This is a genomic window from Kitasatospora sp. NPDC030952, assembly GCF_055571335.1.
Map to the genome: position 1 here is coordinate 1 of NZ_JBVIFM010000030.1, position 57513 is coordinate 57513.

Genomic DNA, 57513 nt, shown 5'->3' on the forward strand with positions numbered 1-57513 from the left:
GCTTCGGTGCGCAGGGGGTTGATCTCGGAGACGGCGCCGACGAGCGTGGTCTTGCCGACACCGAAGCCGCCCGCGATGACGATCTTCGCGGAGGTCGTGGCGCGGGCGGGTCCGTTAGAGCTTGCGAAGTCCACTGAGGACCCTTTCGAGCAGCGTGACATCGGGCGTTCCGCCCGACTCGCCCGCGGCGGCGGGCTGGTGGATGGCGACAAGACCGGCCTCGGCAAGGTCGGCCACGAGGATGCGGGCCACACCGAGCGGCACACCGGCCAGTGCGGAGATCTCCGCGATGGACTTGACCTCACGGCAGAGGTTGACGATCCGGGCGTGCTCGGGCAGCAGCCCGGTGGTGCGCTCGGCCGAGCCCGTGGTCGAGATCAGGGCCTCGATCGCGAGCTGGTACCGGGGGCGCGTCCGGCCGCCGGTCATCGCGTACGGGCGGACCAGCGGCTGCTGCTCGTAGCCGTCGGACTGCTGCCCGCCGTAGCCGCTGCCGTACCCGCTGCCGTACGGGCCGGCGGGTGTCGAGGGCGGGGTCATGGGTCCTCCTTGTGCTGCGGCCTTGGGCAGCCGGTTCCAGCTGGGGCGGTGCCAGCTGAGGCGGGATCAGCTGCCTGAGGGTAGCTGAGGGTGGTGCGCCGGGGCCGGTCGGGTCGGACCCGGTGCGGGGTGGAACGGTGGGTGATCCGCGTGGGTTCCGGTCAGTGCAGGAGACTGCCCTGGAGTTCCGCGCGGAGTGCGGGGGTGAGGACGGCGCCGGCTCGGTCGACGAGCAGGGCCATCTCGTAGCCGACGAGGCCGATGTCGGAGTCGGGTGCGGCCAGGACGGCGAGGGCGGAGCCGTCGCTGACGGCCATGAGGAAGAGGAAGCCGCGCTCCATCTCGACGACGGTCTGGTTGACCTCGCCGCCTTCGAAGATCCGGCTGGCGCCGGAGGTGAGGGAGGTGAGGCCGGAGGCGACGGCGGCGAGCTGGTCGGCGCGGTCGCGCGGGAAGCCTTCCGACATGCACAGCAGGAGGCCGTCCGCGGAGACCACCACGGTGTGGGACACCCCGGGGGTGTTGTCCACGAAATTGGTGATCAGCCAGTTCAGGTTCTGTGCGGCCTGGCTCATCTGGTTCAACTCAACGCTCCTGGTGATCTGCGCCGTTGCCGTCGCTCCGGCCACCGAAACTATCGAATCCGGGCTGCTGGGCACCATGCTGGAAGCCCGGCGGGTTGGCGGCCTGCTCGGCCCCGGCCCGGCGGCCCTGCTGGATGCCGCGGCGCAGGTTGGTCAGGCGGCCGCGGACCTCCTCGGGGGCGCGGGAGACCTGGGGACCGGTCAGCGGGGAGGACTCGGCGGTGCCGGAGACCAGGTTGGCCTGCGGGGTGCGCCGGGGGAGGCCGGACATGGTGACCCCGCTGGTCGACGGCTCGCGGACCTGCTCGGCCCGGCGCCAGCGCTCGTCGTTCGCGGACGGGCGCCAGGGCGCGTCACCCTGACCGGGCTGACCGGGCTGCGGCGGGCCCTGGGGGGCCTGCGGCTGCGGCGCCTGCTGCTGGGGGGCCTGGGCCTGGGGGGCCTGCCGGGGCTGCTGCTGCGGGGCCCGCTGCGGCTGCCCGGGCTCCTGGAGCTCCGGCGCCGAGGTGCCGGGCCGGCGCGGCTGGTACGGCTGGGGACGGCCCTGCTCCGGGTCCTGCATCCGGCCGTCGGCCTGCTGTGGGTACCAGGGCTGCTCGCCGGCGGCGTCGGACGGGCCGGTCGGCAGTGCCATCGGCTCCTGACGCTGCTGCTGCTGCGGGTGCTGGGGCAGCGGCTGCTGCTGCGGGGCCGGCTGCGGCTGGGCCGGGGTCGGCACGTTCGGCAGCACCGGCTCCACCAGGCCGAGGCCCAGCGGGTCACGCGGGTCGATCTGGCTGGCCTCGAAGCGCGGCCGGGCGAACTGCTGGGTGCTCTCCAGCGGCGCCGGCTCGGCCGACGGCAGCGGCTGCGGCTGCTGCTGCGGGGGCAGCTGCGGCTGACGGCCCTGCTGCGGCGCGTCCGGGCCGGGGTGCTGCGGACGGCGCTGGCCCGGCTGGCCCTGCGGAGCCGGTCGGCCCTGCGGACCCTGCTGGCCGGGCGCACCGGGGCCCTGACGGCCGGGGGTGCGCTGCGGCAGGCCGGCCTGCGGACGGTTGCCCGGACGGGCACCCTGCTGCTGCGGGGCGCCGGGTCCGCCCGGACGGCCGTGCTGCGGCTGCTCGCCGCTCCGCGGGGCCGGAGCGCCCGGACCACCGTCGAACTCGCCCGCGGGGCGCGGACGCTCCTGGCCGGGGCGGCCCTGGCCGCGGCGCGGCAGACCGTTCGGGGCGCCCTGCGGCGAGCCCTGCGGCGGGCCTTGGCGGCCGGGGGCGCGCTGCGGCAGGCCGCCCTGAGGGGACTGCTGCGGCTGGCCCTGCTGGCCCTGCTGGCCGGCACCCGGCTGGGCGGGAGCCTGCGGCGCGGGGCCCGGCTGGCCCTGGCCGCGGCGGCGCGGCTGGCCCTGACCCGGCTGGCCGGGGCCCTGCTGGCCCTGACCCTGCTGACCCTGGCCCGGACCCTGCTGGCCCGGAGCCGGCTGGCCCGGCACGACGGGGTTCTCGCGCAGCGACTGCCCGACCTTACGGGTCGGCAGTCCGGCCAGGCCGCCGGGCGCACCCGGGCCGGTCGGCGCGGCAGGAGCGCCGGGAGCACCGGGCGCGGTGGGAGCCGCCGGGGCGCCCGGTCCGCCCTGGCCGAGCTGCGGACGCCCGCCCTGCGGGGCACCGCCGCCCGGGCCCTGGCCGAGCGCGGCCGGACCGTTCTGGCGGCCGGGCGGCATCTGGCGCTGCTGGCGCGGCGTCGGGGCGACCCCGCGCTGCTGCTTGCCCGGGCCGCCGGGGCCGGGGCGGCCGGCGCCGCGGCGGTCGGCGGAGTTGGTGACGTCGACGGGGAGCATGACCAGCGCGGTGGTGCCACCCGAGTCGCTGGGGCGGAGCTGGATCCGGATGCCGTGTCGCAGGGACAGGCGGCCGACCACGAAGAGGCCCATGCGGCGGGAGACCGAGACGTCCACCGTCGGCGGGTTGGCGAGGCGCTCGTTGATCTCGGCGAGGTCGTCCGGGCTGAGGCCGATGCCGGTGTCGTGGATCTCGACCAGCACCCGGCCGTCCGGCAGGGCGTGGCCGGTGACCCGGACGCGGGTCTGCGGGCTGGAGAACGAGGTGGCGTTCTCCAGCAGCTCGGCGAGCAGGTGGACGAGGTCGTTGACGACGCGGCCGGCGACCTCGGCCGACGGCACGGCGGCGAGCTCGATGCGCTCGTACTGCTCCACCTCGGAGGCGGCGGCGCGGAGCACGTCGACCAGCGGGACGGGGCGGGTCCAGCGGCGGCCCGGGTCCTCACCGGCGAGGACGAGGAGGTTTTCGCCGTTGCGGCGCATGCGGGTCGCGAGGTGGTCGAGCTTGAACAGGTTGGCCAGCTGGTCCGGGTCGGCCTCGCGGCTCTCCAGCTCGGAGATCAGCGACAGCTGGCGCTGGATCAGGCCCTGGCTGCGGCGCGACAGGTTGGTGAACATCGCGTTGATGTTGCCGCGCAGGAGGGCCTGCTCGGCGGCGAGACGGACGGCCTCGCTGTGCACCATGTCGAACGCGTGCGCCACGTGACCGATCTCGTCGGTCGAGTCGACGGCGACCGGTTCGACGGTGGTGTCGACGTCGTGCGGGTCGCTCTCGGAGAGCGTCTTGACCAGCTCGGGCAGGCGCCGCTCGGCGACGTCCTCGGCCGCGGTCTGCAGTCGGGTCAGCGAGCGCACCATCGAGCGGGCGATCAGACCGGCGCCGCCGAGGGCGACGAGCAGGGTCAGGGCGACGGCGGCACCGATGATCAGGGCCTCGGTGTCGGCCTGGGACTGGAGGTCCTGGGCCTTTCCGTCGAGGTCCTCGATCAGCTTGGACTCGATCCGGCGCTCGGCCGTGATCTTGGTGGTGGCCTTCTCGTACCAGTCCTTGTACGAGACCGGCTCGGTCTGGTGGATGCCGCCCGGCTGGAGGATCGAGCGCGAGTAGCGGTCGGCCTCGGCGACCACGTTGTTGTAGCTCAGCTGGCCGCGCAGGTTGTCCAGGTCGTGCGCGGTGTAGATGTTGTTGAAACTGGTGAGCGCGTTGTCGTACGTGGTGCGCAGACGGATGCCGAAGGACTCGTCGCTCGCGCTCAGGTCGGGGGCCTTGGGGTTGGCCAGACCGGCGCTGATCAACGCGCGCTGCTGCGAGGTGGCGTCCTTGGCCAGCGAGAACTGCTGCAGGGCGCGGGTGGCGACCAGCAGGTCCTTGTTGTTCGAGGCGAGCGCGATGTCCTGGGTGATGCCCAGCAGGTCGCGGATGATCACGTCGTAGGCGGTGATCGTCGCCTGGATGTTCTGGTTGTTCTGGTACGGCGTGTTGCGGGCGTCCGCGATCGAGTTCAGGTCCTTGCGGATCTGGAACAACAGGGCCTTCCCGCCGGAGAGTTCGAGGTTCTCGAACTTGTCGGAGGAGGCGGTGAAGGTGCGGCTGAGGTCGTCGGTGGACTTGCGGGCGGCGACGATCTCGTCGTCCAGCGGGTCGTTCGGACGGTTGGTGATGTAGCCGGCGCTGAGGTCGCGCTCGGTCTGCAGCGCGTCCGCGAGGTTGGTCGCCTTCTTGGCCAGATCGGACAGGTTGGCCATCTGGGCGAGTTGCTGGGAGTTCTCCAGCGAGGTCTGGATGCGCAGGCCGCCGAGGACCAGCGAGACCAGGACGGGCAGCGCGAGCAGGGCGATGAGCCGGGTGCGGATGCGCCAGTTGCGCATCGCGAGCCGGCTCAGACCGGTGGCGCGGCGCCTGGTCAGGGTGGTCCGGAGCTTGTCCCGGGCGGACTTCCGTTCCTGGCCGTCGTCGTCCGGGCCGGCGGGGGCCTCGGGCGTCACGGGGTCGGTCGGGCCACCGGGGGCCGCCGCCTGCTGAGGTGCTGCCCCGGGCTCGCGCGACTCCGGGTCACCCGCGGCGCCGCTACCCCTTTTGAAACGTCCCTGCACTGGCGTCGCAACCTCTGGACCGGGCGTCCCGCCGCGTCGCCACGGCCTGGACGGTGTCGAGTTTCGTCCGCACCCCGGCCGGTCCGGGAGAGCGGGTCGCCGGGGTGGACTGCTCCCTACCCACGGTCCGTGGCATTCCAGCACAGCCAGGGAATCCCAACAAGGGCCGCTGGAACCTGCCGCCGGGTACTACCGACCGCATGCGGGATCTCACTGACTGTGCGGTAACCGGACCGGAATACCGCCTTTTTCGGACACTCGCCGGATACATGCCAACGTGACCCGAGATCGACAAGAGTCGCAGACCTGCCGAAATGCCCGTTGTGTGCGGAATGCCGGGAAATTCCGATCCGGCGATATGTCGGATATTCGTGATTTGTGCGTCAATTTGTGAGCAAAATCACAGGCTAATGTGTAGCTTTGGTCACGGCCTCTGTGGAATGAGATCTCGTAACCTGGCTGTCTCCGGAGCACGGCTCGATCAGCCTGCCCAGAACCCCTCCGAATCAATCGGAATCACGCAGGCCGGCGCGGAATCCCTGGCGATCCGCCCGGCCACGAACACGAGGTGCTCTCGATGTCCCTGGCGAAGAAGGCCACCAAGTCCACGCTGTCCTGCCGCTCCACGGCGAACCCGCGCCGGACCACGCTGGCCTCGGTCGAGGACTTCAGCAAGATCCCGGGCGCCCGCAAGTCCGAGGACGTCGTCACCTACGCCACCGAGCTGCCGGCCAGCACCGCCAACCCGCGCCGCACCCAGCTGATGGTCGCCCCGGTCATCGCCCCGCTGGACTGACCCGACCGAGCTCCACCCCAGGGCGCCGCGAACCCGCTGGTTCGCGGCGCCCTCGGCTATTCGCCCGCTCGCCTCCGGGGCGCTCTTGGCCCGGTGCCGACGGTCGGCGGGCGCTGCGCCACCTCCTTCGTCGGCGGCTTGGCCCTTCTCCCTTTCGGCACCGGCGCGCCCCTTCGGCTCGGGGCGGTGATTCGCCCGCTCACGTCCGGGGCGCTCTTGGCCCGGCGCCGACGGTCGGCGGGCGCTGCGCCACCTCCTTCGTCGGCGGCTTGGCCCTTCTCCCTTTCGGCACCGGCGCGCCCCTTCGGCTCGGGGCGGTGATTCGCCCGCTCGCCTCCGGGGCGTTCCCCCCTCGAACCGCACTGAACTGGGGCAAAGCGCCCCCGACGGGCCCCACGCGATAGCCTGGGCCACGATTGACGGGGCCGCGCCCGTGGCGGGCGAGGCGCCCAGCAGCGCCCGGGGGCGCCCCGGGCGGCCGACGAAGCGAGGGGTAGCCCAGCCGTGCGCATTGCCAGGTTTTCCGTCCGGGAGGGGAGCCCTGCCGCCGGCAGCGTCTCCTTCGGCGTGGTCGAGGGGGACCCCTCCCAGCCCGACTCGCTGGTCGTCCACGAGCTGGCCGGCCACCCGTTCGGCCAACCCCAGCCCACCGGCGAGAGCTACCGCTTCCAGGACGTCCGGCTGCTCAGCCCGATGCTCCCCAACAAGATCGTGGCGGTCGGCCGCAACTACGCGGCGCACGCGGCGGAGCTGGGCAACGACGTCCCGGACGTCCCGCTCACCTTCTTCAAGCCGTCCACCTCGGTGATCGGCCCGACCGAGAACATCGCGTACCCGCCGTTCTCCTCGGACGTCCACCACGAGGCCGAACTCGCCGTGGTGATCGGCCGGATGTGCCGCGAGGTGCCGCTGGACCGGGTGCCCGAGGTGATCCTCGGCTACACCTGCGCCAACGACGTCACCGCCCGGGACGTCCAGCAGCGCGAGGGCCAGTGGGCCCGGGCCAAGGGCTTCGACACCGCCTGCCCGCTCGGGCCGTGGATCGAGACCGACCTCGACCCGAGCGACCTCGCCGTCACCTGCACGGTCAACGGCGAGCTCCGCCAGACCGGTCGCACCTCCCTGATGATCCGCTCGGTCGCCGAACTGGTCGTCCACATCTCCGAGGCCATGACGCTGCTGCCCGGCGACGTCATCCTCACCGGCACGCCCGCAGGGGTGGGCCCCCTCAACGTCGGCGACGAGGTCGCCGTCTCCATCGAAGGCATCGGCACTCTCACCAACAAGGTGATCAAGCGTGGCTAACACTGACCCGGCCGTCCGGGTTCGCTTCTGTCCGTCCCCGACCGGCAACCCCCACGTGGGCATGGTCCGCACGGCCCTGTTCAACTGGGCCTACGCCCGCCACACCGGCGGCAAGCTGGTCTTCCGGATCGAGGACACCGACTCCGCCCGCGACTCCGAGGAGTCGTACGGCCAGCTGCTCGAGGCCATGAGCTGGCTCGGCCTGGACTGGGACGAGGGTCCGGAGGTCGGCGGCCCGCACGCGCCGTACCGCCAGTCGCAGCGGATGGACATCTACGCCGACGTCGCCCGCCGCCTCCAGGAGGCCGGCCACGCGTACCACTGCTACTGCAGCACCGAGGAGTTGGACGCCCGCCGCGAGGCGGCTCGCGCGGCCGGCAAGCCCTCCGGCTACGACGGCCACTGCCGCGACCTGACGGACGACCAGGTCGCCGTCTACAAGCTGGAGAAGCGCGAGCCGATCCTGCGCTTCCGGATGCCCGACCGGACCATCTCCTTCGACGACCTGGTGCGCGGCACGCTCACCTTCGAGCCGGAGAACGTCCCGGACTACGGCATCGTCCGGGCCAACGGCGCCCCGCTGTACACCCTGGTCAACCCGGTGGACGACGCCCTGATGGGCATCACCCACGTGCTGCGCGGCGAGGACCTGCTGTCCTCCACCCCGCGGCAGATCGCGCTGTACGCGGCGCTCGCCGAGATCGGTGTCGGCGAGGGCACCACCCCGCGCTTCGGCCACCTGCCGTACGTGATGGGCGAGGGCAACAAGAAGCTCTCCAAGCGCGACCCGCAGTCCTCGCTCAACCTGTACCGCGAGCGCGGCTTCATCCGCGAGGGCCTGCTCAACTACCTGTCCCTGCTGGGCTGGTCGCTCGCCGAGGACCGCGACCTGTTCGACATGGACGAGATGGTCGCCGCCTTCGACGTGGCCAAGGTGAACTCCAACCCGGCCCGCTTCGACCTGAAGAAGTGCGAGGCGATCAACGCCGAGCACGTCCGCCGGCTGGCCCCGGAGGACTTCGTCCGGCGCCTGGTGCCGTTCCTCCAGGACCCCGGCCTGCTGCCGGCCGAGCCGACCGCCGAGCAGCTGGACCTGCTGGCCCGGATCGCGCCGCTCACCCAGGAGCGGATGGTCGTGCTCAGCGAGATCGTGAACATGGCCGGCTTCCTGTTCGTCGACCCGGCCGACTTCGCGGTGGACCCGGACGACGCCGCCAAGGTGCTGACCGCCGACGCCGGCCCGGTGCTGGAGGCCAGCGTCAAGGCGCTGGAGGAGCTCGCGGACTTCACCCCGGAGCCGATCCAGGCCGCGCTGCGCGAGGCGCTGGTGGAGGGCCTGGGCATCAAGCCCAAGTTCGCCTTCACGCCGCTGCGGGTGGCCGTCACGGGCCGCCGGGTCTCGCCGCCGCTGTTCGAGTCGATGGAGCTGCTCGGCCGCCCCGAGACGCTGCGCCGCCTCCGCTCCGCCCTGGACGCCCTGCCGGCCGCCCAGTAGTGGCCCGGTAGCCCCCCAGGGCCCGCCCCGGCGGGCCGCTGAGCAGCCCGCGGGCCCGGCTCCGTGCCGGGCCCGCGGCGCACCCGGAGGTCACCGGACGGCCTCCTGGCCGCTGCCTGCGGTTATCGATTTTGGAGCCAGGGCAGACGTCGGGTAATGTTCTTTCTGCGCCGCCCGGGAGGGAACGGACGAGGGAGCGAAAGCCCCTCGGAGCCGGACCGACCGAGAGGCGCGACGCCTGAGAAGGCCCCGCCGGGGTTCAACTCTGGTGGGGTATGGTGTAATTGGCAGCACGACTGATTCTGGTTCAGTTAGTCTAGGTTCGAGTCCTGGTACCCCAGCGCAGTACGATCGGTAACGGTCGGACGGCAGTACAAATGAAGATCCAAGCCCCCGTTGTGTAGCGGCCTAGCACGCTGCCCTCTCACGGCAGTAGCGCCGGTTCGAATCCGGTCGGGGGTACTGGTCCCGCAAGGGACCGCCTGGAAAGCCCCCGTTGTGTAGCGGCCTAGCACGCTGCCCTCTCACGGCAGTAGCGCCGGTTCGAATCCGGTCGGGGGTACTGATCTCGCAAGGGATCGCCAGGATGCCCCCGTTGTGTAGCGGCCTAGCACGCTGCCCTCTCACGGCAGTAGCGCCGGTTCGAATCCGGTCGGGGGTACTTCAGAGCAGGAAGCCGGTGGGCTCGCCCATCGGCCCTTGCTTTGTGTTGGGGTATGGTGTAATTGGCAGCACGAGTGATTCTGGTTCATTTAGTCTAGGTTCGAGTCCTGGTACCCCAGCCAGAAATTGGAAAGGCCCCCTGGCGGGGCCTTTTTGCTTTTCCCGGTGAATGCCGCCGAAGGCCCCCGCTCGACTCCGAGCGGGGGCCTTCGGCTGTTTTCGGTGGGGGAGTGGGGGTGGGTGGGGTCGGTGGGGGAATTCGGCCGGGTCAGCTCCGGCGCAGGGCCTCGGTGAGCCGGTTCGCGGCCTCGATGATGGCCTGGGCGTGCAGCCGGCCCGGGTGGCGGGTCAGTCGCTCGATCGGGCCGGAGACGGAGACGGCGGCCACCACGCGGTTGGAGGGGCCGCGCACGGGAGCGGAGACGGACGCGACGCCCGGCTCCCGCTCGCCGATCGACTGGGCCCAGCCCCGGCGCCGCACGCCGCTCAGCGCGGTGGCGGTGAACCGGGCGCCCTGGAGGCCGCGGTGGAGCCGCTCCGGCTCCTCCCAGGCCAGCAGGACCTGGGCGGCCGAACCGGCCTTCATCGGCAGGGTGCTGCCGACCGGGACGGTGTCCCGCAGGCCGGAGAGCCGCTCGGCGGCGGCTACGCAGATCCGCATCTCGCCCTGGCGGCGGTAGAGCTGTGCGCTCTCGCCGGTGACGTCGCGCAGGTGGGTCAGGACCGGGCCCGCGGTGGCGAGCAGCCGGTCCTCTCCCGCCGCGGCGGAGAGTTCGGACAGCCGGGGGCCGAGGATGAACCGCCCCTGCATGTCCCTGGTGACCAGACGGTGGTGTTCGAGTGCGACGGCGAGTCGGTGGGCCGTGGGGCGCGCCAGGCCGGTGGCGGCGACCAGCCCCGCCAACGTGGCGGGGCCCGACTCCAGTGCGCTCAGCACCAGAGCGGCCTTGTCGAGAACGCCGACGCCGCTAGAGTTGTCCATGCCCTAAGACTGCAGTCTCATTCCGCGAGACGCAAGTTCAATCTTCCGGGAAAAGCGCCACTCTGGATGCAGCAGCCCGGGAGACATCCAGGATGGGGCCTCGTCAGAGTGTCCGCATCGTGGACAGCGATCCGGCCTGCAGGTCGCGCGCACCCCGCTCCGCACGGGCGGCGTACGCGAATGACCTCGACGACACGAGAAGGCCGGCAACGCGGCCGGCTGGAGGGAATCCGATGGGACGGACACTCGCAGAGAAGGTCTGGGACGACCACGTCGTGCGGCGCGCGGAGGGCGAGCCCGACCTCCTCTTCATCGACCTCCACCTGCTCCACGAGGTGACCAGCCCGCAGGCCTTCGACGGCCTCCGGCTGGCCGGCCGTACGGTCCGCCGCACCGATCTGACGATCGCCACCGAGGACCACAACACCCCGACCCTGGACATCGACAAGCCGATCGCCGACCCGGTCTCCCGGGTGCAGCTGGAGACCCTGCGCCGCAACGCGGCCGAGTTCGGCGTCCGGATCCACTCGCTCGGCGACGTCGAGCAGGGCGTGGTGCACGTGGTCGGCCCCCAGCTCGGCCTGACCCAGCCCGGCACCACCGTGGTCTGCGGCGACTCCCACACCTCCACCCACGGTGCCTTCGGGGCGCTGGCGTTCGGCATCGGCACCAGCCAGGTCGAGCACGTGCTGGCCACCCAGACGCTGCCGCTGGCGCCGTTCCGGACCATGGCCGTCACCGTCGAGGGCGAACTGCCCGAGGGCGTCACGGCCAAGGACCTGATCCTGGCCGTCATCACCGAGATCGGCACCGGCGGCGGCCAGGGCTACGTCCTGGAGTACCGCGGTGCGGCGATCCGGAGCCTGTCCATGGAGGCCCGGATGACCGTCTGCAACATGTCGATCGAGGCGGGCGCCCGAGCCGGGATGATCGCCCCCGACGACACCACCTTCGAGTACCTCAAGGGCCGCCCGCACGCCCCCCAGGGCGAGGACTGGGACGCCGCCGTCGAGTACTGGCGGACCCTGACCACCGACGAGGACGCGGTGTTCGACCACGAGGTGGTCATCGACGCGAGCACGCTCACCCCGTTCGTCACCTGGGGCACCAACCCCGGCCAGGGTGCCCCGCTCGGCGCCGACGTCCCCGACCCCGCGGACTTCGCCGACCCGCAGGCGCGCGCGGCCGCCGAGAACGCCCTGAAGTACATGGGCCTTGAGGCGGGCACCCCGCTGCGCGAGGTCGCCGTCGACGCCGTCTTCGTCGGCTCCTGCACCAACGGCCGGATCGAGGACCTGCGGGCCGCCGCCGCCGTACTGGAGGGCCGCAAGGTCGCCGACGGGGTGCGGATGCTGGTCGTCCCGGGTTCCGTACGGGTCGCCCTGCAGGCCGTCGAGGAGGGCCTGGACGCGGTGTTCACCGCCGCCGGGGCCGAATGGCGGCACGCCGGCTGCTCGATGTGCCTGGGCATGAACCCCGACCAGCTCGCCCCGGGTGAGCGCTGCGCCTCCACCTCGAACCGCAACTTCGAGGGCCGGCAGGGCAAGGGCGGCCGCACCCACCTGGTCTCCCCGCAGGTCGCCGCCGCGACCGCCGTCCTGGGCCGCCTGGCCGCCCCGTCCGACCTGTCCGTCAACGCCCTCTCTTCGATCCAGCACAGTGTGGAGGCCTGAGCCATGGAGAAGTTCACCACCCACACCGGCCGGGCCGTCCCGCTGCGCCGCAGCAACGTGGACACCGACCAGATCATCCCGGCCCATTGGCTCAAGAAGGTCACCCGATCCGGTTTCGAGGACGGCCTGTTCGAAGCCTGGCGCAAGGACGAGTCGTTCGTCCTCAATCGGCCCGAGCGCCAGGGCGCCACGGTCCTGGTGGCCGGCCCCGAGTTCGGCACCGGCTCCTCCCGCGAGCACGCCGTCTGGGCGCTGCAGAACTACGGCTTCCACGCGGTCATCTCCTCGCGCTTCGCCGACATCTTCCGGGGCAACTCGCTGAAGAACGGTCTGCTGACCGTCGTGCTCCCCCAGGAGACCGTGGAGCGCCTCTGGTCGCTCACCGAGAGTGACCCTTCGGCCGAGATCACCGTTGATCTGGAGAAGCGGGAAGTTCGGGCCGAGGGCGTCACCGCGCCCTTCGAACTGGACGACAACGTCCGCTGGCGGCTGCTCAACGGCCTGGACGACATCAGCATCACCCTGCGGAACGAGGCCGACATCGCCGCCTACGAGGCGACCCGTCCGGCGTTCAAGCCCCGTACTCTGCCGGTCTCCTGAGTTCCCCTCAGAACAAGCATTCTGACGATCGACCGGATGGCCCGCGCTCCCCTTCGGGGGGGCCGGGCCATCCGGCGTTCCGGAGCACGAGTTAGCGCCGGGTCCTCCCCGGATTGCCCATTCGGCTTTGCGGAAGAGGGCCCCGCGCAAGTACAACTGCGGGTAGATGGCACAATCAGTACATGCACCGGCACCATGAACCTCCGTACGCGGGCGGCGAACCCGCGTCCGAGGAGTCCACGGGCCGGGGATCCGAACGCCGAATTGACGATCGGCCGGACGTCACCTCCGCAACATCAGCTGAGGCGCCGGACGACCAGGAAGTCGCAGCGCTCTACGCGCTTGTGGCCGAGCGGTTGAAGCAAGCTCACGCCCGCGTGCATGCGCTGAACGTGTCTGTCGATGCAAAGACCGCTCTCACCCGTCAACTGCTCATCGTCACGGAGACCGCCAAGCGCGATCTTCCGGAGGCGGCAAGGCGGTTGAGTCGCTTTGTACATGACCTCGACGAGGGGCGCCCGCCGCTCGACTGAGGTCGCGGACGCGCAAATCCATTGCGACACTAGGGTGATTCGCGCGTTTGGTAATTGAAAGTCCGCAGATACATACCTAACGTGCGAAAAGAACGGATGGAATCATCCGGCGCCCGTTTCCGAAGGGGAAGACGTGAACAAGGCTCAGCTTGTCGAAGCGGTGGCCGAGCAGCTGGGCGGTCGCAAGGCTGCCGCAGAGGCCGTCGACGCAGTGCTCGACACCATGGTCCGTGCCGTTGTGGCCGGTGACCGGGTTTCGGTCACCGGTTTCGGCACCTTCGAGAAGGTGGAGCGCTCCGCGCGCTTCGCCCGCAACCCGCAGACCGGCGAGCGGGTCAAGGTCAAGAAGACCTCGGTCCCCCGCTTCCGTCCGGGCCAGGGCTTCAAGGACCTGGTCAGCGGCAGCAAGAAGCTGCCGAAGGAAGGCCCCTCGGTGAAGAAGGCCCCCAAGGGCTCCCTCACCCCGGGCAAGACCGGCGTCGCCGCGACCCCGGCCGCCAAGCGTGCCGCCACCAAGCGCGCCGCTGCTGCCGCCGCCGCCCCGGCCGCCACCAAGAAGGCCGCCGCGAAGAAGGCGACCACCACGGCTGCCGCCAAGAAGACCACGGCCACCGCCGCGAAGAAGGCGACCGCCACCAAGAAGGCCACCACGGCCGCCGCCGCCAAGAAGACCACGGCGACCGCGACCAAGGCCGCCGCGACCAAGAAGACGGCCGCCGCGAAGAAGGCGACCACCACCGCCGCCGCCAAGAAGACCACGGCCACCGCCAAGAAGGCGACCGCCACGGCCAAGAAGACGGCGCCGGCGAAGAAGACCGCCACCCGCAAGACCACCGCGCGCAAGACCTCTGCCAAGTAAGTCCCGCGCGACTGTCCTCGGACGGTCTTCGGCTCGGAGCCGCGGCACCCCCTTCCGTGAATTACGGAGACCGGGTGGCCGCGGCTCTTTCGATTTCCGGGCGCTTAGTCAGGATTAGACGGCAGCCCCCGGCCGGGCACGGAAAACCGCGGGACCGGCGGATAACGAGGAAGGCGGGGAGGGCGGCGGGACGGCGTCGGCGCGCGTCGACCGGGTCAGCGTCCGTCGGCGGCGTCGGGGAAGGTCTGCAGCGTCACGAAGACCACCCGGCGGGCCTCGCCGGCACCCTCGGTGCGGATCCGCACCCGCTGGCCGGGGCGCAGCAGCAGCAGGCCGCCGGCGTCGAAGGCGGACGCGTCGAACGGCACCGGGGTCCCGTCGTCGAGCAGCACGGAGCCGGCCCGGGTGGCGGGGTCGAAGGTGAACGCGGTGGCCTGCATGCCAGCAGCATAGCGAGCGGGCCGGGCGGGCCGGCTGGTCAGGAGCGGTCCAGACGTGCGAACAGCGCACTGGTGTACGGGCCCAGGCCGAGCGTCGCGGCCTCGCCGAGGTCGGCCCCGGTGTCGACGTCCCGGCGGACCGACTCCACGTCCGCCAGGCGCAGTTCGAGCGCTCCGCCGGCCGCGTGCCGGGCCCGGGAGCCGTCCCCGAAGGCGGGGGCGAGCGGACGGCCGGGGGAACTGGCCAGCAGGGTGGTGCCGAGGCCGGGGGAGTCCGGCAGGAAGGCCCGGCCGTCCGGCGGCACCGCGCCCAGTACCCGGGCGAGTTCGGCCGGGCGCAGGGCCGGCAGGTCCGCCGAGAGGGCGGCCAGCGGGGTCCGCGGAGCGAGCGCCCGGGCGGCCGACGCGCCGTGCGCCAGCGCCCGGTTGAGGCCGCCGCCGGGCTCGTCCGCGACCACCACGGCGCCGAGTTCGGCCAGTCGGGCGCCCGCGACGGCGTCCGGGGTGACCACCAGGACGCGGGCGACGCCCGGGGTGGCCAGCGCGGCGGTGACCGTGTCGAGGGCGAAGGACAGGGCCAGCTCGGCCCGGTGCGGCCCCGCGTACGGGGCCAGTCGGCTCTTCGCCAGGGCGAGCGGCTTGAGCGGCAGCACCAGCGACCAGACGGCGGCGGGTGCGGCGGGCGCGACGGGCCCGCTGGGGCGTACGGTGTCCTGGGTCATCGGCGTCATTGTGTCGCCGGGGCCGGAGCCCTCGCCAGGCCGTCCGAGCTGTGCGGACGTGCGTTTGATCACGCCCGCCCGGCGGGTTGGCGCGGCCGCTCGACAGCCGGTGAGCAGGCGGGCGACACTGTTCCGCGCCCGGGGCCCGGGCGCCGCTCGCAGGTCGCAGCGGTGCGCGGCACCGGAGGCCATGACCGCGGCACCCCACGTGCCGCATCGGATGAGAAGGAGCTGGGGTGGCCCGCCGCTCGTACGCCAAGTTCGGCAACGCCGACTACGGCATCTGGTACCGCTTCGCGGCCGTGCTGGTGAAGCCGGTGACGACCGCCCTGGTGAAGCCCGACTGGCGGGGCTGGGAGCACATTCCCGAGAAGGGCGGCTTCATCGCCGCGGTGAATCACAATTCGATCATCGACCCGGTGATCTACGCGCACTGGCAGTACAACAGCGGGCGGCCGCCGCGGATCCTCGGCAAGTCCTCGCTGTTCTCGATCCCGTTCATCGGATTCATGCTGCGCAAGACCGGTCAGATTCCGGTGTTCCGCGAGTCCACCGACGCCGCGCAGGCCTTCCGGGCCGCGATCGACGCCGTCAACAACGGGCAGTGCGTGCAGTTCTACCCGGAGGGAACGCTCACCCGGGACCCGGACCTGTGGCCGATGACCGGCAAGAACGGGGTCGCCCGGGTCGCGCTGATGACCGGTGCGCCGGTCATCCCGGTCGCGCACTGGGGCGCCCACGAGATCATCCCGCCGTACGGCCGGGCCGGTTTCGGCAAGGGCAAGTTCAACCTGTTCCCGCGCCACCGGGTGACGGTGGCCGCCGGGCCCGCGGTGGACCTGAGCAAGTACCAGGGCATGGAGCTCACCGCCCAGGTGCTCAACGACGCCACCGAGGACATCATGGCCGCCATCACCGACGTGCTGGCCGAGGTCCGCGGCGAGCAGCCGCCGGCCGAGCGCTACGACATGCGCAAGGCGGCCCGCGAGCGGGCCGCCGTCGCGCAGGCCGAACGCCGCCGGGCCAAGGGCCCGCGGGACGGCAACGACGGTCAGGGGGCGGGCCGATGACCCGCTGCGCCGTGATGGGGACGGGCTCCTGGGGCACCGCGTTCGCGATGGTGCTGGCCGACGCCGGCTGCGACGTCGTGCTGTGGGCCCGCCGCCAGGAGCTGGTGGACGCCGTCAACACCACCCACGAGAACCCGGACTACCTGCCGGGCGTCCGGCTGCCCGACACCGTCCGGGCCACCACCGACGCCGCCGAGGCGCTGGCCGGCGCCGACTTCGCGGTGCTGGTGGTGCCCTCGCAGACGCTGCGCGACAACCTGGCCGCGTGGGCGCCGCTGATCGAGCCGCAGACCGTGCTGGTGAGCCTGATGAAGGGCATCGAACTCGGCACCGCCAAGCGGATGAGCGAGGTGATCGACGAGGTCACCAAGGTCGGGCCGGAGCGGGTCGCGGTGGTCAGCGGGCCCAACCTGGCCAAGGAGATCGCCAACCGGCAGCCCGCCGCCAGCGTGGTGGCCTGCACCGACGAGGCGGTCGCCAAGCGGCTCCAGGCGGCCTGCCACACGCCGTACTTCCGGCCGTACACCAACACCGACGTGATCGGCTGCGAACTCGGCGGCGCCGTCAAGAACGTGATCGGCCTGGCCGTCGGCATGGCGGCCGGCATGGGGCTCGGCGACAACACCAAGGCGACGCTGATCACCCGCGGACTGGCCGAGACCACCCGGCTCGGCGAGGTGCTGGGCGCGGACCCGCACACCTTCGCGGGGCTGGCCGGGATGGGCGACCTGGTCGCCACCTGCTCCTCACCGCTGTCGCGCAACAACACCTTCGGGATGAACCTGGGCCGGGGCATGTCGCTGGCCGAGACCATCGCGGCCACCCGGCAGACCGCGGAGGGCGTCAAGTCCTGTGAATCGGTGCTGGACCTGGCCCGGCGCAGCGGGGTCGACATGCCGATCGTCGAGGCCGTGGTGGACGTGGTGCACAACGGGCGGCCGACCCAGGAGGCGCTCCAGGCGCTGATGTCCCGCTCGGCCAAGGCGGAGCGGCGCTGAGGCGGGGGCGCCGGGGCGTGGGCGCCGGGACGGAGCGGCGCCGAGGCGGGTCCGGCGGGTCCGCGGGCGGACTCTCCGGGTCCGCGTTGACTTCCCGGAAACACCTCGCACGGTAGTCTCAAACCCGATATGAGCATCGAACAGACCTCCCCGAACCCGTCCGCCTCGAAGCCGCGCGTCGCGCTGGTCTTCGGCGGGCGCAGCTCCGAGCACGCGATCTCGGTCTCGACCGCGGGCAGCGTTCTCCGGGCGATCGACCGTGACAAGTACGACGTGCTGCCGATCGGCATCACCCACGAGGGCCGCTGGGCGCTGACCAGCGACGAGCCGGCCCGGATGGCGATCACCGACGGCAGGCTGCCGGACGTGGCGCACGTCGCCGAGGCCGTCGACGGGCAGGTCGCGCTGCCGGTGTCCCCGGGCAGCCGGGAGGTGCTGCTGAGCGAGCCGGGCAGCGCCCCCAAGGCCCTCGGCGAGGTCGACGTGGTGTTCCCGCTGCTGCACGGCCCCTGGGGCGAGGACGGCACCGTGCAGGGCCTGCTGGAGCTCTCCGGCGTCCCGTACGTCGGCAACGGCGTGCTGGCCAGCGCGGCCGGCATGGACAAGGAGTTCGCCAAGCGGATCCTGGCCTCGCACGGTCTGGGCGTCGGCCACTACACGATCGTGCGGCCGCGCGACTGGGAGACCGAGCAGGGCCGGGCCGCGGTGCGCGAGCGGGTCGCCGAGCTGGGCCTGCCGGTGTTCGTGAAGCCCTGCCGGGCCGGCTCCAGCATCGGCATCACCAAGGTCAAGGACCTGGCCGAGCTGGACGCCGCGATCGAGGAGGCCCGCCGGCACGACCCCAAGCTGATCATCGAGGCGGGGGTGTCCGGCCGCGAGATCGAGTGCGGGGTGCTGGAGTTCGAGGACGGCCCGCGGGCCAGCGTCCCGGCCGAGGTACTGGTCGGCGAGGGCTTCGACTTCTACGACTTCGAGGCCAAGTACATCGACTCCTCCGAGGTGCGGATCCCGGCCGAGCTGACCGCCGCCGAGGTCGCGGAGATCCAGCGCCAGGCGGTCGCCGCGTTCGAGGCCTTCGGCTGCGAGGGCCTGGCCCGGGTGGACTTCTTCCTGCTGGAGGACGGCTCCTGGATGATCAACGAGATCAACACCATGCCGGGCTTCACCCCGATCTCCGCCTACCCGAAGATGTGGGAGGCCAGCGGGATCTCGTACGCGGAGCTGATCGACCGGCTGCTGCAGACCGCGCTGCGCCGTTCGACCGGGCTGCGGTAGCGGGTCCGTACGCGCCGAGGGGCGGGCCGGAAGCCTCCGGCCCGCCCCTCGCACGTGTTCGGCGTACTCGCTCAGCCCGGGATGCTGGCCTTCACCGCGTCGGTCAGGGCGGCCGCCGGGTCGAAGGGGTTCTGCGCGGCGCCGGCCGGAACGGTCACCTCGACGTAGGCGGCCCGCATGGTCGTCACGAAGCGGTAGCCGCCGTCGCCGAGCTTCTGCGACCACCAGGTGACGTCGTCGACGGTCGGCGACCAGTCCTCGGCGTGCTCGCCGTCCAGCTCCTCCGGCCGGTCGACGCCGCACCGCAGCACCACCCGGGGCGAGCCGCCCCAGGCCGCCGTGTACGGCGAGGCCGGCGACGGGTCCTTGCGGGCGTGGCCGAGCAGCTCCGCCGGCAGCGCCGCGTCCAGCGTGCGGCAGTAGTCCGCGGCCCTCCCGTTCGGCCGCGGGACCGCGACGTCCTGGTCGGCCGAGCCCCAACTGCCGACCAGCAGCACGACCGTGCAGGTCAGTGCGACGGGTGGGGCCAGCCAGCGGACCGGCGCGGGGAGGGCGGTCAGCGCCTCGGGGATGCGGAGTTCTCTGGCCACCCGCCGATGGTAGCCGGGGCTCAGAGATGGACCACCGGACAGGTGAGGGTGCGGGTGATGCCCTCCACCTTCTGGACCTTGGCGACCACCATGCGGCCGAGGTCGTCGACCGTCTCGGCCTCGGCCTTGACGATCACGTCGTACGGACCGGTGACGTCCTCGGCGGTGATCACACCGGGGATCTTCGCGATCGTCTCGGCCACCGAGGTGGCCTTTCCTACCTCGGTCTGGATCAGGATGTATGCCTGTACCACGGGTGACCTCCCGGCGGCCGGTTGGGGGGATCGCCGCCGTGATCGCCCGGTCTGGCGCAGGGGTGGATGCGGGCTCACCGGCAGGCTGATCACCACGCTACCGCGCTGCGGGCCGGGGAGGGGAGACTTCGGCGCTCCCGAAGGGCGTACGCTGCGCGCGGGGGAGCGACGGGGACTGGATTCCGGATGGCGGTGCCGTCCGGGAAGGAAACGCGAGAGGACGCAGATGCAGGGGACCGTGGGCGAGCTCGGCGAGTTCGGTCTCATCAGGGAGCTGACCGCCCGGGTACCGCTCACCGACGCGGTCGACCTCGGCCCCGGGGACGACGCCGCGGTGGTGAAGGCCCCGGACGGCCGGGTGGTGGCCACCACGGACGTCCTGATCGAGAACCGGCACTTCCGCCGGGACTGGTCGACCGCCTACGACGTGGGCCGCAAGGCCGCCGCCCAGAACCTCGCGGACGTGGCCGCGATGGGCGCGGTGCCCACCGCGATACTGCTCGGGCTGGTCGCCCCCGCCGACCTGCCGACCACCTGGGCCACCGAGCTGATGGACGGGCTGCGCGACGAGTGCCAGGTCGCCGGGGCGACGGTGGTCGGCGGCGACGTGGTGCGCGGCGACACCGTCACGCTGGCGATCACGGCGCTCGGCGACCTCCAGGGGCGCGCGGCGGTGACGCGCTCCGGCGCCCAGGTCGGCGACGTGATCGCGGTGTGCGGCTGGCTGGGCTGGTCGGCGGCCGGACTGACGGTGCTGCAGCGCGGCTTCCGCTCCCCGCGCGCCTTCGTCGAGGCGCACCGCCGGCCCGAGCCGCCGTACCACGCGGGCCCGGCCGCGGCCGAGTTGGGCGCGACCTCGATGATCGACGTGAGCGACGGGCTGGTCGCCGACCTCGGCCACGTGGCCCGCGCCAGCGAGGTGGACATCGACCTCAGGGCCGCCGACTTCGACGTCCCGGCGCAGATGGCCGACATCGGCCAGGCGGTCGGGGTGGACCCGTTGGTGTGGGTGCTGTCCGGCGGCGAGGACCACGCGATCGTGGCGACCTTCCCGCGCGGGGTCCAACTCCCGTCCCGCTGGCGGGTGGTGGGCGAGGTGACCGGTCGTCCGCGGGGCTCGCGCAGCGGCCGGGTGACGGTGGACGGCGCTCCCTGGGACCGGGTCGGCGGCTGGGACCACTTCTCCGAATGAGCTACGGCGCAAGGACGATCCGGAGTGGACGCCGGTACGGCGCGTGACGCTCCGGGCGTGCGGTGGACGGGATTCGGTGGTGCGTTCTGCGTAGGCTTGCGCCATCCGAGCCCGCCCGCCGTCCGGCGCGGGTGGTCTGAACCACTGCGAGCGGGAGCACACCACACATGCGCATCGGTGTACTGACCAGCGGCGGCGACTGCCCCGGCCTCAACGCGGTGATCCGCTCGGTGGTGCACCGGGGGACGGACGTCCACGGCGACGAGATCGTGGGCATCGAGGACGGCTTCCTCGGACTGATCGAGGGCCGCACCCGGCCGGTCTCGCACGACGACGTCACCGGTCTGCTCACCCTCGGCGGCACCATCCTGGGCTCGGCCCGGGTGCAGCGCGAGCGGATCGCCTGGGCGGTGGAGAACGCCAAGACGCTGGCCCGGGACATCGGCATCGACGCGCTGATCGCGATCGGCGGCGAGGGGACGCTGACCGCCGCCAAACAGTTCAGCGACGCCGGGCTGCCGGTGGTCGGCGTGCCCAAGACCATCGACAACGACATCGACGCCACCGACGTCACCTTCGGCTTCGACACCGCGGTGCACGTGGCGACCGAGGCGATCGACCGGCTGAAGACCACCGCGGAGTCCCACCAGCGCGTCATGGTGGTGGAGTTGATGGGCCGGCACACCGGCTGGATCACCCTCACCGCGGGCATGGCCGGCGGCGCGCACGGCATCCTGATCCCGGAGAAGCCGTTCGACATCGAGGAGGTGGCCCGGATGGTCGAGGACCGCTTCGCCCGCGGCAAGAAGTTCGCCATCATCGCCGTCGCCGAGGGCGCCACCCCGATGCCCGGCACCATGCGCTTCGACCACGGCGAGGTCGACCAGTACGGCCACCGGACCTTCGGCGGGATCGGCAACCGGCTCGCCCACGAGCTGGAGAACCTGCTCGGGAAGGAGGCCCGCCCGGTCATCCTCGGCCACACCCAGCGCGGCGGCACCCCGACCGCCCGGGACCGGGTGCTGGCCACCCGCTTCGGCTGGCACGCGGTGGAGGCCGTCCACCTGGGCGCCTTCGGGCACTTCACCGCGCTGCGCCGGAGCGGCATCGAGCTGCTGCCGATCGGCGACGCGGTCACCCGGCTGAAGACGGTGCCGGAGGACCGCTGGGCGGAGTCCGAGGCGGTGCTCTGAACCCCCGCGGGTAGGTTGGGCCCATGGACTCCACCGCACCTCCCCGCGTGCTCACCGTCGCAGGCTCCGACTCCGGCGGCGGCGCCGGCATCCAGGCCGACCTCAAGGCGATGCTCGCCCTCGGCGTCCACGGCATGAGCGTGATCACCGCCGTCACCGCGCAGAACTCGCTCGGCGTCCAGGGCTACTGGGAACTGCCCGCCGAGGCCGTCCGGGCGCAGTTCCGCAGCGTGGTGGACGACATCGGGGTGCAGGCCGTGAAGACCGGCATGCTCGCCTCGACCGAACTGGTCGAGACCGTCGCCGGCCTGCTCGCCGGGGTGGACGCCCCGGTGGTGGTCGACCCGGTCGGCGTCTCCAAGCACGGGGACGCGCTGCTGGCCGCCGAGGCGGTGGCCACCGTCCGCGAGCGGCTGCTGCCGGTCGCCACCGTGGTCACCCCCAACCTCCACGAGGTGACGCAGCTCACCGGCCGCACCGTCGAGGACGAGTCGCAGATGCTGCCCGCCGCCGAGGCGCTGCTGGACCTCGGGCCGCGCTGGGTGCTGGTCAAGGGCGGCCACCTGGCGGGCGAGGCCGCCGACCTGCTGTACGGCGGGCCCGGCGCGGTGCACTGGTACCGCGCACCGCGCTACGACAACCGGCACACCCACGGCACCGGCTGCACCCTGGCCAGCTCGATCGCGGCCGGCCTGGCCAAGGGCGAGTCGGTGCCGGAGGCGGTGGGCTCGGCCAAGGAGTACATCACCGGCGCGATCGCCGGGGGCTTCGCGCTGGGCGCCGGGATCGGCCCGGTCGACCACGCCTGGCGCTGGCGCCGGTCGGACAGGACTTAGGCCCTGTCCGAGGGTCCGGTGGATCCAACCGGAAACGGATGATGGGCGGGCCCCCGAAGGGGTCCGCCCATCACCGGTGCGTCCGGATGGCGCGACCGGTCCCGGAAACAGCGAAGCCGGCTCATCCGGGGATGAACCGACTCACTGGAGGACCGGCATGCCGGTCTGCGCGTCAGCGCGAGACCTTACCGGCCTTGATGCACGAGGTGCAGACGTTGAGCCGCTTCGGCGTACGCCCAATCACAGCGCGCACCGTCTGAATGTTGGGGTTCCAACGACGGGGGGTACGGCGGTGAGAGTGGGAGATGCTGTTGCCGAAGCCCGGCCCCTTGCCGCAGACGTCGCAGTTGGCAGCCACAGGAGTCACTCCAAGACTTCAGATCAGATACTTTCGAAAACCCACTCACCCACCAGAACACTCGCGTGCACCGGACCGGACAAGGGGGTGAGCCTGGACGGTTCCAGGCAACCGGAAGAGCATACAACGCTTGCTTCCGTCCCACGAAACTACCATGACCGGCCGAGTGATCGCTCCGGTCGGCGGACCCGGCGGCCCTCCCCGACCCCCGATAACCTGCCGGTATCACCCCTTGCCGCCGCCCCCGGCCGTGTCGGCGTCCCGTTCCGGAGGAGACCTGGTGCTGCACACGCTCGACGCCCCGGCCGTGCGCACCTGGTGCCAGCTCGCCCTGCACGCGCTCGGCCAGGCCCGCGAGGAGATCGACGCGCTCAACGTCTATCCCGTCCCGGACGGCGACACCGGCACCAACCTCTACCTGACCGTCGAGTCCGCCGCCGCCGAGGTGGAGAGCCGCTTCGCCGACCCCGCCGCCGACCCGGCGCCCGGACTGGCCGACGCCGTCCGGGCGATGGCCCGCGGCGCGCTGATCGGCGCCCGCGGCAACTCCGGGGTGATCCTCGCCCAGTGGCTGCGCGGCACCGCGGAGACCCTCGCCGAGGGCGGCGGCGGCGAACACCTGCGGGCCGCCCTCCAGCGGGCCGCCGACTCCGCGTACCAGGCCGTCGCGGAGCCCGTCGAGGGCACCCTGCTCACCGTCGCCCGGGTCGCCGCCCGGGAGGCGGTCCGGGCCGGGGGCGGGCTCGCCCAGGTCGCCGACACCGCCCACCGGGCCGCCCGGGACGCGCTGCGACACACCCCCGAGCAGCTCGCCGTGCTGGCCGAGAACGGAGTGGTGGACGCCGGCGGGCGCGGTCTGGTGGCCGTCCTCGGCGCGCTCGCCGATGCCGTCGCCGGGCAGCAGCCGATGGGTCCGGTCGCGCTGCGCGGGGACGTCCGGGAGGTGGAGAGCTGCGAGGTGCACCTGCGGCCGCCCGGCCCGGGCCACCCCGCCTTCGAGGTCATCTACCTGCTGGACGCGCCGGACGACGCGCTGCCCGCGCTGCGCGAGCGGCTCGGCCGGCTCGGCGACTCGCTGGTGATCGGCGGCGGCGACGGCCTGTGGAACGTGCACGTCCACGTGGACGACGCGGGCGCCGCCGTGGAGGCCGGGGTCGGGGCCGGGCGCCCGCACCAGATCCGGATCACCCACTTCGCGGAGGCCGCCGCCCGGGCCGGCACCGCCGCCGAGCGCGGCGAACGCGAGGAGCGGGCCCGCGCGGTGCTCTCCGTGGTCTCCGGCGACGGACTGGCCGAGCTGTGCGAGCAGGCCGGGGCCGTCGTCCTGCACGCCGACCCGGACCGCCGCCCGGCCAGCGCCGAACTCGCCGACGCCGTCCGCGGTTCGGCCGCCCGCGAGGTGGTGCTGCTGCTCAACGACCCCGAACTGCGCGCCGCCGCCGGAGCCGCCGCCGACCAGCTGCGCGAGGAGGGCGTACGGATCGCCGTCCTGCCCACCCGCTCGCCGGTGCAGGGCCTGGCGGCGCTCGCCGTGCACGAGGGCGGGCGGCGCTTCGACGAGGACGTGGTCGCCATGACCTCCGCCGCCGGGGCCACCCGGTACGCCGAACTCGCCGTCGCCGAGGGGGAGTCCTGGACCATGGCCGGGGTCTGCCAGGCCGGCGACGTGCTCGGCCTGATCGACGGCGACGTCGCGGTGATCGGCGCCGGGCTGGCCGAGGTCGGCGAGAGCGTGCTGGACCGGATGCTCGGCGCGGGCGGCGAACTCGTCACCCTGATCCTCGGCGAGGGCGCCGACCGGGCGCTCGCCGACCGGCTGGTGGCGCACGTCCGCCAGCAGCGGCCGGAGGTGGACTCCGTGGTGTTCCACGGCGGCCAGGGGTTCACCCCGCTGCTCATCGGAGTGGAGTGAGCCGCCCCTCCGGCTCGGAGGCGGCGGGCGGGTGAGCGCGCCCGGATCGTCGGTGCCTTGGTGTAAACAAGGGCCTGATGGGCGCTCTCGATGAATCACTGACCAAGCTCGTCGGCGACCGCACCGCGAAGGTGCTCGCCGACAGCCTCAAGCTGCGCACGGTCGGGGACCTGCTGCACCACTATCCGCGCCGCTACGTCGAACGCGGCCAGCTCACCAGCCTGGACGAGCTGGAGATCGACGAGCACGTCACCGTGCTGGCCCGGATCGAGAAGGTCACCCTGATCCCGTTCCGCGGGCGCAAGGGCGACCGGCTGGAGGTCGTGGTCACCGACGGCCGCAGCCGGCTCTCGCTGGTCTTCTTCAACCAGGGCTGGCGGCAGAAGGAGCTCAGGGCCGGCGCCCAGGGCCTGTTCGCGGGCAAGGTCGGCGTCTTCAACCGCACCCGCCAACTGGTCTCGCCCGACTACCAGCTGCTCGACGAGGACGCCGGCTCCGACGCCGCCGAGCAGTTCGCCGGCCGGCTCATCCCGGTGTACGGCGCCAGCGCGCAGATGCCCAGCTGGAAGCTGTCGATCTGCATCGACACCGCGCTCACCAAGCACCTCGGCGACGTCGGCGAGCCGCTGCCCGCCGAACTGCGCGAGCGGCACGACCTGATCCCGCTGCCCGAGGCGCTGGAGCTGATCCACCGCCCGAGCAGCCAGGCCGACCGCGAGCGCGCCCAGAGCCGGCTGCGCTGGGACGAGGCCTTCGTCCTGCAGGTCGCGCTGGCCCAGCGCCGGGCCGCCGACTCCGCGCTGCCCGCCAAGCCGCGGGTGGCCCTCACCGGCGGGCTGCTGGACGCCTTCGACGCCCGGCTGCCGTTCACCCTCACCGAGGGCCAGCGGAAGGTCTCCGCCGAGATCGCCGCCGACCTGGCGACCGAGCACCCGATGCACCGGCTGCTCCAGGGCGAGGTGGGCTCAGGCAAGACCCTGGTCGCGCTGCGGGCCATGCTCGCCGTGGTGGACGCCGGCGGCCAGGCCGTGCTGCTCGCGCCCACCGAGGTGCTGGCCCAGCAGCACCACCGCTCGATCGTCGAGATGATGGGCGACCTCGCCGAGGGCGGCATGCTCGGCGGCTCGGAGCACGCCACCCGGGTGGTGCTGCTGACCGGTTCGATGGGGACGGCCGCCCGCCGCCAGGCGATGCTGGACATGGCCTGCGGGGACGCCGGGATCGCCATCGGCACCCACGCGCTGATCGAGGACAAGGTCCAGTTCCAGGACCTCGGCCTGGTCGTGGTGGACGAGCAGCACCGCTTCGGCGTCGAGCAGCGGGACGCGCTGCGGGCCAAGGGGGAGCAGCCGCCGCACCTGCTGGTGATGACGGCCACCCCGATCCCGCGCACCGTCGCGATGACCGTCTTCGGGGACTTGGAGACCTCCGTCCTGGACCAGCTCCCGGCCGGCCGCTCGCCGATCTCCACCCATGTCGTCCCCGCGCTGGAGAAGCCCAACTTCCTCACCCGGGCCTGGGAGCGGGTCCGCGAGGAGGTCGGCAAGGGCCACCAGGCGTACGTGGTCTGCCCCCGGATCGGGGACGAGGAGCCGGCCGCCGACCCGAAGGCCGCGAAGAAGCGGCGCAAGGCGGCCGAGGAGGACTTCGAGGAGATCGCCGACGCCGACGCCGGCGCCGGGAGCGATGAACGGCGGCCCCCGCTCTCGGTGGTGGAGACCGCCGACAAGCTGGTGAAGGGCCCGCTCAGCGGGCTGCGGGTGGAGATCCTGCACGGCCGGCTCGCCCCGGAGGCCAAGGACGACGTGATGCGCCGGTTCGCCGCCGGGGAGGTGGACGTGCTGGTCGCCACCACCGTCATCGAGGTCGGCGTGAACGTCCCCAACTCCACCGCGATGGTCATCATGGACGCCGACCGCTTCGGCGTCTCCCAGCTCCACCAGCTGCGCGGCCGGGTCGGCCGGGGCAGCGCGGCGGGCCTGTGCCTGCTGGTCAGCGAGATGCCCGGGGGCAGTGCCGCCCGGGCCCGGCTGGACGCGGTGGCCGGCACCCTGGACGGCTTCGAGCTGTCCCGGATCGACCTCGAACAGCGCCGCGAGGGCGATGTACTGGGCCAGGCGCAGTCCGGGGTGAAGTCCTCGCTCAAGGTGCTCTCGGTGCTGGAGGACGAGGAGGTCATCCTCACCGCCCGGACCGAGGCCACCCGGCTGGTCGCCGAGGACCCCGAGCTGGCCGCCCACCCGGAGCTGCGCACCGCGCTGGAGAGCCTGCTCGACGAGGACCGCGCGGCCTACATGGAGAAGGGCTGAGCGGGCCCTCGGGCCGGCCGGATTGTCAGACCCCCGGGAGAGAATGTAGTTGTTCAGGGCGCACCCTCAAGGTGCGTACCTGGCACGACACTTGGGGGTCCTGCCATGGCATTCCGTCATCTCAACGAGCTCCCGCTGGGCGACAAGGTCTTCCGGATCGAACTCGCCAGCGACGACGACCGAGAGGTCACCCTCACCCTGACCGGCTGGCGTGAGGGGGCGGCCGCCACGCCGCTCGCCTCGGGCAAGCTCCGCCTGCCGGTCGAGGACGTCGCCTCGCTGCGGATCGCGCTCAACCGCGCACTGCGGGCGCTGGCGATCGTCGCCGACGTCTCCGAGCCCATCCCCGACCGCGACGTGCTGCGTGAGCTGTACCCCGGCCACGGCGCCCCCTGGGTGCCCCAGCACGAGGAGGAGCTGGTCCGGCGCTTCCACGACGGCGAGACCATCGCCCGGATCGCCGCCCGCTTCGGCCGTACGCCCGACTCCGTCCGGACCAAGCTGCGCGAGCTCGGGCACGACCCGCGCCGCCCCGAGTTCTGCCCGCCCGACGGCTGCCTGTCCTGGTCCCGCTACGCCTCGCCGGCGCTGCTCGGCGCGGCGGTCCCGGGCCAGGGTGCGGGCTCCGAGGCGAGCTGACCGCCCGAGTGCGCGGGCCCGGCCCGGCGGGGACGCCCCCGCCGGGCCGGGCCTGTCCGGCGCGCCCCTTCGGCTCGGGGCTGTGATTTCGCCCGCTCGCCTCCGGGGCGCTCTTGGTCCGGTGCCGACGGTCGGCACTCCCTCGCTCGTGCCTCGCTCCGTCGCTTCTCCCTTTCGGCACCGGCGCGCCCCTTCGGCTCGGGGCGGGATAGCGTGGTCGGGCAGCGACGAAAGGACCTCCCACCACCATGACCCGCGTGATCGCCGGAGCGGCCGGCGGCCGCCGACTGGCCGTACCGCCCGGCCGGGGCACCCGTCCGACCTCCGACAAGGCCCGCGAGGCGATGTTCTCCACCCTGGAGGCTTTCCGCGGCACCCTGCACGGGGCGCGGATGCTGGACCTGTTCGGCGGATCGGGCGCGGTCGGCCTGGAGGCGCTCTCGCGCGGCGCCGAGCACGTGCTGCTGGTCGAGGCGGACGCCCAGGCGGCCCGGGTGATCCGGGAGAACGTCCGCACGATCGGCCTGCCGGGTACCGAGGTGCGGGCCGCCAAGGCGGAGAAGGTGATCGCCGGACCGCCTCCGCAGGACCCGTACGACCTGGTCTTCCTCGATCCGCCCTACGTGATGACGGACGAGGAGGTGCGCGAGATGCTGATCACACTGTTGGCTGGGGGCTGGCTCGCGGCGGACGCACTCGTCACCGTGGAGCGCAGCACCCGTGGCGGCGAGTTCGGCTGGCCCGAGGGCTTCGAGGTGCTGCGCTCCCGCCGCTACGGCGAGGGCACGCTCTGGTACGGTCGCGCCGCCGCCGAGGCCAGCGAGCAGGAGTAGCGGGCCGCGGCCCGCAGCAGCCGTCACCCCACGAGGGAGCACACACGCCATGCGCCGAGCCGTCTGCCCCGGGTCGTTCGACCCGATCCACAACGGCCACCTGGAGATCATCGAGCGGGCCTCGAAGCTGTACGACGTGGTGCATGTCGCGGTCCTGATCAACCGGAACAAGCAGGGCATGTTCACCGTCGAGGAGCGGATCGGCCTGATCGAGGAGGTCACCGCTCCGTTCGGGAACGTGGTGGTCGAGTCGCACCACGGCCTGCTGGTGGACTACTGCCGGGACCGCGACATCCCCGCGATCATCAAGGGCCTGCGCGCGGTCAGCGACTTCGACTACGAGCTGCAGATGGCCCAGATGAACCACGGCCTGACCGGCGTGGAGACGCTGTTCCTGCCGACCTCGCCGACGTACAGCTTCCTCTCCTCGACGCTGGTCAAGGAGGTCGCCTCGTACGGCGGCGACGTCTCGCACCTGCTGCCGGAGACGGTGCACGACCGCCTGGTGGAGCGGATCGCGGAGCGCAAGGCCGAGCAGTAGCGGGTGGCTTTCCTGCCGGTTCGTCATGGCTTGTCCGGGGCGGCGGAGGACGCTTCGGCTCAGGCGTTGTGAGCTCGCCGCACGGGGGCCGTACAGTCTGTAGTCCTGCCCTGCGGTGAGGTCCACCGCGCCGGGCCTGCCTCCGCCGGACCGTCGGCGGCACACGGAAAGACGAAGCCCCCGTGGACGTGCAGAAAAAGGTCGACGAGATCGTGGCGGCGGTCGAGAACGCCCGCGCGATGCCGATGTCGGCCTCCTGCGTGGTGAACCGGGCCGAACTGATCGGCCTGCTCAACGACCTCAAGGCGGCTCTGCCCGCCGAACTCGCCCAGGCCCAGTCGGTGATGGCCGACCACGAGCAGGTGGTGGCGGAGGCCCAGGCCGAGGCCGACCGGATCATCCAGGGCGCGCACTCCGAGCGCGGTTCGCTGATCTCCGACACCGAGGTGGTCCGCCGGGCCCAGTCCGAGGCCGACCGGCTCCTGGCCGAGGCCCGTGCCGACGTCGAGACCAAGCGTGCCGAGGCCGACGACTACGTGGACAGCAAGCTCGCCAACTTCGAGGTCGTACTGACCAAGACGCTCGGCGCGGTCGGCCGCGGCCGGACCAAGCTGCGCGGCGACGCCGCCTTCGAGGCCGAGAGCGACGGCGAGGAGTTCCAGCCGCAGCGGATCAGCCCGAGCCCCGAGGTCGACGAGTACGTCGATGTGAAGCTCGCCACCCTGGAGAACGTGCTCAGCGCCACCCTGGAGGCGGTCGGCAAGGGCCGCGACAAGCTGCTCGGCAAGAAGCCGATCGACGAGCTGGGCGCCTACCTGGCCGCCGCCGACGAGGCCCAGCAGGCCAAGGAGCGGGCCGAGGCGGTGGCCGCCGGCTTCGCCGCGGACGCCGACGGCGCCGAACTCGCTTGGTACCGCGAGGACGTCCCCCAGCAGCAGAGCTGGCCCGAGCAGACCCCGGCCGCGCCCGGCTGGCAGCCCACCGGCGGCGACCAGTACGCGGCCGTCGCCCAGCACCAGGACGCCCAGCACCAGGACGTCCAGCACCACGTCGGACAGCCCCAGGGCGGGCAGTACGCCGAGGTGTACGGCGGCGGCTTCGACCCGGCCGGCCAGGGCGACCCGTACAACGCCCAGTGGGGCCACCAGCAGGGCGGCTACCCGCAGCAGCAGGACTACCAGGGGCAGCAGCACCAGGGTCAGCACCATCAGGGCCAGCAGGGCGCCTACGGCTATCCCCAGCAGCAGGACGGCTACGCGGCCCAGGCGTACGACGGCTACGGCTACCCGCAGCAGCCCGCGCTGCCCCCGGCCGTGCCGCACCAGCAGCAGCAGAACCTGGACGAGACGAGCTTCTTCGACACCAGCATGATCGACATGACCCGGCTGCGGGAGCTCGGCGGCCGCTGAGCGGACCTCCGCGGAGTCTCCTGACGGGACCGAAGTTGGGCCTGGCGGGAGACTCCGGTAGTCTGACCACTCCGGCATCCCCATGTCCGGCCGTCGGCTTGCCCTCGCAACGCCGACTCGTAATGGGGAACACAGCGTTGATCCCTATGGAAGTCAGGACACCTTGAACCGCCTCGACCACCGCGACCCCCTCGTGTTCGACACGCACGAGCTCGGCCGTCGTCCGGGCTCGATGCGCAAGGTGAGCCGGACCCTGGAGGCCCCCGAGGGCCTCGGGATCATCGACGTGATCAGCGTCCCGGAGAAGAGCCCGATCGAGCTGGAGCTCCGCCTGGAGTCCGTGGTCGAGGGCGTGCTGGTCACCGGCACCGCCGACGCCCACGTCGAGGGCGAGTGCGTCCGGTGCCTGGAGCCCGTCGACTTCGACATCGACGTCGACTTCCAGGAGCTGTACTACTACCCGGAGTCCGACGAGCGTCACCGCGCCCGGACCACCGGGACCGAGGACCTCGACGAGGACTCGGAAGAAGAGACTTACCGTCTGGAGGGCGACTTCTTCGACCTCCAGCCGGTGCTGCGTGACGCGGTGGTGCTCGCACTGCCGCTGCAGCCGGTGTGCCAGGAAGACTGCCTGGGTCTGTGTTCCGAGTGCGGAGCGCGCCTGAGCGACGACCCGACGCACCACCACGACGCCGCCGACCCCCGGTGGGCGGCTCTGCAGGGACTCTCCGCCGCCCCCGGCGACGAGGGTGACGGAATCAAGAACAGCGACACCCGTGAGGGTCTCGCCGAGAACCAGGAGAAGTAGCCGTGGCTGTTCCGAAGCGGAAGATGTCGCGCAGCAACACGCGCCACCGTCGGTCCAACTGGAAGGCCGTCGTTCCGGCCCTCGTGGCGTGCGACCGCTGCCACGAGCCGAAGCTGGGCCACATCGCGTGCCCGAGCTGCGGCACGTACAACCGTCGCCAGGTCCTCTCGGTCTGATCGGCGGGGTGCACGGATCGATGTCGGACGGTAGCTCCACCCGCAAGGCGTCCTCTGCCTCGAAGGGTTCTTCGGGCGGCGGCAAGGCCGGCGGGCCGGCTTCGACCGAATACGACGTCCTGGAAGGGCGCCTCGGGTACACGCTCGAGCGCGCCCTTCTGGTGCGTGCCCTGACCCACCGCTCGTACGCGTACGAGAACGGGGGGCTGCCCACCAACGAGCGCCTGGAGTTCCTCGGCGACTCGGTGCTGGGCCTGGTGGTGACCGACACCCTCTACCGCGTCCACCCGGACGTCCCGGAGGGCACGCTCGCCAAGCTGCGCGCCGCGGTGGTCAACTCCCGCGCGCTCGCGGACGTCGGCCGGGGGCTCGAACTGGGCACCTTCATCCGGCTCGGCAAGGGCGAGGAGGGCACCGGCGGCCGCGACAAGTCGTCGATCCTCGCGGACACCGTCGAGGCCGTGATCGGAGCCGTCTACCTGGACCGCGGTCTGGAAGCGGCCACCGAGTTCGTCCACCGGCTGTTCGACCCGCTGATCGAGGAGTCCTCTCAGCTGGGAGCCGGCCTGGACTGGAAGACCAGCCTCCAGGAGCTCACCGCCTCGGTGGGCATCGGAGTGCCCGAGTACGTGGTCATGGAGTCCGGTCCGGACCACGAGAAGACCTTCACCGCGGCGGCCCGGGTGGCCGGCGAGGACTTCGGCAGCGGCGTCGGCCGCTCGAAGAAGGAAGCCGAGCAGAAGGCCGCCGAGAGCGCCTGGCGCGCGATCAAGGAGAAGTACGCCGACCGGCTGCCCGCCGGCGCGTGACCCGGAAGAAGTAGCCTTGCCTCCTGCCGATCCCTTCGAAGCAGGAGGCCAGCTCCCGTGCCCGAACTCCCCGAGGTCGAGGTCGTCCGCCGCGGTCTGGCGAACTGGGTCGCCGGGCGGACCGTCGCCGACGTCCAGGTGCTGCACCCGCGCGCGGTGCGCCGCCAGGCGGCCGGCGCCGCCGACTTCGTGGCCCGGCTGACCGGCACCACCCTCGGCACCGCGCAGCGCCGCGGCAAGTACCTCTGGGTGCCGCTGGGCGGCGCGGGGGCCGGCTTCTCGCTGATCGGCCACCTCGGGATGAGCGGCCAACTCCTCGTCCAGGACCCGACGGCGGCGGACGAGACCCACCTGCGGGTCCGGCTGCGCTTCGCCGACGGCGGGCGCGAACTGCGCTTCGTCGACCAGCGGACCTTCGGCGGCCTGGCCGTCGAGGAGGCCGAGGAGGACGATCCGGAGGGCACCCCGCTCTCCATCGCGCACATCGCCCGCGACCCGCTCGACCCGCGCTTCGACGACGGCGCCTTCATGGCCGCGCTGCGCGCCAAGCGCACCACGGTCAAGCGCGCGCTGCTCGACCAGACCCTGATCAGCGGCGTCGGCAACATCTACGCCGACGAGGCGCTGTGGCGCTCCAAGCTGCACTACGAACGCCCGACCACGACCCTCACCCGGCCACAGGCCGCGCTGCTGCTGGCCAACGCCCGGGACGTGATGGCGGCGGCGCTGGCCGTGGGCGGCACCAGCTTCGACAGCCTGTACGTGAACGTGAACGGCGAGAGCGGCTACTTCTCCCGGGACCTCGACGCCTACGGCCGCGAGCACGAGCCCTGCCGCCGCTGCGGCACCGCGATCCGGCGGGCCCCCTGGATGAACCGGTCCAGCTACTTCTGCCCCCGCTGCCAGCGCCTGCCGCGCACCGTCAACGGGGGCTGACGGCGGGCTACTTGTGGGCGAGTTCCGGGTGGTCGGCGGAGGCCTCGCCGAGGGCGCCGTGGTCGCCCTGGCCGTAGTAGGCGACGCCGACCGCGGAGACCACCGCGAGCAGGAAGCCCAGCACTCCGAGCCAGCCCAGGCCGGCCTTGGAGGAGTCGCCGAGCCAGAGCACGCCGATCGCGCCGGGCAGCACCGTCTCGCCGACCACCAGGGCGGCGGTGGCGCCGTTCACCGAGCCGATCTGCAGCGCCACGGTGTGCACGTACATGCCGCCGAGGCCGCCGATCAGGATCGCGTACAGCGCCGGGTCGGAGATCAGCCGGACCAGGTCGAACGGCTCCACGCCGTTCAGGATGCGCACGCCGACGCCCAGGGCGCCGAAGCCGAGGCCGGACAGCAGACCGGCGACGATCGCGCCCTTGGAGCCCATCCGGCGCACCAGCAGGCTGCCGCCGGCCAGCAGCACGGTCGTGATGATCAGCAGGCCCCAGTGGAAGGCCGTCGACGCGTGGTGGCCGCCCTCCGGACCGGCCGAGACGGCCAGCAGCACCAGCGCCGAGCAGAGCACGCCGATCGAGACCCACTCCAGCTGCTTGAGCCGGATGCCCAGCAGCTTGATGCTCAGCACCGCGGTGATCACCAGGTTGGCGCTGATGATGGTCTGGGAGAGGAACAGCGGCAGCAGCCGGGCGGCCAGGGCGCCGAGCCCGAAGCCGATCAGGTCCAGCACCGTACCGGTGATGAACTCCCAGGTGACGGCGGCCTTCGCGGTGGAGGACAGGCTCGGCCCGCCGTGCTCGGTGGTCGTGGTGGTGGCGCCCTTGGCCGCCTCCTCGCGGGCCGAGCGGCGGGAACCGACGGCCTGCAGGACCGAGCCGGTGCCGTAGCAGGCGGATGCCGCCACGGCCGTGACGAGGCCGATGATCACCGAGCGCTCCGATCGGGAGTTGGGTCAAGAAAAGGTAATGGGACCAGCGGTCCGGGACCAGTGTGCCCGTTCGCGCGGTACGGTCGGGACGCCCCCTCGAACCGCCCCGGAACCTTCCCGGGCCCGCCCGGACGTACGTCCGGCCGCCTCCCGCGGTTCCCGCGCCCCATCCGTCTCAGGGTCGGCTGGGGGAAATCTCATCCGTGAGAAGGGGAGCCACCCCGGCGGACGGCGGGGAATCCTGTCATAACCAGTATGCGAAGGGTATGCCGTGCCCGGCCGCCGGTCACGGTAGCGTCGGGGACATGAGAACCCTTGCACGACGTTCCCGGGGCACCGGGCCGCTTGCCCTGGTGGCGACGCTGCTCGGGCTGCTGCTCCTGTTCGCGCCGGCGGCCTCCGCCGCCGGTGGGCTGAGCGATGCCACCGCCGCCCTCAAGGCCGGCAAGGTCTACGTCGACCCGGCGATGACCAGCCGCTTCAGCCAGAGCCAGGCGGACGCCCTGACCAAGAAGATCGAGAAGGCCGACAAGCCGATCTTCGTCGCGGTCGTCCCCGACTCGCCCTCGTACAACAAGCAGAGCGTCTTCCAGGACGTGCGCACCAAGGTCGGCATCGACGGGGTCTACGCGATCTGGCGCGGCGACCAGTTCGCCGCCCGCGCCGACCGCGGCGCGATGTCGGCCGGCGCCGCCGAGAAGCTCGCCAGCGCGGCCCTGCACTCCCACAACGGCGACATCGACGCCACCCTGAACGACTTCGTCGACAACGCCGCCCCGCAGGCCAAGGGCACCGGGGTCAACCACAGCACTTCGATCGCCTGGGTGGTCATCCCGCTCGTGCTGGTGGCGCTGGCCGGCGCCGGCGTCTTCTTCCTCTTCCGCCGCGCCAAGCAGCGCAAGGAGGCCCAGGCCCGGGCCGAGCTGGAGCAGCTGCGCCGCGTGGTCGACGAGGACATCACCGCCTACGGCGTCGAGCTGGAGCGCCTGGACTTCAACCCGCGGGCCACCGACGCGGACGACGTCCAGCGCACCGACTACAGCCACGCGCTGGACTCGTACGAGAAGGCCAAGCGCCTGATGGACGAGGCCAAGAAGCCCGAGGACGTCAAGGTCGTCACGGAGACCATCGAGGACGGCCGGTTCGCGCTGGCCACCCTGGCCGCCCGGCGCGAGAAGCGCCCGCTGCCCGAGCGCCGTCCCCCGTGCTTCATGGACCCGCGGCACGGCCCGTCCGTCAAGGACGTCGACTGGGCCCCGGCCGGCGGCGCCGCCCGCAGCGTCCCGGTCTGCCAGGCCGACGCGGACCGGGTGGCCGCCGGCCTCGACCCGGCGATCCGCACCGTCGACACCGAGCACGGCCCGCAGCCGTACTGGAACGCCGGCCCGGCGTACGCCCCCTACGCGGGTGGCTACTACAGCGGCTTCGGCGGCGGCGGCCTGCTGCCGGGCCTGCTGGTCGGCACCATGCTCGGCTCGATGATGAGCTCCCCGGCCTACGCCGCGGCCCCCATGATGGGCGGCGGCCACGGCTACCAGGACCAGTACGACGGCGGTGACTTCACCGGCGCCGACTTCAACTCCTCCGACTTCGGCGGCTTCGGCGGCGGGGACTCCGGTGGCGACTTCGGCGGTGGCGGCGACTTCGGCGGCGGCGGGGACTGGTAGTCCGCCCGCCCCGCGCCCTCCCTCCGCGGCCCCGCCGGTTCCGACCGGCGGGGCCGTCCGCCGTTCCGGTGCGGGTTCGACAAGCCAACCCGGTGTGGCAGGCTGGCGTCGTGACCCCCGACACCACCACCCCCGGCGTCCCGGCCGTCCCCGGCCGGCCCTGCTCGATGGCCGCGGCGCTCCAGGTGGTGGGGGAGAAGTGGGCCCTGCTGGCGGTGCGCGAGCTGTTCTACGGCAACCACCGCTTCGACCGGATCGCCCGCAACACCGGAGCGCCGCGCGACCGGCTGACCGCACGGCTGCGGGCGCTGGAGGAGGCCGGGGTGGTCGAGCGCCGCCCGTACAGCGAGCGGCCGCCGCGCTACGAGTACCACCTCACCGAGGCCGGCCGGGACCTCGCCCCGCTCGCCCACGCGCTGCGCACCTGGGGCGACCGCTGGCTGCTGCCGGACTCCCCGGTGACCTTCGCCCACACGCCCGAGGGTCACCAGCCGCACCCCTTCGACCCGGCCTGGGTCTGCCGCACCTGCGGCCACGAGGCCCGCCGCGGCGAACTGCACGCCGAGGTGCACACCCCGGGCTGGACGGTCGAGGGCCCGGTGGAGCGGTGACCGGCCGTCGCGCCGGTTAGGGTCTTGGCATGCACGGTCGCGACGCCCACAGTGATGAACCGGTCCGGGTGACCGCCTGGGTCCGGGGGAGGGTCCAGCAGGTCGGGTTCCGCTGGTGGACCAGGGCACGGGCGCTGGAGATCGGCCTCACCGGCTACGCGAGCAACCTCGGCGACGGCCGGGTGCAGGTGGTCGCCGAGGGCCTGGCCGCCGACTGCGAGCAACTGCTGACCCTGCTGCGCGGGCCCGACACGCCCGGCGCGGTGTCCGGAGTGACCGAGATCTGGACCGCCGTCGGCGCAGGTTACGAGGGCTTCGAGATCCGCTGAACGCCCGGCTCCCGGGCCGGCGCCGCCCCTCCCCGGAACTGATCCGCAACGGTCGGTGTCATACGGTTGCCAATCGGGCAGACTCGTGGTTGACTCCGCATCGAACGATGATCCACGAGCAGGTGGTGGACCCGGGCCCGAAACCCCCCAGGCGTGACGACACCGCCGGGCAGGTGACAGGGGCGCGGTAGCGTGCGGTGATCGTGTTGACCCGTACCGTCTTTGGTGAGACGCTTGAAGCCCGCGCACACGATCGCGTATCCCGGTAGGCGCATGCCCTCGTGGGCCCAGCTCACGGCGGTTGTGCCGTAGTGCCCAGCCAGCACTTCCGGTGCGCGCCGCGCGTGCGTCCCCCTTCCCCCTAGACCTGTACCGTTCCGGTTCGGTCACTCAGCGTGGAGGACCATTCATCATGGCAAAGGCGCTTCTCGGGTACGTCGGCGGCCCCGACCCGCGAATGCTCTCCGAGATGCGACGGCTTCAGCAGCGCGTCCAGGACCTGGAGTCCGAGCTCCTTCGGATGCAGGCTGAGAACGACGCGCTCACCGCTGTCGCTGACGAGCACTCGCTGCTCAACAGCATCGACCTGGATCAGCGGGAGCCGGCTCTCACCTGAGCCCCGCCCCGCTCCTCACGGATCGACGCCGCTGTGCACTGAGCCGCCCCGAAAGGGACGCAGCTTTGCAAGGGACGCCCGGATGTGGCGTCCCTTCGTCGTGTCGGACTCCGGATACAGTCGGTTCCCGTCGTGAGCGAATGAGGAGACCGGCCGCGTGCACCTGAAGAGTCTGACGCTGCGCGGCTTCAAGTCCTTCGCCTCCAGCACCACCCTGCGCTTCGAGCCGGGCATCACCTGCGTGGTCGGCCCGAACGGCTCCGGCAAGTCGAACGTGGTGGACGCGCTGTCCTGGGTGATGGGCGAGCAGGGGGCCAAGTCGCTGCGCGGCGGCAAGATGGAGGACGTCATCTTCGCCGGGACCAGCGGGCGCGCCCCGCTCGGCCGGGCCGAGGTCAGCCTCACCATCGACAACGGCGACGGCGCCCTGCCGATCGACTACTCCGAGGTGACGATCACCCGGACCATGTTCCGCAACGGCGGCAGCGAGTACGCGCTCAATGGCGAGACCTGCCGCCTGCTGGACATCCAGGAACTGCTCTCCGACTCCGGCATCGGCCGCGAGATGCACGTCATCGTCGGACAGGGCCAGCTCGACTCCGTGCTGCACGCCGACCCCATGGGCCGGCGCGCCTTCATCGAGGAGGCGGCCGGCGTCCTCAAGCACCGCAAGCGCAAGGAGAAGGCGCTGCGGAAGCTGGACGCGATGCAGGCCAACCTCAACCGGGTCCAGGACCTGGTCGCCGAACTGCGCCGCCAGCTCGGACCGCTCGGCCGGCAGGCCCGGATCGCCCGCCGGGCCGCCGGCATCCAGGCCGACCTGCGGGACGCCCGGCTGCGGCTGCTCGCCGACGACCTGCTCGCGCTGCGCCGAGCCGTCGAGGCCGAGGTCGCCGACGAACTGGCGCTGCGGCTGCGCCGGACCACCGTCGAACAGGAACTGGCGCGGGCGGTGCAGCGCGAACAGGTCCTGGAGGCGCAGGTCCGGCAGCTCGGCCCGGGCCTGGAGGCCGCCCGGCAGACCTGGTACCGGCTCTCCGCCCTCGCCGAACGCACCCGCGGCACGATCGGACTGGCCGAGGCCCGGGCCCGGCACGCCGCCGCCGGGGGTGCGGCCGAGGAACGGCGCGGCCGGGACCCGGAGGAGCTGGAACAGGAGGCCGAGCGGATCCGCGAGGAGGAGGCCGCCCTCGCCGAGGCGCTGGAGGAAGCCCGGTACGCGCTGGCCGAGGCGATCGAGCGCAAGGACGAACTGGAGCGCGGGCTGGCCGCCGAGGAACGCCGGCTGCGGGACGCCGCCCGGGCCATCGCGGACCGCCGGGAGGGCCTGGCCCGACTCCAGGGACAGGCCGCCGCCGCCCGCTCCAGGGCCGGCTCGGCCGAGGCCGAGATCGGTCGGCTCACCGAGGCCAGGGACGAGGCGCTGCTGCGCGCCGGGGCCGCTCAGGGCGAACTGGACGAACTCCAGCAGCAGGTGGACGGCCTGACCGGGGACGACGAACAGGCCGAGGCCGGGTACCAGCGGGCCCGGGCCCGGCTGGCCGAGGCCGAACGGGACCAGGCCGCCGCCCGGGAGGCGGCCGCGGCCGCCGAACGCGAACGGGCCGGGCTCACCGCGCGGCACGAGGCGCTCTCGCTCGGACTGCGCCGCAAGGACGGCACCGGCGTGCTGCTGGCCGCGGGTGAGCGGCTGACCGGGCTGCTCGGCCCGGCGGCCGCGCTGCTGCGGATCGAGCCCGGTTACGAGGTGCCGGTGGCCGCCGCGCTCGGGGCCGCCGCCGACGCGGTGGCCGTCGAATCGCCGTCGGCCGCCGTCGGCGCGCTGCGACTGTTGCGCGCCCAGGACGCCGGTCGGGCCGCGCTGTTGATCGCCGGAGCAGAGGAACTCCCGCGCGGAAACGGTGAGTTGCCGGAGGGTGCCCGGTGGGCCGCCGAACTGGTCGACGGGCCGGGCGAGTTGATCGCCGCCGTACGGAACCGGCTGGCCGGGGTGGTCGTGGTCGCCGACCTGGAACAGGCGCTGCGACTGGTCGCCGAACACCCCGAACTGTCCGCCGTCACCGCCGAGGGCGACCGGCTGGGCGCCGGCTTCGCCCAGGGCGGCTCCGGTGGCGCGCCCAGCCTGCTGGAGACCCAGGCGGCGGTGGACCAGGCGGCCCGGGCGATCGGCGAACTCGACCTCCGCTGCGCCGACTCGGCCGAGCGACTGGCCCGACTCACCGAACTGCGCCGGGAGTCGGCCGCGGAGGTCGAGCGGCTCGGCGAACTGCGGCGGCAGGCGGAGAAGGAACGGGCCCAGGTGGCGGGGGCGCTCGGCCGGCTCGGCGGACAGGCCCGGGCCGCCGCCGGGGAGGCCGAGCGGCTGTCGGCCGCCGCCGCGCGGGCCGAACAGGGTCTGGCCGAACTGCTCGCCACCGCCGAGGAACTGGCCGAACGACTGGCCGCCGCCGAGGAGTCGGCGCAGTCCGGGGAGGACGAGCCGGACCCGGCCGAGCAGCAGCGGCTGGCCGGCGCCGCCTCCGCCGCCCGGCAGGGCGAACTGGAGGCCCGGCTCGCGGTGCGCACCCACGAGGAGCGGGTCCGCGCGCTGGCCGGCCGGGCCGACCAACTGGACCGGGCCGCCCGCGCCGAGCGCGAGGCGCGCGCCCGGGCCGCCGAGCGCCGCCGGCGCGCCGAGCACGACGCCCGGGTGGCGAACGCCGTCGCGGCGGGTGCCCGGCAGCTGCTGGCCTGCCTGGAGGTGTCGCTGGCCCGCGCGGACGCCGGGCGCGCGGACGTCGAACAGGCGCTCGCCGGGCGGGAGAACGAACTCCGGGAGCACCGCGAGCACGGGCGCGGGCTCAAGGAGGAGCTGGACAAGCTGGTCGACGCCGGCCACCGGGACGAGGTGCTGCGAGCGGAGAAGCGGCTGCGGATCGAGCAGTTGGAGGCCCGCGCGTTGGAGGAGTTCGGCATCGACGGGGGCGAGTTGCTGGCCTCGTACGGACCGGACCAGCCCGTCCCGCCGTCGCTCGCGGCGTCAGCGGCCGATGGCACCGTCGAGGAGGGGCAGGAACCGGGGGAGCCGTACCCGTACGTCCGGGCCGAGCAGGAGAAGCGGCTGCGGGCCGCCGAGAAGGCGTACCAGCAACTGGGCAAGGTCAACCCGCTGGCGCTGGAGGAGTTCGCCGCGCTGGAGGAGCGCCACACGTTCCTCGGCGAGCAGCTGGACGACCTCAAGCGCAGCCGGCGCGACCTGCTGGACATCGTCCGGGACGTGGACCAGCGGGTCGAGCAGCTGTTCACCTCGGCGTACCACGACACCGCCGCCCAGTTCGAGGGCGTCTTCGCCCGGCTCTTCCCGGGCGGCGAGGGGCGGCTGGTGCTGACCGACCCGGACAACATGCTCACCAGCGGGGTCGAGGTGGAGGCTCGCCCGCCGGGCAAGAAGGTCAAGCGGCTGTCGCTGCTGTCCGGCGGCGAGCGCTCGCTGACCGCGGTGGCGCTGCTGGTGGCGATCTTCAAGGCCCGGCCCAGCCCGTTCTACGTGATGGACGAGGTGGAGGCGGCGCTGGACGAGACCAACCTGCGCCGGCTGGTCGGGATCATGGAGGAGCTGCGGGAGAGCTCCCAGCTGATCGTGATCACCCACCAGAAGCTGACCATGGAGTCCGCCGACGCCCTGTACGGCGTGACCATGAAGGGCGACGGGATCTCCCAGGTGATCAGCCAGCGGCTGCGCGAGGGGCACCCCCCGGCCGCCAGGCCGGGGGAGAGCACCGGGAGCGGCGTCCGTCGGGCGTCGGTCGGGTGACGGTCTAGGGCGGCGTCGGTCCGGAACGGCTCCGGTCACGGATACTGGTCGGGTTATGGAATACGTGATCCTTGCCGTAGTCATCGCCGTGGTCGCCGTCGGTGCGATCGCGGGCCTCGTCGTTTCCGGCAGACGACGCCAGCAGCTGCCCCCGAAGTCGCAGGCGCCGGTCATCACGGCGCCGAAGACCACCCCGCAGGAGCCCCAGGTCGGCGAGGAGGCCGCGCCGCCGACCGAGGAGCCGCGCCGCACCGTCGAGGAGGTGCAGCTCCCCGAGGCCCCCGCGGTCCCCGAGGCCCCCGCGGTCCCCGAGGCCGTCGAGGTCGAGGCCCCCGCCGAGGCCGAGGTGGCGCCCGCCATCGAGGTCCCCGAGCCCACCGCCGGCCGGCTGGTCCGGCTGCGCTCCCGGCTCTCCCGTTCGCAGAACTCCCTCGGCAAGGGGCTGCTCTCGCTGCTCTCGCGCGAGCACCTGGACGAGGACACCTGGGAGGAGATCGAGGAGACCCTGCTCACCGCGGACGTCGGCGTCGCCCCGACCCAGGAGCTGGTCGAGCGGCTGCGCACCCGGGTGAAGGTGCTCGGCACCCGTACGCCCGAGGAACTGCGCGGCCTGCTCCGCGAGGAGCTGGTCGAGCTGGTCGGCAAGGACGCCGACCGCACCGTCCGCTCCACCAAGCACGAGGAGGGCCCGGCCGTGGTCCTGGTCGTCGGCGTCAACGGCGTCGGCAAGACCACCACCACCGGCAAGCTGGCCCGCGTCCTGGTCGCCGACGGCCGCCGGGTGGTGCTCGGCGCGGCCGACACCTTCCGGGCCGCGGCCGCGGACCAGCTGCAGACCTGGGGCGAGCGGGTCGGTGCGCGTACCGTGCGCGGCCCGGAGGGCGGCGACCCGGCCTCGATCGCCTTCGACGCGGTCAAGGAGGGCATCGCCGAGGGCGTCGACACCGTGCTGATCGACACCGCCGGCCGACTGCACACCAAGACCGGTCTGATGGACGAGCTGGGCAAGGTCAAGCGGGTCGTCGAGAAGCACGGCCCGGTGGACGAGGTGCTGCTGGTGCTGGACGCCACCACCGGCCAGAACGGTCTGATCCAGGCCCGGGTGTTCGCCGAGGTGGTGGACATCACCGGCATCGTGCTGACCAAGCTGGACGGCACCGCCAAGGGCGGCATCGTGGTCGCGGTGCAGCGCGAGCTGGGCGTGCCGGTCAAGCTGATCGGTCTGGGCGAGGGCGCGGACGACCTGGCGCCGTTCGAGCCGGGTGCGTTCGTGGACGCGCTGATCGGGGACTGACCGGGACTCCCCGTCGACGAGGGTCCGCTCCTCCGGGAGCGGGCCCTCTCGCGTGCCCGGGTCAGATTGCCCTGGAGGAGAGCGGGCGAGTCGCCGGACGGGTCACGAGGCGATCCAGGCGGGCTCGGCGGTGCGCTCGCGGCTGCGGTGGCAGGCGTAGGCGAGGGTGCCGAGCAGCAGCCGGGCCTCGGGCGGGCAGCCGGCGTTGTCGCGGGTGGGGCGGCGCAGCCAGCGGACCGGGCCGAGTTCGCCGAGCACGGTGGGCGGGGCGGCGACGTAGCTGCCCTCGCCGTGGCAGGTCAGGTCGAGCGCGGCGTCGTCCCAGCCCATCCGGTAGAGCAGGTCGGGCAGTCGGCGGGCGGTGCCGGCGGCGACCAGGAACTGCAGCCGGCCGGTGGGCGGGGCGAGCACCGGGCCGACCTGGGTGCCCATCCGCTCCAGCCGGACCAGCGCCTGCAGGCCGGCCGGCTCGGGGACGTCCAGGACGTCGAAGGCGCGGCCGGTGGGGAACAGTACGGAGCCCTCGGCCCCGGTGGCCCCGGCCCGGCTCGCGGTGCCCGGCACGGGGTGCAGGCCGGGCGCGGCGCAGCGCCGGGAGCCGCAGGGACAGCGGGGCGGGGCGGCGGAGTCGGCCGGGTCGCCGGTGGCGACGGTCCAGCCCCAGCGGCCGGTGTACTCCGCGGCGGCCTGGGACGCGGTGACCTTGGTGCGGCGGCGCGCGCCCAGCGGCGCCAGCCGCAGGTGCCCCAGTCGAAGTTCGCCGAACAGGTTGTCCATGCCTCCCCCAACAGGTTCTCGTTGCCGATGGTTACGGGACGGTGACTGTGTGTTGATTGTCCGTTGCGTGGTGCGTGGTGCGGTGGCGGCGCGCAGCGCTTGGCGTGCGCCTGTTGCGGGGGTGTGCCTCGGGCGCCGCCTTGTGGGGGCGGCGCCGATGCCGGATCGTCGGGTGCGCGGGGTGGTTGCCGTCCCGAGTGGACGGTGAACTCGCCTGTGGCTGCGGGGGATTGCGGGGTCTGCCGGGTCTTCCGGGGTTGACCGGGGGACTTGGCGGCCCGCATATGCCGGACCGTCGCGACCACCTAGTCAAGCGCGTGCCCCCGGAGTTCGGTTCACTCCTGGGGGTGGCGAAAGGTGGCGTTTCGCCAGGGGCGCTCCCACGGGTACCTCGCGGGGCACTACGTTCAGCACACGGACGTCGTCGGAGCTCCCGCTCCGGGCCGTCGGGGAACGGGAGTTGGGGATCTGACGGACCGTCCACGGCGATGGCACACCAGTACGACGAGGCGGTACCGCAACACCTCAGACACGGCACGTCTGGCAAGAGCCCGCAACCGTCGGGCGGTCACGATCGGGGGCCCCGCAGGGGCCGGGCGGGATGGGGACGTTCCCATGGCAGAGAAGCAACCCAACGAGAAGCTGACCACGTGGTTCGCCCGCAGCGGCTGGTCCAAGGGGGAGTTGGCCCGCCAGGTCAACCGCCGGGCCCGGCAGATCGGCGCCCACCACGTGTCCACCGACACCTCCCGGGTGCGCCGATGGCTCGACGGCGAGCAGCCCCGCGAGCCGATCCCCAAGATCATGTCAGAGCTGTTCTCGGAGCGCTTCGGCTCGGTGGTCTCGATCGAGGACCTCGGCCTGCGCGCCGCGATCCCGGTCTCCACCGTCGGCGGCGGCGTGGACCTGCCGTGGAGCGCCCCGCAGACCGTCCAGCTGATCAGCGACTACTCCCGCAGCGACCTGATGCTCAACCGCCGGGGCTTCCTCGGCACCTCGCTCGCGCTGACCGCCGGCGCCGCGCTGATCGAGCCCATGCAGCGCTGGCTCGCCCCCGGCCCGACCGGCATCCCCACCCCGATCCTCACCGCGGCCAACGGCGGCGAGGTGTTCACCGGCCGGCTCTCCGAGCCCGAGCTGGAACTGCTGGAGCAGACCACGGTCATGTTCCGCCAGTGGGACGCCCAGAACGGCGGCGGGCTGCGCCGCAAGGCCGTGGTCGGCCAACTCCACGAGGTCACCGACCTGCTGCAGGAGACGTACAGCGAGGACACCACCAAGCGGCTGTTCCGGCTCACCGCCGAACTCGCCCACCTGGCCGGCTGGATGTCCTACGACGTCGGGATGCACCCGAGCGCGCAGAAGTACTACGTGCTCGCCCTGCACGCCGCCAAGGAGGCCGGCGACCGCCCGTTCGGCGCGCTGATCCTCACCGACATGAGCCGCCAGATGATCCACCTCAACCGGGGCGAGGACGCCCTGGACCTGATCCACCTGGCCCAGTACGGCAGCCGGGACACCGCCACCCCGCGGCAGCAGTCCCTGCTGTACGCGATGGAGGCGCGCGCCTACGCCACCATCGGCGAGGTGAACCGCTGCGCCCGGGCGATCCGGCTGGCCGAGGACACCTTCACCGACATCCGCGAGGGCGACGGGGACCCGGACTGGCTGAAGTTCTTCTCGCCGGCCGAGCTGAACGCCGAGAACGCCCACTCCTACCGCGACCTCGCGTACCACTCGGACAACGCCCAGCTGTACGCCTCGCTGTCCGCGCCGGTGATGGGGCGCGCCGTCGACCTGTTCCGCCAGGACGACGACCACGTGCGCTCGTACGCCTTCAACCTGATCGGCATGGCCAGCGTCCACCTGCTGCAGAAGGAGGCCGAGGAGGCGGCGCGGTACGCCGAACAGGCGGTGGACATCGCGACCAAGGTGCGCTCGGAGCGGCTGAACTCCCGGGTCCGCAAGACCACGGAGGCCGCGGCCGCCCGGTTCCAGGGCGTGGACGCGGTGAGCCGGCTCCAGGAGCGGGTGGTCCAGGACATCCCGGAGTTCGTCTCGGTGGTCTGAGCGGCCCCGGGCGGGAGACTCCACCGACCGTGACGGCCGCCGCCGTCACGGTCGGTGGCTTTCCGGGCCACGGACCGTGCGGTGCGGCGGCACAGTAGCCCATCCGGCCCTGCGGCGGGGCCGCGGTTCACGCGCCCGTAACCCGCGCGTCGCACGCGTCACGGCCGCGAAACAAGCGACCGCACTGGCCGAAACCCGCCTTCGGCACTCTCCTTTTCATCGCCGACACCCCGGGTGGCACGGGACAGGTACCCGGGGGCGGAGCGGCTTGGACGCAGAGGAGACGCCGATGCCGGACGGCTTCAGCGCGGGCGACACCGCCTTCGTGCTCATCAGTGCGGCCCTGGTCATGGTGATGACCCCGGGCCTGGCCTTCTTCTACGGGGGCATGGTCAGGGCCAAGAGCACACTGAACATGCTGGCGATGAGCTTCCTCTCGCTCGGCATCGTCAGTGTGCTGTGGGTCCTCTACGGCTACTCGCTCAGCTTCGGGCCCGACTCCTTCGCCGGACTCATCGGCAACCTGGACTTCCTCGGGATGCGCGGCATCGGGCTGAACGAACTGACCGGGTCGATCCCGGTGACGGCCTTCGCGATCTTCCAATTGATGTTCGCGATCATCACCCCGGCGCTGATCAGCGGCGCCGTCGCGGACCGGGCCAAGTTCTCCGCCTGGGGCCTGTTCATCGCGCTCTGGGTATCGGTCGTCTACTTCCCGGTCGCGCACTGGGTGTTCTTCATGGACAACGGCCACGGCGGCTGGCTGGGCGACAGAAACGGCGTGATCGACTTCGCCGGCGGAACCGCCGTGCACATCAACGCCGGTGTCGCCGGCCTCGCACTCTGCCTGGTGCTGGGCAAGCGGGTCGGCTTCAAGAAGGACCCGATGCGCCCGCACAGCCTGCCGCTGGTGATGCTCGGCTCCGGGCTGCTGTGGTTCGGCTGGTTCGGCTTCAACGCGGGCTCGGCGCTGGCCGCCAACGGCGTGGCCGCGATGGCGATGGTCAACACCCAGGTCGCCACCGGTGCCGCGCTGGTCGGCTGGCTGGTCTACGAGAAGCTCAAGCACGGCGCGTTCACCACGCTGGGCGCCGCCTCCGGCGCGGTGGCCGGCCTGGTCGCGATCACCCCGGCCTGCGGCTCGGTCAGCCCGCTCGGCGCGGTGGCCATCGGCCTGATCGCGGGCGCCGTCTGCGCCGCGGCCGTCTCCCTCAAGTACCGCTGGGGCTTCGACGACTCGCTCGACGTGGTGGGCGTGCACGCGGTGGGCGGGGCGATCGGCTCGCTGCTGATCGGCCTGTTCGCCACCGGCGGGGTCGGCCAGACCGCCAAGGGCCTGTTCTACGGCGGCGGGCTGGGTCAGCTCGGCAAGCAGGCGATGGGCGTGGCGGTGGTCGCGGCGTACTCCTTCGTGCTCTCCTGGCTGCTGGCCAAGGCCGTCGACAAGCTGGTCGGCTTCCGGGTCGCCGAGGAGGTCGAGGTGGCCGGCATCGACCAGGCCGAACACGCCGAGTCCGCCTACGACTTCAGCGCCGTCGGGGGCGGCCTGGCCCGGGCGCTGCCGGCCCTGGGCCTCGGCTCCGGGCCCAGCTCCGGGCCCGGCTCCGCGCCTGGTGGCAAGCCCGCCGGGACGGCCGCTGAGAAGCCTGCCGACAAGACCACCGAACAGCCCGCCGAGAAGACCGAGGTCGACGCCCGATGAAGCTCATCACCGCCGTGATCAAGCCGTACCGCCTGGACGAGGTGAAGGCCGCCCTGCAGGCCTTCGGGGTCCACGGCCTGACCGTCACCGAGGCCAGCGGCTACGGGCGCCAGCGCGGCCACACCGAGGTCTACCGGGGCGCCGAGTACACCGTCGACCTGGTGCCGAAGATCAGGATCGAGGTGCTGGTCGAGGACGAGGACGCCGACGACCTGATCGACGTCCTGGTGAAGGCCGCCCGCACCGGCAAGATCGGCGACGGCAAGGTGTGGAGCATCCCGGTCGACACCGCCGTCCGGGTCCGCACCGGCGAACGCGGCCCGGACGCCCTGTGAGGCACTGACCGATCCGGCGGACCCGCCCCTGCCCGGGGTGCGGGTCCGCCCGTCGGCGCATCCCCGCTCGGCCGTACGACGGCTCGGCTGTACGACGGTCCCGCCGTACGACCGCTTGGCTGTACGACGGCTCGGCTGTACGACGGCTCCCCCGCACCACGGCTCACCCGCACCACGGACGGGACCCCGCGCATGACCACCGAGACCAGCCCCTCCGATCCCCTGGACCACCCGGCGGCCCGGACCGCGCTGCTGGAACGGCCCGGACTGACCGGCCGCCCGCGCCGCCTCGCGCTCGCCCGGCTCACCGACGACTGGCTGGCCGGGCTGCTCGCCGCCGCCGGAGCCCCGGCCTCCGGCGTCGCGCTGGTCGCCGTCGGCGGCTACGGCCGGGGCGAGCTGTCCCCGCGCAGCGACCTGGACATCCTGCTGCTGCACGACGGCCCGATCGCCCGCGAGCTGCCCGAGCGGATCTGGTACCCGGTCTGGGATGCCGGAGCCAAGCTCGACCACTCGGTGCGCACCCCCGCCGAGGCCCGCGCGGTGGCCGCCGCCGACCTCAAGGCGCAGCTCGGCCTGCTGGACGCCCGCCACCTCGCCGGGGACCCGGCGCTCACCGCCGCGCTGCGCTCCGCGGTGCTCACCGACTGGCGCGCCAGCGCCCCCGCGCGCCTGCCCGAGCTGCGCGAACTGGGCCGGGAGCGGGCCGAACGGCACGGCGAGCTGTCCTTCCTGCTGGAGCCCGACCTCAAGGAGGCCCGCGGCGGCCTGCGCGACCTGGTCGCGCTCGACGCCGTCGCCGCCACCTGGCTCGCCGACGCGCCCCGGGACGGCCTGGACGCCGCGGCGCTGCGGCTCGCCGACGTCCGCGACGCCCTGCACCTGGCCACCGGCCGGGCCACCGAACGGCTCAGCCTCCAGGACCAGGACCAGGTCGCCGAGCGGCTCGGGGTGCTGGACGCCGACACCCTGCTGCGCCAGGTCTACGAGGCCGCCCGGACCGTCTCCTACGCGAGCGACGTCACCTGGCGGGCGGTGGACCGGGTGCTCGCCGCCCGCTCCGGCCGGGGCCGTCGGGCCGTCCGGCTGGGCTTCCCGTTCACCGGTGCCGGGCGCGGCGGCGGCGCGGTGGCCCGGGGCGCCGTCGCGCGCCGCCCGCTCGCCGAGGGCGTGGTCGAGCAGGACGGCGAGGCGGTGCTCGCCCAGGCCGCCCGCCCGGCCGCCGACCCGGTGCTGCCGTTGCGCGCCGCGGCCGCCGCCGCCCAGAACGGGCTGACCGTCTCGTACGCGACGGTGCGCCGGCTGGCCGCCGAGTGCCGTCCGCTGCCGGTGCCCTGGCCGGACGAGGCGCGCGAGCAGCTGGTGACCCTGCTGGGGGCGGGGGAGGCGGCCGTGCCGGTGTGGGAGGCGCTGGAGGCGGAGGGGCTGGTGACCAGGCTGCTACCGGACTGGGAGCGGGTGCGCTGCCGCCCGCAGCGCAACGCGGTGCACCGCTGGACGGTGGACCGGCACCTGGTGGAGACGGCCGTCCGGGCCGCCGCGATGACCCGCCGGGTGGCCCGGCCCGACCTGCTGCTGGTCGCCGCGCTGCTGCACGACATCGGCAAGGGCTGGCCCGGCGACCACAGCGAGGCCGGCGAGGTGATCGTCCGCGACCTGGCCGCCCGGATGGGCTTCCCGCCCGAGGACACCGAGACCCTGGCGGTGCTGGTCCGCCACCACCTGACCCTGGTCGACACCGCGACCCGGCGCGACCCGGACGACCCGGCCACCGTCGAGACGGTCACCAAGGCGGTCGGCACCCTGCCGGAGCTGGAGCTGCTGCACGCGCTCACCGAGGCGGACGCGCTGGCCACCGGCCCGGCGGCGTGGAGCGCCTGGCGGGCCTCGCTGGTGGACGGCCTGGTGGCCCGGGCCGCCGCCCAGCTGGCCGGGGGCCCGGTCCCGCCGACGGAGGTCGCGCCCGGCGCGGAGCAGGAGCGGCTCGCCGTCGAGGCCGCCCGCACCGGCGCCCCCGCACTGTCGCTGCTGGCCCAGGCGGTGGGCGCGGACCCGGGCACCGAACCGATGGGCGTCGAGCTGACCCTGGCCGTCCCGGACCGGCCCGGGCTGCTCGGCACGGTGGCCGGGGTGCTGGCGCTGCACCGGTTGACCGTCCGCTCCGCCGGTCTGCGCGAGCTGGACCCGATCGGCGCGGGCCCGGTGCTGCTGCTGTCCTGGCGGGTGGCCGCCGAGTTCGGCGAACTGCCGGAGGCGGCCCGGCTGCGCGCCGATCTGCGCCGGGCGCTGGACGGCTCGCTGGACGTCTCCCGCCGCCTCGCCGAGCGGGACGCCGCCGCCCCGCGCCGCCGGGGCATAGCGACCCCACCGCCGCTGGTCGCGGTGGCGCCGGCGGTGGCCTCGGCGACCGCGACCGTGCTGGAGGTCCGCGCCCACGACGCCCCCGGGCTGCTGCACCGGATCGGACGGGCGCTGGACGGGGCGGGCGTCCGGGTGCGCACCGCGCACGTCTCCACGCTGGGCGCGGAGGCCGTCGACTCCTTCTACCTGACCGATCCGGAGGGGCGTCCGCTCACCGCGGGGCGGGCCGGGGAGGTGGCGGCGGCGGTCCGGGCGGCGCTGGGCTGAGGCCCTGCCGTCCGGGGCGGCGGAGGCCCTGCCGTACGGGGTGCCGGAGGTCCGTCGTACGGGATGCCGGAGGTCCGTCGTACGGGGGTGGAGACCGTACCCGGGGCGGCCGGATACCCTGGGGGACGACGACCGTACTGATACCGATGCCGCAGAGGACCCGCGACGACGTGTTCGACACCCTTTCCGATCGCCTCGCAGCGACGTTCAAGAACCTCCGGGGCAAGGGCCGCCTGAGCGAGGCGGACATCGACGCCACCGCCCGCGAGATCCGCATCGCGCTGCTGGAGGCGGACGTCGCGCTGCCGGTCGTCCGGGCCTTCATCAAGCAGGTCAAGGAGCGGGCGCTCGGCGTCGAGGTCTCCGGCGCGCTGAACCCGGCGCAGCAGATCATCAAGATCGTCAACGAGGAGCTCATCGCGATCCTCGGTGGCGAGACCCGCCGGGTGCGGTTCGCCAAGAGCGGCCCGACGGTCATCATGCTCGCCGGTCTGCAGGGTGCCGGTAAGACCACCCTCGCGGGCAAGCTCGGTGCCTGGCTGAAGAAGCAGAAGCACACCCCGCTGCTGGTCGCCTGCGACCTGCAGCGCCCCAACGCGGTCAACCAGCTCCAGGTGGTCGCGGACCGCGCCGGTGTGGCCTTCTACGGCCCGCAGCCGGGCAACGGCGTCGGCGACCCGGTGCAGGTCGCCAAGGACTCGATCGAGTACGCCAAGCAGAAGCAGTACGACGTCGTCGTCGTCGACACCGCCGGCCGCCTGGGCATCGACGCCGAGCTGATGCAGCAGGCCGCCGACATCCGCGCCGCGGTGAACCCGGACGAGGTCCTGTTCGTCGTCGACGCGATGATCGGCCAGGACGCGGTCACCACCGCGCAGGCCTTCCTCGACGGCGTCGACTTCACCGGTGTCGTGCTCTCCAAGCTCGACGGCGACGCTCGCGGTGGCGCCGCCCTGTCGGTCGCGCACGTCACCGGCCGGCAGATCATGTTCGCCTCCAACGGCGAGAAGGTCGACGACTTCGACGCCTTCCACCCGGACCGGATGGCCTCGCGCATCCTGGGCATGGGTGACGTCCTCTCGCTGATCGAGAAGGCCGAGCAGACCTTCTCGCAGGAGGAGGCCGAGAAGATCGCCGCCAAGCTGCGCGGCGGCCCGAAGGCCTTCACGCTGGACGACTTCCTGTCCCAGCTGGAGCAGGTCCAGAAGATGGGCTCGATCTCCAAGCTGCTCGGCATGCTGCCCGGCATGGGCCAGATCCGGGAGCAGATCAACAACATCGACGACAAGGACGTCAACCGGGTCGGGGCGATCATCAAGTCGATGACCCCGACCGAGCGCGCCGAGCCGGAGCTGATCAACGGCTCCCGCCGGGCCCGCATCGCCAAGGGCGCGGGCGTCCAGGTCGGCGAGGTCAAGAACCTGGTCGAGCGGTTCTTCGACGCCCGCAAGATGATGTCCGCGATGGCCTCCGGCAAGGGCATGCCCGGCATGCCGGGGATCCCGGGCATGGGCGGCGGCGCGAAGAAGTCCGGCAAGAAGGCCCCGCAGGCCAAGGGCAAGCGCAAGAGCGGCAACCCGCTGAAGCGGGCGCAGGAGGAGGCCGCGGCCGCCGAGCGCCGCGCGCTCGGTCCGGGCGCCGGCCAGGGTCCGGCCGACGGCGGCGCGTTCGGCCTCGGCGCGGGCAAGGGCCCGGCCGACTTCGAGCTGCCCAAGGAGTTCAAGGACCTGCTGTAGGCCTCGGTCCGGCCGTCCTGTTCGGCCCGTCGTCCGGTGCACTCCGGGCGGCGGGCCGTTCGCGTGTCCGGGTCGTCGCTGCTGATGCCGCTGCCGCTGCCGCTGCCGCTGCCGCTGCCGCCGTCGCCGTCGCCGTCGCCGTCGCCGCGTCCGTGCGTGCGGGCCGGGTGAGGGCCGGGGTGGTGTTCGGGCACGTGTCGGCCCGGACGGGCACGCTGCGGTGCCCGAGGACGGTGCGGTGTCCGATGATGGCGGCATGCGAGTGACGATCAGGGCCCCGAGGGCCGAGGACGAGGCTGTGTACGCGGAGGCGGTCCGACGGTCCGCCGAGCACATCGGACGGTGGAACCCGGTCGAGCCGGACGGCCTGCCGGAGCTGCTGGAGCGGCAGGGGGCCGGCCTGCGCACCTTCCTGATCATCGACCGGGAAACCGGCGGGCTGGTCGGCAAGGTGAACGTCGCCAACATCGTGATGGGCCGGTTCTGCAACGCCTCGCTGGGCTACGACTCGTACCTGCCGTTCGCCGGCACCGGGCGGATGACCGAGGGCCTGCGCCTGGTCCTGGACCGCTGCTTCGCCCCGCAGTCGGCCGACGGGCTGGGGCTGCACCGGCTGGAGATCAACGTGCAGCCGGAGAACGAGCGCTCGATCGCGCTGGCCAAGCGGCTGGGCTTCCGGCACGAGGGCTTCACCCCGCGGATGCTCTTCCTGCAGGGGGACTGGCGCGACCACGAGCGGTTCGCGCTGACCGCGGAGGAGTGGCCGGGCGCCGCCGCGTGAGCCCCGACGGGGCGTCATAACCGCTGGTCGGGGGCTTGGGCACGGCCGTACGGCCGGTCCGGCGCGGCGTTGCGGTTGGCCCGCCCGAGCGGCTGTCCGTATTGTCCGGTGGGTGACCGAACCCGTGCCGCCGCGCCAGACCCCCGACCAGCCCTGGCGGTCCGAGGGGGCCCCGCCCCCGCCGCCGCCCCGCCGCCGGATGCCCGGCGGCTGGACCGGCCTCGTCCTCACCGCACTCGTGGTGTTCCTGATCTCCGACCTGCTGCTGTCGTTCTTCGGCAACGAGGGCGCCACCACGATCTCCTACACCGAGTTCAACAACCAGCTGAACAAGGGCAACATCACCAAGATCTACTCCAAGGGCGACGCGATCGAGGGCACCCTCAAGAGCGCCCAGCCCAAGCCCGACGGCGGCAAGGGCGACTACACGGAGTTCGACACCCAGCGCCCCTCCTTCGCGGGCGACAACCTGTGGACCACCCTGCAGCAGCAGGGCGTCGAGGTCACCGCCACCTCGCCGGTCCAGCAGCGCAGCTTCCTCACCAACCTGCTGCTCTCGCTCGCCCCGATGCTGCTGCTGGTCTTCATCTGGGTGCTGCTCGCCCGCCGGATGGCCGGCGGCCTCGGCGGCGGACCGCTCGGCCGCAAGGCCCCGCCCAAGCCGGTCACCGCCGATCAGGGCAAGCGCACCACCTTCGCCGACGTGGCCGGCATCGACGAGGTCGAGGCCGAACTCACCGAAGTGGTCGACTACTTGAAGAACCCCGAGCGCTACCGCAGGCTCGGTGCCAAGATGCCGCGCGGGGTGCTGCTGAGCGGCCCGCCCGGGACGGGCAAGACCCTGCTGGCCCGGGCCGTGGCCGGGGAGGCGGACGTGCCGTTCTTCTCCGCCTCCGCCTCCGAGTTCATCGAGATGATCGTCGGCGTCGGCGCCAGCCGGGTCCGCGAACTGTTCACCGAGGCCCGCAAGGTCGCCCCGGCGATCATCTTCATCGACGAGATCGACACCATCGGCCGCCAGCGCGGCGCCGGCGGCGGCATGGGCGGGCACGACGAGCGCGAGCAGACGCTCAACCAGATCCTCACCGAGATGGACGGCTTCACCGGCTCCGAGGGCGTCATCGTGATCGCCGCGACCAACCGGGCCGACGTGCTCGACCCGGCGCTGCTGCGCCCCGGCCGCTTCGACCGCAGGATCACCGTCAGCCCGCCGGACCGGGAGGGGCGCGCGGCGATCCTGCGCATCCACACCCGGACCGTGCCGCTGGCCGGCGACACCGACCTCACCCGGCTGGCCAAGGTCACCCCCGGGATGACCGGCGCCGAACTCGCCAACCTGGTCAACGAGGCCGCTCTGCTGGCCGTCAAGCGGGAGCAGGACGCGGTCAACGAGCGGGACCTCTCGGACGCCCTGGAGAAGGTCCAACTGGGCGCCGTACGGCCGCTGGTGATGCCGCAGGAGGAACGCGAGCGGACGGCGTACCACGAGAGCGGGCACGCGCTGCTCGGCATGCTCCAGCCGGGCGCGGACCCGGTCCGCAAGATCACCATCGTGCCGCGCGGCCGGGCCCTCGGCGTCACCCTCTCCACCCCGGAGAACGACCGCTACTCGTACACCGAGCCCTACCTGCGCGGCCGGATCATCGGCGCACTCGGCGGGATGGCGGCCGAGCAGGTGGTCTACGGGATGATCACCACCGGCGCCGAGAGCGACCTGGAGCAGGTCACCAACATCGCCCGCGGGATGGCCGGGCGCTGGGGGATGAGCGAGCGGGTCGGGCGGCTCACCGCCGTGCCCGCGGACGCGCAGGGCGCGTACGGGCTCTCGGCGGCGCCGACGACGCTGGACGCGGTGGACGAGGAGGCCCGGCGGATCGTCGCCGAGTGCTACGAGGACGCGGTGCGGATCCTGACCGAGCAGCGGCCCCGGCTGGACGCGCTGGCGGCGGCGCTGCTGGAGGCGGAGACGCTGGACGAGGAGGCGGCCTACCGGGCGGCGGGGGTGCCGCGGAAGACGGCCGACGAGGAGGCGTGAACCGGTAGCCGGGGGCGCCCGCCGTGGTGGCGGGCGCCCCCGGTTCGTCGTGCGCTCTCCGGCGCGCTCGGGGTTCGTTCACTCGGGGTTCGTTCAGTGGTGTGTTCAGGGCGCGTTCAGTGGTGTGTTCAACGGCGTGTTCAGCGGCGTGTCCAGGGTGTGTTCAGGAGGTGTCCTCAGCGGGGCCGGTCGGCGATCAGGTAGCGGAAGACGTTCTCCATCCGGACCGAGCCGTCCGGGCGCAGGTACGGCTGCAGCGCCTCCTCCAGCTCCTTGGCCACCAGCGCGGCCCCGGAGAACTCCTCCGCCGCCTCGAACAGCCCGGTGGAGAGCAGCCCGCGCACCGCGCTGTCGAGGTCCGGGTAGGCGAACGGGCATCCCACCCGGCCGCTGCCGGCCGGGCGCAGGCCGACCGGCGGGAGCAGGTCCTCCAGCGCGCCGGGCGCGCTCAGCTCGAACGGGTCGCGCGCGGTGGTCCGCCCCGCCCTCCGGCGGGCCACGTCCAGTACCGGGGCGCTCTCGCAGCGCTCCGGCGGCCCCCAGGCGGCCAGCACCACGTGCCCGCCCGGAAGGGTCAGCCCGGCGGCCTCGGCGACCACCCGGCCGGGCTCGGCGGCGCCGGGCAACTGGTCGAAGACCGTCACCAGCGAATGGGCCGAGCGGGGGACGGCGGCGGCCGGCCGGGCCCCCGCGCACACCCGCAGCCGGCGGTCCCGGGCCAGCTCGCGCAGCTCGTCCCGGGGCTCCTGCCCGGCGACCTGGGCGCCCCGTCCGGCGGCGAGCAGCAGGGCCAGTCCGGAGCGGCAGCCCAGCCCCAGCACGCTGCTCGCCGGGCCGACCTCCAGGCGGTCGTACACCGCCTCGTAGAGCGGTACCAGCATGCGTTCCTGGATCTCCGCCCAGTCGCGCGCCCGCGCGGGCCCGGCGGCCCCCTGCTGCGGGTGGTGCGGTCGTGCGCCCGTCGGTCGTGCGGTCGTGCCGGTCGTCCGAGCTGAAGCCATCGCGGCCTCCCATCCGGTCCTTCGGTGTGCTGCTACGGCTCCCCCAAAGTCCCGCCCCACTCCAGCGAACAGCGGGTCGGGCCCGGCGTCCAGAGGGGTGCAGGGTGGTGCGCGCGTGTCGCGGTCGTGCGCCCCCCTGCGGGCGGCATGCCGCGGCTGCCGGCCGGTGGGTGCGGCGGGCGGTGATGCCCCGCGAGAGCGGCGGCCATCTCCCGCGAGTGCGGCCGCGATCTCCCGCGAGTGTGATGGCGATTCGAAGTGAGGGGGTCGATCCCCGTACCATTCCGCCCATGGCTAAGGCACCCGTTCTCACCCCTCAGGCGGAAGACTTCCCGCGCTGGTACCAGGACCTCATCAACAAGGCCGAGCTGGCCGACAACGGTCCGGTGCGCGGCACCATGGTCATCCGACCGTACGGCTACGGCCTGTGGGAGCGGATGCAGCAGGAGATGGACGCGCGTATCAAGAAGGCGGGCGCGCAGAACGCCTACTTCCCGATGTTCATCCCGCAGTCCTACCTGACCAAGGAAGCCGAGCACGTCGAGGGCTTCGCGCCCGAACTCGCGGTGGTCACCCACGGCGGCGGTAAGCAGCTGGAGGAGCCGGTCGTCGTCCGGCCGACCTCCGAGACCATCATCAACGAGTACTTCTCCAAGTGGGTGCAGAGCCACCGGGACCTGCCCCTGCTGATCAACCAGTGGGCCAACGTGGTCCGTTGGGAGCTCCGCCCGCGCGTCTTCCTGCGCACCACCGAGTTCCTCTGGCAGGAGGGCCACACCGCCCACGCCACCTACGAGGACGCCCGTGCGTACGCGTCGATGATCCACACCCAGGTCTACGGCGACTTCATGACCAACGTGCTCGGCATCGACGTCGTGCTCGGCCGCAAGACCGCCAAGGAGCGCTTCGCCGGCGCCATCAACACCCTCACCCTCGAAGGCATGATGGGTGACGGCAAGGCGCTGCAGATGGGCACCAGCCACGAGCTGGGCCAGAACTTCGCCAAGGCGTTCAACACCACCTACCAGCTGCAGGGCGCCGAGCGCGAGCACGTCTGGCAGACCTCCTGGGGCGTCTCGACCCGCATGGTCGGCGGCCTGATCATGTCCCACGGCGACGACAACGGCCTGCGGGTGCCCCCGCGCCTGGCCGCCGTCCAGGCCGTGGTGCTGGCCATCAAGGGCGACGACGCGGTCATCGCCAAGGTCCGCGAGATCGGCGCCCAGCTGGAGGCCGCCGGTATCCGGGTCGTGGTCGACGACCGCACCGACACCCCGTTCGGCCGCCGCGCCGTCGACTGGGAGCTCAAGGGCGTTCCGCTGCGCATCGAGGTCGGCCCGCGCGACCTGGAGAACGGCACCGCGATGCTGGCCCGCCGCATCCCCGGCGGCAAGGAGCCGGTCTCCATCGACGCCCTGGCCGCGCTGCTGCCGGGCATCCTGGAGGAGGACCAGGCGCTGCTGCTGCGCCAGTCCCGCGAGCGCCGCGAGGCCCGCACCGTCGACGTCAAGACCCTCGACGAGGCCGTCGAGGCCGCCGCGACCGGCTGGGGCCGGATCTCCTGGGCCGACCTCGGCGCGGAGGGCGAGGCCAAGCTGTCGGAGCAGGGCGTCACGGTGCGCTGCATCGTCGCGGCCGACGGTTCGGTGCCGCAGACGGACGACCAGGACGGCAATATCGCGATCGTCGCGCGCGCGTACTGATCGCCGCGTACTGATCGCACTGATGCGCGTACCGGTACGCACTGTTGCGAGTAGTGTTGCGCGTACTGACGTGCTACTGCCGTACGTATCGGCGGGCGCACTGTTGCGCGTACTGATGACGGCCATCGGCAGGTAATGACCGTTGCCGGCGACATTTGCCCGGAATGCGGATGGGTAAGAATCCGGTAACTCTGCCGGAGGAGCCCGGGCGGGCTACATCCCTACTGGCCGGTCAACTGCCGGTATTAACGGAATAGCGGTACGGTG

49 protein-coding genes, 5 tRNA genes and 1 pseudogene are annotated in these 57513 nt (G+C 72.9%); 42 read left to right on the forward strand and 13 right to left on the reverse strand.

The genetic code is table 11. The annotated features are described in order from the left end of the window. The 4 genes and pseudogenes from ACZ47G_RS34820 to ACZ47G_RS34835 all read right to left on the reverse strand — a co-directional run. A pseudogene (locus ACZ47G_RS34820) lies at window positions 1-134 on the reverse strand (ATP-binding protein); the annotation flags it as partial. Continuing rightward, a complete protein-coding gene (locus ACZ47G_RS34825; RefSeq protein WP_465749722.1) occupies window positions 115-540 on the reverse strand; it encodes a DUF742 domain-containing protein in 426 nt (141 codons plus the stop codon). The gene ACZ47G_RS34825 and the pseudogene ACZ47G_RS34820, both read right to left, overlap by 20 nt. A gap of 161 nt (window positions 541-701) precedes the next feature. Then, on the reverse strand, window positions 702-1115 hold the full coding sequence (locus ACZ47G_RS34830; RefSeq protein ID WP_030248297.1) for a roadblock/LC7 domain-containing protein: 414 nt from the start codon (window positions 1113-1115) through the stop codon (window positions 702-704). A gap of 10 nt (window positions 1116-1125) precedes the next feature. Continuing rightward, window positions 1126-4926, reverse strand: coding sequence for a nitrate- and nitrite sensing domain-containing protein (locus ACZ47G_RS34835; protein WP_465749724.1), 3801 nt, complete (start codon window positions 4924-4926; stop codon window positions 1126-1128). A 685-nt stretch (window positions 4927-5611) separates the two neighbouring features. Here ACZ47G_RS34835 and ACZ47G_RS34840 point away from each other — a divergent pair. From ACZ47G_RS34840 to ACZ47G_RS34875, 8 genes are all read left to right on the forward strand, one after another. Then, window positions 5612-5830, forward strand: coding sequence for a hypothetical protein (locus ACZ47G_RS34840; protein ID WP_380453461.1), 219 nt, complete (start codon window positions 5612-5614; stop codon window positions 5828-5830). 504 nt (window positions 5831-6334) lie between these two features. Continuing rightward, a complete protein-coding gene (locus ACZ47G_RS34845) occupies window positions 6335-7135 on the forward strand; it encodes a fumarylacetoacetate hydrolase family protein (RefSeq protein ID WP_465749726.1) in 801 nt (266 codons plus the stop codon). Next, on the forward strand, window positions 7128-8630 hold the full coding sequence (gene gltX, locus ACZ47G_RS34850) for a glutamate--tRNA ligase (protein ID WP_465749728.1): 1503 nt from the start codon (window positions 7128-7130) through the stop codon (window positions 8628-8630). Before ACZ47G_RS34845 ends, gltX begins: the two co-directional genes overlap by 8 nt. 269 nt (window positions 8631-8899) lie before the next feature. After that, window positions 8900-8971 (forward strand) — tRNA-Gln (locus ACZ47G_RS34855). Between the two features lie 48 nt (window positions 8972-9019). Continuing rightward, window positions 9020-9092, forward strand: a tRNA-Glu gene (locus tag ACZ47G_RS34860). Between the two features lie 27 nt (window positions 9093-9119). Then, window positions 9120-9192, forward strand: a tRNA-Glu gene (locus ACZ47G_RS34865). Between the two features lie 26 nt (window positions 9193-9218). Continuing rightward, window positions 9219-9291, forward strand: a tRNA-Glu gene (locus ACZ47G_RS34870). 49 nt (window positions 9292-9340) lie between these two features. Next, a tRNA-Gln gene (locus ACZ47G_RS34875) sits at window positions 9341-9415 on the forward strand. Window positions 9416-9561: 146 nt separating this feature from the next. Here ACZ47G_RS34875 and ACZ47G_RS34880 read toward each other — a convergent pair. Further along, window positions 9562-10275 (reverse strand): IclR family transcriptional regulator, encoded by a 714-nt coding sequence (locus ACZ47G_RS34880; RefSeq protein ID WP_030306825.1) that lies wholly within the window; start codon window positions 10273-10275, stop codon window positions 9562-9564. 233 nt (window positions 10276-10508) lie between these two features. On the opposite strand from ACZ47G_RS34880, the gene leuC reads away from it, so the two are divergent. From leuC to ACZ47G_RS34900, 4 genes are all read left to right on the forward strand, one after another. Then, entirely contained in the window at window positions 10509-11948 is a 1440-nt protein-coding gene (gene leuC, locus ACZ47G_RS34885; protein WP_465749731.1) for a 3-isopropylmalate dehydratase large subunit, read from the forward strand. A gap of 3 nt (window positions 11949-11951) precedes the next feature. Then, a complete protein-coding gene (gene leuD, locus ACZ47G_RS34890) occupies window positions 11952-12548 on the forward strand; it encodes a 3-isopropylmalate dehydratase small subunit (protein WP_465749733.1) in 597 nt (198 codons plus the stop codon). A gap of 182 nt (window positions 12549-12730) precedes the next feature. Next, window positions 12731-13081 (forward strand): SCO5555 family protein, encoded by a 351-nt coding sequence (locus tag ACZ47G_RS34895; RefSeq protein WP_380453449.1) that lies wholly within the window; start codon window positions 12731-12733, stop codon window positions 13079-13081. Window positions 13082-13214: 133 nt separating this feature from the next. Continuing rightward, window positions 13215-13940, forward strand: a complete 726-nt coding sequence (locus ACZ47G_RS34900) for an HU family DNA-binding protein (RefSeq protein WP_465749735.1) — start codon at window positions 13215-13217, stop codon at window positions 13938-13940. Window positions 13941-14155: 215 nt separating this feature from the next. Here the strand turns inward: ACZ47G_RS34900 and ACZ47G_RS34905 are convergent, their stop codons facing one another. Beyond that, a complete protein-coding gene (locus ACZ47G_RS34905) occupies window positions 14156-14380 on the reverse strand; it encodes a hypothetical protein (RefSeq protein WP_465749736.1) in 225 nt (74 codons plus the stop codon). 38 nt (window positions 14381-14418) lie between these two features. Beyond that, window positions 14419-15102 carry a 2-phospho-L-lactate guanylyltransferase gene (gene cofC, locus ACZ47G_RS34910; RefSeq protein WP_465749738.1) on the reverse strand — a complete coding sequence of 228 codons (684 nt, stop codon included), beginning with the start codon at window positions 15100-15102 and terminating at the stop codon, window positions 14419-14421. A gap of 236 nt (window positions 15103-15338) precedes the next feature. Here cofC and ACZ47G_RS34915 point away from each other — a divergent pair, with 236 nt between their 5' ends. From ACZ47G_RS34915 to ACZ47G_RS34925, 3 genes are all read left to right on the forward strand, one after another. Further along, a complete protein-coding gene (locus ACZ47G_RS34915; RefSeq protein ID WP_465749740.1) occupies window positions 15339-16172 on the forward strand; it encodes a lysophospholipid acyltransferase family protein in 834 nt (277 codons plus the stop codon). Beyond that, a complete protein-coding gene (locus tag ACZ47G_RS34920) occupies window positions 16169-17170 on the forward strand; it encodes an NAD(P)H-dependent glycerol-3-phosphate dehydrogenase (protein WP_465749742.1) in 1002 nt (333 codons plus the stop codon). Before ACZ47G_RS34915 ends, ACZ47G_RS34920 begins: the two co-directional genes overlap by 4 nt. Before the next feature lie 129 nt (window positions 17171-17299). After that, a complete protein-coding gene (locus ACZ47G_RS34925) occupies window positions 17300-18445 on the forward strand; it encodes a D-alanine--D-alanine ligase family protein (protein WP_465749744.1) in 1146 nt (381 codons plus the stop codon). A 71-nt stretch (window positions 18446-18516) separates the two neighbouring features. Here ACZ47G_RS34925 and ACZ47G_RS34930 read toward each other — a convergent pair whose 3' ends face one another. Together ACZ47G_RS34930 and ACZ47G_RS34935 are read right to left on the reverse strand one after the other, a co-directional pair. Next, window positions 18517-19035, reverse strand: a complete 519-nt coding sequence (locus ACZ47G_RS34930) for a DUF3515 domain-containing protein (RefSeq protein WP_465749746.1) — start codon at window positions 19033-19035, stop codon at window positions 18517-18519. Window positions 19036-19055: 20 nt separating this feature from the next. After that, on the reverse strand, window positions 19056-19289 hold the full coding sequence (locus ACZ47G_RS34935; RefSeq protein ID WP_380453427.1) for an Lrp/AsnC family transcriptional regulator: 234 nt from the start codon (window positions 19287-19289) through the stop codon (window positions 19056-19058). A gap of 226 nt (window positions 19290-19515) precedes the next feature. Between ACZ47G_RS34935 and ACZ47G_RS34940 the strand changes: the two genes are divergently transcribed. The 3 genes from ACZ47G_RS34940 (at window position 19516) to thiD (ending at window position 22510) form a co-directional block, all read left to right on the forward strand. Then, window positions 19516-20481 carry a thiamine-phosphate kinase gene (locus ACZ47G_RS34940; protein WP_380453424.1) on the forward strand — a complete coding sequence of 322 codons (966 nt, stop codon included), beginning with the start codon at window positions 19516-19518 and terminating at the stop codon, window positions 20479-20481. Between the two features lie 167 nt (window positions 20482-20648). Next, the gene (locus ACZ47G_RS34945) at window positions 20649-21674 is read left to right on the forward strand and encodes an ATP-dependent 6-phosphofructokinase (protein WP_465749748.1); all 1026 of its coding nucleotides are present in this window, start codon (window positions 20649-20651) and stop codon (window positions 21672-21674) included. Window positions 21675-21697: 23 nt separating this feature from the next. Next, window positions 21698-22510 carry a bifunctional hydroxymethylpyrimidine kinase/phosphomethylpyrimidine kinase gene (thiD, locus tag ACZ47G_RS34950; protein ID WP_465749750.1) on the forward strand — a complete coding sequence of 271 codons (813 nt, stop codon included), beginning with the start codon at window positions 21698-21700 and terminating at the stop codon, window positions 22508-22510. 172 nt (window positions 22511-22682) lie between these two features. On the opposite strand, the gene rpmB is transcribed toward thiD, so the two are convergent. Then, window positions 22683-22868: a 50S ribosomal protein L28 gene (gene rpmB, locus ACZ47G_RS34955; RefSeq protein WP_014138233.1), complete on the reverse strand. Its 186-nt coding sequence runs from the start codon at window positions 22866-22868 to the stop codon at window positions 22683-22685. 280 nt (window positions 22869-23148) lie between these two features. On the opposite strand from rpmB, the gene ACZ47G_RS34960 reads away from it, so the two are divergent. The 10 genes from ACZ47G_RS34960 (at window position 23149) to mutM (ending at window position 33240) form a co-directional block, all read left to right on the forward strand. Further along, window positions 23149-24780 carry a DAK2 domain-containing protein gene (locus tag ACZ47G_RS34960; RefSeq protein WP_465749752.1) on the forward strand — a complete coding sequence of 544 codons (1632 nt, stop codon included), beginning with the start codon at window positions 23149-23151 and terminating at the stop codon, window positions 24778-24780. A 77-nt stretch (window positions 24781-24857) separates the two neighbouring features. Then, complete coding sequence (recG, locus tag ACZ47G_RS34965; RefSeq protein WP_465749754.1) at window positions 24858-27089, forward strand: ATP-dependent DNA helicase RecG; 2232 nt, start codon at window positions 24858-24860, stop codon at window positions 27087-27089. Between the two features lie 105 nt (window positions 27090-27194). Then, window positions 27195-27728: a hypothetical protein gene (locus tag ACZ47G_RS34970; protein WP_465749756.1), complete on the forward strand. Its 534-nt coding sequence runs from the start codon at window positions 27195-27197 to the stop codon at window positions 27726-27728. A 248-nt stretch (window positions 27729-27976) separates the two neighbouring features. After that, window positions 27977-28561: a 16S rRNA (guanine(966)-N(2))-methyltransferase RsmD gene (rsmD, locus tag ACZ47G_RS34975; protein ID WP_465749757.1), complete on the forward strand. Its 585-nt coding sequence runs from the start codon at window positions 27977-27979 to the stop codon at window positions 28559-28561. Between the two features lie 49 nt (window positions 28562-28610). Then, window positions 28611-29102: a pantetheine-phosphate adenylyltransferase gene (gene coaD / locus ACZ47G_RS34980; protein ID WP_465749758.1), complete on the forward strand. Its 492-nt coding sequence runs from the start codon at window positions 28611-28613 to the stop codon at window positions 29100-29102. A gap of 182 nt (window positions 29103-29284) precedes the next feature. Beyond that, window positions 29285-30511, forward strand: coding sequence for an ATP synthase subunit B family protein (locus ACZ47G_RS34985; protein WP_465749759.1), 1227 nt, complete (start codon window positions 29285-29287; stop codon window positions 30509-30511). Between the two features lie 163 nt (window positions 30512-30674). Beyond that, window positions 30675-31319 (forward strand): YceD family protein, encoded by a 645-nt coding sequence (locus tag ACZ47G_RS34990; RefSeq protein WP_465749761.1) that lies wholly within the window; start codon window positions 30675-30677, stop codon window positions 31317-31319. A 2-nt stretch (window positions 31320-31321) separates the two neighbouring features. Next, complete coding sequence (gene rpmF / locus ACZ47G_RS34995; RefSeq protein WP_030056747.1) at window positions 31322-31495, forward strand: 50S ribosomal protein L32; 174 nt, start codon at window positions 31322-31324, stop codon at window positions 31493-31495. 20 nt (window positions 31496-31515) lie between these two features. Then, the gene (gene rnc / locus ACZ47G_RS35000; protein ID WP_465749763.1) at window positions 31516-32304 is read left to right on the forward strand and encodes a ribonuclease III; all 789 of its coding nucleotides are present in this window, start codon (window positions 31516-31518) and stop codon (window positions 32302-32304) included. Between the two features lie 57 nt (window positions 32305-32361). Beyond that, the gene (gene mutM / locus ACZ47G_RS35005) at window positions 32362-33240 is read left to right on the forward strand and encodes a bifunctional DNA-formamidopyrimidine glycosylase/DNA-(apurinic or apyrimidinic site) lyase (RefSeq protein WP_465749765.1); all 879 of its coding nucleotides are present in this window, start codon (window positions 32362-32364) and stop codon (window positions 33238-33240) included. Between the two features lie 7 nt (window positions 33241-33247). Here mutM and ACZ47G_RS35010 read toward each other — a convergent pair whose 3' ends face one another. After that, window positions 33248-34168: a DMT family protein gene (locus tag ACZ47G_RS35010; protein ID WP_465749767.1), complete on the reverse strand. Its 921-nt coding sequence runs from the start codon at window positions 34166-34168 to the stop codon at window positions 33248-33250. A gap of 305 nt (window positions 34169-34473) precedes the next feature. Between ACZ47G_RS35010 and ACZ47G_RS35015 the strand changes: the two genes are divergently transcribed. The 6 genes from ACZ47G_RS35015 to ftsY all read left to right on the forward strand — a co-directional run bounded on the left by ACZ47G_RS35015 (window position 34474) and on the right by ftsY (window position 42478). Continuing rightward, entirely contained in the window at window positions 34474-35835 is a 1362-nt protein-coding gene (locus ACZ47G_RS35015; protein ID WP_465749769.1) for a hypothetical protein, read from the forward strand. Between the two features lie 110 nt (window positions 35836-35945). Next, window positions 35946-36446, forward strand: a complete 501-nt coding sequence (locus ACZ47G_RS35020; protein WP_465749771.1) for a winged helix-turn-helix transcriptional regulator — start codon at window positions 35946-35948, stop codon at window positions 36444-36446. A gap of 29 nt (window positions 36447-36475) precedes the next feature. Continuing rightward, a complete protein-coding gene (locus tag ACZ47G_RS35025; protein ID WP_380453390.1) occupies window positions 36476-36775 on the forward strand; it encodes an acylphosphatase in 300 nt (99 codons plus the stop codon). 412 nt (window positions 36776-37187) lie between these two features. Beyond that, on the forward strand, window positions 37188-37391 hold the full coding sequence (locus tag ACZ47G_RS35030; RefSeq protein WP_030243474.1) for a hypothetical protein: 204 nt from the start codon (window positions 37188-37190) through the stop codon (window positions 37389-37391). Window positions 37392-37548: 157 nt separating this feature from the next. Next, window positions 37549-41184, forward strand: coding sequence for a chromosome segregation protein SMC (smc, locus tag ACZ47G_RS35035; protein WP_465749773.1), 3636 nt, complete (start codon window positions 37549-37551; stop codon window positions 41182-41184). Window positions 41185-41239: 55 nt separating this feature from the next. After that, on the forward strand, window positions 41240-42478 hold the full coding sequence (gene ftsY / locus ACZ47G_RS35040; RefSeq protein WP_465749775.1) for a signal recognition particle-docking protein FtsY: 1239 nt from the start codon (window positions 41240-41242) through the stop codon (window positions 42476-42478). A gap of 102 nt (window positions 42479-42580) precedes the next feature. Here the strand turns inward: ftsY and ACZ47G_RS35045 are convergent, their stop codons facing one another. After that, window positions 42581-43255 carry a bifunctional DNA primase/polymerase gene (locus ACZ47G_RS35045; RefSeq protein ID WP_465749777.1) on the reverse strand — a complete coding sequence of 225 codons (675 nt, stop codon included), beginning with the start codon at window positions 43253-43255 and terminating at the stop codon, window positions 42581-42583. Window positions 43256-43828: 573 nt separating this feature from the next. Between ACZ47G_RS35045 and nsdA the strand changes: the two genes are divergently transcribed. From nsdA to ftsH, 7 genes are all read left to right on the forward strand, one after another. Continuing rightward, on the forward strand, window positions 43829-45325 hold the full coding sequence (gene nsdA, locus ACZ47G_RS35050; RefSeq protein WP_380453478.1) for a transcriptional repressor NsdA: 1497 nt from the start codon (window positions 43829-43831) through the stop codon (window positions 45323-45325). 289 nt (window positions 45326-45614) lie between these two features. After that, window positions 45615-47027: an ammonium transporter gene (locus ACZ47G_RS35055; protein ID WP_465749779.1), complete on the forward strand. Its 1413-nt coding sequence runs from the start codon at window positions 45615-45617 to the stop codon at window positions 47025-47027. Next, the gene (locus ACZ47G_RS35060) at window positions 47024-47362 is read left to right on the forward strand and encodes a P-II family nitrogen regulator (protein ID WP_270143771.1); all 339 of its coding nucleotides are present in this window, start codon (window positions 47024-47026) and stop codon (window positions 47360-47362) included. The genes ACZ47G_RS35055 and ACZ47G_RS35060 overlap by 4 nt, the downstream gene beginning before the upstream one ends. A 192-nt stretch (window positions 47363-47554) precedes the next feature. After that, window positions 47555-49990, forward strand: a complete 2436-nt coding sequence (locus ACZ47G_RS35065; protein WP_465749781.1) for a [protein-PII] uridylyltransferase — start codon at window positions 47555-47557, stop codon at window positions 49988-49990. Between the two features lie 170 nt (window positions 49991-50160). Beyond that, window positions 50161-51726 carry a signal recognition particle protein gene (gene ffh, locus ACZ47G_RS35070; protein ID WP_380453476.1) on the forward strand — a complete coding sequence of 522 codons (1566 nt, stop codon included), beginning with the start codon at window positions 50161-50163 and terminating at the stop codon, window positions 51724-51726. 256 nt (window positions 51727-51982) lie between these two features. After that, a complete protein-coding gene (locus ACZ47G_RS35075) occupies window positions 51983-52507 on the forward strand; it encodes a GNAT family N-acetyltransferase (RefSeq protein ID WP_465749783.1) in 525 nt (174 codons plus the stop codon). Window positions 52508-52619: 112 nt separating this feature from the next. Next, window positions 52620-54542, forward strand: coding sequence for an ATP-dependent zinc metalloprotease FtsH (ftsH, locus tag ACZ47G_RS35080; protein WP_465749785.1), 1923 nt, complete (start codon window positions 52620-52622; stop codon window positions 54540-54542). Window positions 54543-54718: 176 nt separating this feature from the next. On the opposite strand, the gene ACZ47G_RS35085 is transcribed toward ftsH, so the two are convergent. Continuing rightward, window positions 54719-55543 (reverse strand): class I SAM-dependent methyltransferase, encoded by an 825-nt coding sequence (locus tag ACZ47G_RS35085; protein WP_465749787.1) that lies wholly within the window; start codon window positions 55541-55543, stop codon window positions 54719-54721. A 290-nt stretch (window positions 55544-55833) separates the two neighbouring features. On the opposite strand from ACZ47G_RS35085, the gene proS reads away from it, so the two are divergent. Beyond that, window positions 55834-57246: a proline--tRNA ligase gene (gene proS / locus ACZ47G_RS35090; protein ID WP_380453373.1), complete on the forward strand. Its 1413-nt coding sequence runs from the start codon at window positions 55834-55836 to the stop codon at window positions 57244-57246. Window positions 57247-57513 lie beyond the last annotated feature (267 nt).

Bases quoted from the DNA above. Each gene is read 5' to 3' on its own strand.
- coaD (WP_465749758.1), top strand. From the start codon at position 28,611: ATGCGCCGAGCCGTCTGCCCCGGGTCGTTCGACCCGATCCACAACGGC.
- ACZ47G_RS34945 (WP_465749748.1), top strand. From the start codon at position 20,649: ATGCGCATCGGTGTACTGACCAGCGGCGGCGACTGCCCCGGCCTCAAC.
- ACZ47G_RS35045 (WP_465749777.1), bottom strand. From the start codon at position 43,255: ATGGACAACCTGTTCGGCGAACTTCGACTGGGGCACCTGCGGCTGGCG.
- cofC (WP_465749738.1), bottom strand. From the start codon at position 15,102: ATGACCCAGGACACCGTACGCCCCAGCGGGCCCGTCGCGCCCGCCGCA.
- ACZ47G_RS34840 (WP_380453461.1), top strand. From the start codon at position 5,612: ATGTCCCTGGCGAAGAAGGCCACCAAGTCCACGCTGTCCTGCCGCTCC.
- leuC (WP_465749731.1), top strand. From the start codon at position 10,509: ATGGGACGGACACTCGCAGAGAAGGTCTGGGACGACCACGTCGTGCGG.
- ACZ47G_RS35085 (WP_465749787.1), bottom strand. From the start codon at position 55,543: ATGGCTTCAGCTCGGACGACCGGCACGACCGCACGACCGACGGGCGCA.
- ACZ47G_RS34905 (WP_465749736.1), bottom strand. From the start codon at position 14,380: ATGCAGGCCACCGCGTTCACCTTCGACCCCGCCACCCGGGCCGGCTCC.
- ACZ47G_RS35060 (WP_270143771.1), top strand. From the start codon at position 47,024: ATGAAGCTCATCACCGCCGTGATCAAGCCGTACCGCCTGGACGAGGTG.
- ACZ47G_RS34830 (WP_030248297.1), bottom strand. From the start codon at position 1,115: ATGAGCCAGGCCGCACAGAACCTGAACTGGCTGATCACCAATTTCGTG.
- ACZ47G_RS35030 (WP_030243474.1), top strand. From the start codon at position 37,188: ATGGCAAAGGCGCTTCTCGGGTACGTCGGCGGCCCCGACCCGCGAATG.
- ACZ47G_RS34825 (WP_465749722.1), bottom strand. From the start codon at position 540: ATGACCCCGCCCTCGACACCCGCCGGCCCGTACGGCAGCGGGTACGGC.
- recG (WP_465749754.1), top strand. From the start codon at position 24,858: ATGGGCGCTCTCGATGAATCACTGACCAAGCTCGTCGGCGACCGCACC.
- ACZ47G_RS34940 (WP_380453424.1), top strand. From the start codon at position 19,516: ATGCAGGGGACCGTGGGCGAGCTCGGCGAGTTCGGTCTCATCAGGGAG.
- rnc (WP_465749763.1), top strand. From the start codon at position 31,516: ATGTCGGACGGTAGCTCCACCCGCAAGGCGTCCTCTGCCTCGAAGGGT.
- ACZ47G_RS35015 (WP_465749769.1), top strand. From the start codon at position 34,474: ATGAGAACCCTTGCACGACGTTCCCGGGGCACCGGGCCGCTTGCCCTG.
- ACZ47G_RS34880 (WP_030306825.1), bottom strand. From the start codon at position 10,275: ATGGACAACTCTAGCGGCGTCGGCGTTCTCGACAAGGCCGCTCTGGTG.
- ACZ47G_RS35055 (WP_465749779.1), top strand. From the start codon at position 45,615: ATGCCGGACGGCTTCAGCGCGGGCGACACCGCCTTCGTGCTCATCAGT.
- ACZ47G_RS34920 (WP_465749742.1), top strand. From the start codon at position 16,169: ATGACCCGCTGCGCCGTGATGGGGACGGGCTCCTGGGGCACCGCGTTC.
- ACZ47G_RS34925 (WP_465749744.1), top strand. From the start codon at position 17,300: ATGAGCATCGAACAGACCTCCCCGAACCCGTCCGCCTCGAAGCCGCGC.
- rsmD (WP_465749757.1), top strand. From the start codon at position 27,977: ATGACCCGCGTGATCGCCGGAGCGGCCGGCGGCCGCCGACTGGCCGTA.
- ACZ47G_RS35065 (WP_465749781.1), top strand. From the start codon at position 47,555: ATGACCACCGAGACCAGCCCCTCCGATCCCCTGGACCACCCGGCGGCC.
- ACZ47G_RS35025 (WP_380453390.1), top strand. From the start codon at position 36,476: ATGCACGGTCGCGACGCCCACAGTGATGAACCGGTCCGGGTGACCGCC.
- ACZ47G_RS34895 (WP_380453449.1), top strand. From the start codon at position 12,731: ATGCACCGGCACCATGAACCTCCGTACGCGGGCGGCGAACCCGCGTCC.
- proS (WP_380453373.1), top strand. From the start codon at position 55,834: ATGGCTAAGGCACCCGTTCTCACCCCTCAGGCGGAAGACTTCCCGCGC.
- ACZ47G_RS34970 (WP_465749756.1), top strand. From the start codon at position 27,195: ATGGCATTCCGTCATCTCAACGAGCTCCCGCTGGGCGACAAGGTCTTC.
- thiD (WP_465749750.1), top strand. From the start codon at position 21,698: ATGGACTCCACCGCACCTCCCCGCGTGCTCACCGTCGCAGGCTCCGAC.
- leuD (WP_465749733.1), top strand. From the start codon at position 11,952: ATGGAGAAGTTCACCACCCACACCGGCCGGGCCGTCCCGCTGCGCCGC.
- ACZ47G_RS35075 (WP_465749783.1), top strand. From the start codon at position 51,983: ATGCGAGTGACGATCAGGGCCCCGAGGGCCGAGGACGAGGCTGTGTAC.
- ftsY (WP_465749775.1), top strand. From the start codon at position 41,240: ATGGAATACGTGATCCTTGCCGTAGTCATCGCCGTGGTCGCCGTCGGT.